We start from the raw sequence: 57,671 nt of genomic DNA on the forward strand, positions 1-57,671 counted from the left end.
TTTAGCGCGGTATCAATTTCTTCTAGCTCACTGTTGATGTAAATACGAAACGCTTGGAATGCGCGAGTCGCAGGATGCTTTTTCTCTTTAAAACTCTTTGGCGCAGCGTCAGAGATCAATTTCGCTAATTGACCTGTACGCGTGAGCGGCTCATTTTCTTCGTTTTCACGGTACGCCACGATCGCTTTAGCAATACGTCGAGCATGCTTGTCTTCACCAAACTCACGGATCACCCAAGTGATATCATCCAGATCCGCTTCCATCAGCCACTGTGAAACCGGAATCCCCGACGTCGGGTCCATTCGCATATCAAGCGGGCCATCCTTCATAAAGCTAAAGCCGCGCTCTGCATCATCAAGCTGAGGGGACGAGACACCGAGATCAAGTAATACACCATCAACTTTACCCACCAGTCCGTACTCAGCGGCATACTCTGCCATTCCAGAAAATGGACCATGAATGATAGTAAAACGAGGATCATCAATTTTTGCTGCTTCAGCGATGGCTTGAGGATCTCTATCGATACTGTAGAGGCGGCCATTGTCACCCAGTTGAGACAGAATTGTACGGCTGTGACCACCGCGACCGAATGTACCATCAATGTAAATACCGTCTGGTTTAATCGCTAAACCATCGATGGATTCATGGAGGAGTACAGATATGTGTTTAAATGCTTCGGTCATAGTTATCTCATGTGGCTGACGCATTGACGAATTCGGACTTTCCAGTGTACTGATTTAATGGCGTATCGCCACCACTAGCAAGCGAGAACACGTGATTTTGCGCTAAGTTTAATGGTTCGAAAATAAAATCGGTCAATTAAAAGCAAAAAACCCATCATAACAACAAAGTTACGATGGGTCTCGAATAGATGGAGCCGACACATAAGCCGGGTTCTGTATCCGCTTGCGCGGCGGTAGCCATTCGTCTAGGCCAGCAATCACTCACTGGCTCGAGCAACCTACCCGCCTCCTTACGCGAGCAACGCAATGTGGAGGCCTATTTGGTCTTGCTTCAGGTGGAGTTTACCCTGCTACGAACTATTACTAGTCGTCCGGTGCGCTCTTACCGCACCCTTTCACCCTTACCTGTGCACCGCTATTCGAAAATAGGGGCCATCGGCGGTCTTCTCTCTGCTGCACTTGTCGTAGGCTTGCGCCCCCCAGGCGTTACCTGGCACCTTGCTCTATGAAGCCCGGACTTTCCTCCCCCTTGTCAGTCTCCCGAAGGACGTCAACGTCAGTCTCCCAAAGGACCTCAACGTCAGTCTCCCGAAGGACATCAACAAAGCAGCGGCTACCCAGTCAGCTCCGAGGGCGGATTGTATAGAGTTCAGAGTGAAGTGTCTAGCGAGATCACAGATTAGATGAAATCTGAGAGCCAAGTGAACAGAAAACGAGCGCAGTCGTTAAAGAAAAATGAGTCGAGACCTTTGAGCTCGACTCACATTATCTCGCTCAATTAGTCGAGATTCTCTAGGCCCCATTTGTAGAGCGCATTTTTCTTTAGATTGTATATTTCCGCTGCCATTGCAGCCGCTTTCTTAAGTGGGAGCTCTTTCACTAAAATGCCAAGCGCACGGGTCGCTTCTTCCGGTAACGAGTCATCAATCGCCGCACGGTATCCGTGAATCAACAACGCCATTTCTCCACGCTGTTGGTTTTCATCCGCTCTTACCCATTCAACCAACTCAGCCAATGGCATACCTTGAATAGTTTCAAAGGTTTTGGTCAACTCACGCGCCAAAACCACTTCGCGATCGGGTCCAAGAATCTCTAGCATATCATCCAAAGAATCGAGGATTCGATGTGGCGACTCGTAGAAGACACAAGTGCGCTCTGCTTTCGCAATCTCGAGAAACTTATCTTTGCGCCCTTTGCTTTTGGCTGGCAAGAACCCTTCGAAACTAAAGCGGTCAGACGGCAGACCCGATGCACTTAGTGCCGTAATCACCGCACATGCACCAGGTAGAGGAACAACTTTAACGCCCGCTTGACGACACTTTGTCACCAAGTGATACCCTGGGTCACTGATTAATGGTGTACCTGCATCAGAAACCAATGCAATTGAGTGGCCCGCTAAAAGTTTCTCAACCAGTACTTGCGCTTTTTGCTGTTCATTATGATCATGGAGAGCAAAAGTTTTGGTCGAGATTGCAAAATGAGACAACAGCTTGCCAGTATGGCGTGTATCTTCTGCTGCAATCAGGTCCACACTAGATAAAACGTCTATTGCGCGTTGAGTGATATCACCTAGATTGCCTATGGGAGTCGGGACAATATAGAGAGTTGGGACCTCGGTTGGTAAGGTTTTGTTATCTGTCATTTGTTTACCATCACTTCAACGATTAATATAGACACAATTTTATACGGAATTAACTAAGAACTCATGGCCATGAAAAACCATAAGCGACTCAGTGTAACACGCTTACTCACTCCTGTAGCCCTTGCTGTTGCATTAACAGCTTGTAGCTCAGGTCCATCAACGCCTCAATCCGTTGATATCACCTTAGATCCAAATCAACCGCTGCAAACTTACCTAATGCGTGCAGACAGCAGCACTGGCAGTTTACAAAATGATTGGTTAATCATGGCTCTGAAAGCTTCTATTGCGGCAGACGACACCACTCAGTCGGAGTTGCTAATTAAGCGGCTCTCCCGCCAGAACTTGACCAACATGCAACAAGCCGAATGGCAATTGGCGCGTGCTGAGCTGTTGATTAAACAAGGGCAGCATGATGAAGCGCTTGCACTGCTCAACTTCCGTACCAACTGGCAACTGGCAGATGAGCAATGGAAGGAATACCATCAGGTTCGCGCCTCATTGTTTGTGAAACAGGGAGATTACTACGCTGCAGCTCGTGAACTCAGCCTTGAAAGTCGTTACGCAGCCGTTGCAGAACAACAGTTTATTGCTGACAGCATTTGGGCAAATCTCGCGCGTGTTTCAACCACTCCTCAAGTTTCGCTGTCACCACAAAGCAACGATGCTGTATTTTCCGGCTGGTTAGCGTTGGCCAACTACAGCCAAACTCTTTCGGGTTCATTGGCTGAACTTCAATCTTCTATCGAACAATGGCTAGCCGATAACCCTAGCCACCCAGCGGCAACTTACACGCCACAATCGATTAAAGACATTCTCTCTTTAGAGATCACTAAACCCGTTAATACCGCGCTTCTACTGCCTTTAACCGGCAAGTTCGCTACTCAGTCTCAGTTAATCCGTGACGGCTTCATTCTGGAAATGATGAATGATGACGATCGTGATGAAAATGCAACCTTAACCGTCATTGATACCAATGCCGTATCCATCGAAGAGCTTGAAAAGGAACTCATCGAGAAGAACATCGATTTTGTCGTCGGCCCTCTGGTCAAAGACAACATCGAAAAACTGCAGCGTGCAGAGGAAAATTTTGCCAAGCCGATGCCAATGCTGGCGTTAAACATTCCCGAAGAAATTGAAGCGAGTACAAGCACCTGTTATCTCGCGCTTTCTCCCGAACAAGAAGTCGCTCAAGCAGCAAAACATCTTGCGAAACAAGGCTATCAGTTCCCGCTAATTCTTGCTCCTCAAGGTCGATTCGGTGATCGCGTCATCGAAGCATTTGAAGCAGAGTGGAAAAAACACAGTAATAACAAAGTCGCCGTCAATCTATTTGGCGATAAACGCCAACTTCAGCGCAATATTAACCAAGTCTTCGGGTTACAAGATAGTCAGCAACACATTGCACAAATGGATGCGCTATTGAATGTTTCATTAGAAAGCCAACCACGCAGCCGCCGCGATATCGATGCGGTCTACATTGTGGCCAATAGTGCCGAGTTAACGCTGATCAAACCATTTATCGAGGTTGCAATAAACCCAGACACCCTGCCACCGAAACTGTACTCAAACTCTCGCAGCAACAGCGGTCGTCAGCAATATGAAGACCTGACCGGTGTAAGCTATGGTGATATTCCCCTACTTGTGCACCCGAACGCTGAGCTCAAAGCACAAATGGATCAACTTTGGCCTCGCAATTCAAACGCCAAGAAACGCCTACAAGCGCTTGGTATGGACGCGTATCGCCTAATGGAACAATTACCTCAGATGAAAGTTGTTCCTGGCTATGCCATTGACGGTAACACAGGCATACTCACCATCGATGAAAACTGTGTAGTCCAACGTGAAATTAGCTGGGCTGAGCACGGTGCTGCTAAGTAAGCGTAGTAAAGGGCAACACTACGAAGCCGTTGCTGAAAAGCATCTAATCAGTTGCGGCTTCTCATTAATTGAGAGAAACTTTCACGCTAAGGGCGGAGAGCTCGACCTTATTATGCGCGATGGCAACACCATCGTGTTTGTCGAAGTTCGCTATCGAGCCCAGCAAACTTTTGGCCACGCAGCTGAGACCGTCACACGAAGTAAAATACAAAAAATTTTGAAAGCGGCTAACGTGTGGTTGATGAAAAATGGCCTGTCCGCCTATTCAACTGACTTTCGCTTTGATCTCGTTGCTATCCATCAGCATGGAAAACAGGTCGAGTGGATTAAAAACGCAATTACTCAAGGATAATCAATGCTAGATAGCATTAAAGACAGCTTTACAGAGAGCATTCAAATTCAAATCGCAGCGGCTGAAGCACTGCCTGATGCCATTACTCATGCCGCGCAAGCCATGGTTGCAAGCTTACTGAACGGAAACAAGATCCTATGCTGCGGAAATGGCGGCTCTTCGTCAAATGCCCAGCAGTTTGTCTCTTGCCTACTCAATCGCTTCGAGACAGAACGCCCTAGTTTACCAGCCATGGCATTAACTGCGGATATCACAACACTTACAGCCGTCGCCAACGATTATCACTATGAGGAGATTTTCTCCAAGCAAGTTCGTGCATTCGGTCAAGCTGGCGATATCCTGCTAGCGATTTCCACTAGCGGTAACAGCAAAAACATCATTAAAGCTATGGAAGCTGCAGTGACACGCGACATGACCATTATCGCGTTTACAGGTAAAGACGGTGGCGAAATGGCTGGCTTACTCGGCGAAAATGACGTCGAAATTCGTATTCCTTCTCACAGAACGGCGAGAATTCACGAAGTGCATATGGTGACACTGCATTGCTTATGCGATCTTATCGACCAAGTATTGTTTCCAGCTCACGAAGAGTAAATTTATGAAGCTATTAAAAGGTTTATTAGTGGCTGTACTCGCACTCAATATCACAGGGTGTGCAGGTCTACTTGTAGCAGGCGCGGCGACAACAGCCAGTATCGTTATTGACCCACGTACTACTCAAGAAATTTGGAACGACAATAACATCGAGTTCGAAATCACCGGATTAGGCAATAAAGCGCCATTTCGTGGTAACGCTCGTGTCACAGCAAGTTCGTACAACGGGACGGTTATATTACTTGGTCAAGCCAATACTCCTCAACTAAGCGAGCAATTTGAGCAACAAGCTCGTAAAGTGAAAGGAGTCAAAACCATTCACAATCAACTCAAAATCAAAGAACCATTGTCTATCAGTGAAATTAGTAACGACAGCTGGATTACCACTAAGGTGAAGTCTGCACTTTTAGCCAATGCTGAGCTAAACGGCGTAAAGATAAAAGTCATTACAGAAGACAAAGAGGTGTATCTTTTGGGTTATGTGTCAGAGCAGCACGCGAATATCGCCACAGACATTGCGCGTAATACCTCTGGCGTGAAGCAAGTAATAAAAGCCTTTCAAGTAGGCAATGAATAACAGGCACAAAAAAAGCAGCGAAAACTCGCTGCTTTTTAATATTCTTACGCTTATTTTACAACGCGTAAACTCGGACGGCCTTTAGGTCGAGGTGGTTCCTCTTCGCCAGTGTCGTTATCTTCCGATTCAGACGCGACAGATAATGGAGAAAGGTCTTCTTCCACAATCATCTCGTCGTCTTCTTCAAACTCGCCAATGTAAGCGTCTTCAGGTTCAAACATCGTTCCGGCACCATTTTCACGTGCATAGATCGCTTGAACAGCATACAACGGAACAATAACTGAATGTGGTCGCCCACCAAAACGCGCATTAAACGTAATCGCTTCATTGCCGAGCTCAAGATTGCCCACCGCGCGAGGAGCGATGTTCAAAATGATTTGACCATCTTGAACAAACTCATCAGGGACACGAACACCCGGTAATGTCGCCGCTACAACCAAATGCGGCGTTAAATCATTATCCACGAGCCAATCGTAAAATGCGCGAAGCATGTACGGTCGACGTGGAGTCATGTTTGAAATATCCATCAGTAACTGATTAGCGAGCTAGACGCATTTCACGCTCAGCTTCAGTAAGAGAAGCTAGGAATGAATCACGTTCAAACACTCGGTTCATGTACACTTTTAGCTCTTTTGAACCAGGACCTGTCAACTCAATACCAAGTTGAGGAAGACGCCACAATAATGGTGCTAGGTAACAATCGATAAGGCTGAACTCTTCGCTCATGAAGTACTCGTACTCAGCGAATACTGGAGCAAGCGTCAGTAGATCATTACGTAACTTGTTACGTGCAGCTTCCGCTTCTTCAGCAGAACCTTTCACTACTTTTTCAGCCAATGTGTACCAGTTTCTCTCAATACGGTAAATCATCAGACGGCTGTTACCACGAGCAACTGGGTATACAGGCATCAACGGAGGATGAGGAAAACGCTCATCTAGGTATTCCATGATGATCTTTGAGTCGTAAAGCGCTAGCTCACGATCAACTAGAGTTGGTACTGTTTTATATGGGTTAAGTTCGATAAGCTCGGCAGGTAGATTTGTCTCATCAACAAGCTCTACTTCAACACTTACACCTTTCTCAGCCAGAACAATACGTACCTGATGGCTATACATATCAGATGCACTTGAAAATAGAGTCATCACAGAACGTTTATTGGCAGCTACAGCCATGGAGCCCTCCAGCACACTTACAACGATAAAAACAATGGAGGCTAAGCCTCCATTGTAAAGATTAAAAATTGGGAATTAGCACGATATCGTAGCACAATTAGTGCACATCACGCCAATACTCTTTCTTAAGTAGAACCACAACGATGGTGAAGATGACCAAGAAGCCCATGACCCACCAGCCTAAAGCGTGACGCTCTAGTTTCACAGGGTCACCAGAATACTCAAGGAAGTTAACGAGGTCGCGAACCGCATTGTCGTATTCTTCATCGTTTAGTTCACCTGTGCCATCGCTTTCGATGCCAACAACTTTTGTCACTTCTTCGCCATCAACCACGTGTGTTTCATACACTGGTGTCGGAATACCTTGTAGCTCTTCCAATACATGTGGCATACCAACGCTAGGGAAAACAACGTTGTTCACACCAAACGGACGGCTTGGGTCCGCGTAAAATGAACGAAGGTACGTGTATAGCCAGTCAGTACCACGAACACGGGCTACTAGTGTCAGGTCTGGTGGTGGAGCACCAAACCATTTCGCCGCTGAATCCTGTGGAATTGAGTTAACCATCAAATCACCCACTTTCGCTTCAGGATCGAAGATCAGGTTATCTTTTAGAAGCTCAACAGGGATACCGATATCACGAGCCACACGCTCATAGCGCTGATACTGGGCAGAGTGACAACCAAAACAGTAGTTCATAAACAGTTTGGCACCGTTTTGAAGCGAAGCTTGGTCACTCAAGTCATTGTTTGCTTTGTCGAGTGGTACGTTCGCACCCGCTGCCATCGCCAGAGACGGCAGCATAGCAAATAAAATTACAATCCATTTTTTCATTTGAATGTCACCCTTTCTGGTAGAGGCTTAGTCGCTTCGTTCTTACTGTAGAAGAACAGCAATACGAAGAACATGAAGTAAGCTAAGCTGAAGATCTGAGCTAATAGCGTGTATGTTGGTGTTGCTGGAAGCGCACCAAGAATACCCAACGCGATAAAGCTGATCGTGAACTGGATGATATTGAATAAATGGAACTTACTGCGGTAGCGGTAAGAACGAACGCGACAGCGATCTAACCAAGGCAGAACAAACAGAACCGCAATCGACGCACCCATAGCGATAACACCGAGTAGTTTATCTGGAACGGCACGCAGAATCGCGTAGAACGGTGTGAAGTACCATACTGGAGCAATGTGCTCTGGTGTTTTCAGTGGGTTTGCTGCTTCAAAGTTAGGTGGCTCAAGGAAGTATCCACCCATTTCAGGGTTGAAGAACAGCACGTAACAGAACAAGAACAAGAAACCAGCCACACCAATCAGGTCTTTCACCGTACCGTAAGGATGGAAAGGCACTGAATCAATGATGTCATACTTCTTAGAGTAGTAATCGTGGAACTTGAACTGCGTCTTGTAGTCGTCACCCATCGTGCCTTTTGGCAATTTGGTTTCAATACCGTCTGGGTTGTTTGAACCCACTTCGTGTAGTGCTAGTACGTGTAGAACGATAAGCAGCAGAAGTACGATTGGTAGCGCGATAACATGTAGAGCGAAGAAACGGTTAAGTGTCGCTCCAGAGATTACGTAGTCACCACGAATCCATAGTGTTAGATCATCACCAATAACAGGAATTGCACCGAATAGTGAAATGATTACCTGAGCACCCCAGTAAGACATCTGTCCCCAAGGTAGTAGGTAGCCCATGAATGCTTCTGCCATCAGCACTAGGAAGATGAGCATACCGAAGATCCAAAGCAGCTCGCGCGGCTTCTGGTATGAACCATAGATAAGCCCGCGGAACATATGAAGGTATACAACAACAAAGAAGGCAGACGCGCCTGTTGAGTGCATGTAACGCAGTAGCCAACCATACTCAACATCACGCATTATGTATTCAATTGACGCAAAAGCGCCATCACCAGATGGTACGTAGTTCATGGTTAGCCAAATACCCGTTAGGATTTGGTTAACCAAAACAAGCATCGCCAGTGAGCCGAATAAATACCAAAAGTTGAAGTTCTTTGGCATTGGGTACTCAGAAAGGTGCTTTTTGTACGCATTCATTGCGGGTATGCGTTTTTCTACCCAATCAAGTAGAGCTTGCATTATGCCTCCCCTCCTTCGTCAACACCAATTAGAATCTTGGTATCGCTCAGGTACATGTGTTTAGGTACAACTAGGTTCAACGGCGCAGGAACGCCTTGGAATACACGACCAGCCATATCAAACTTAGAGCCATGACATGGACAGAAGAAACCTGATTTCACACCCTGAACTTGTTCGCTAAAACTGTCAGGTAAATAAGTCGGTGAACAACCAAGGTGTGTACAGATACCAACAGCAACGAAATACTCAGGCTTAATTGAGCGGTAAGCGTTTTGAGCATAAGTCGGTTGTTGTTCTTCACCAGATGAAGGGTCACGGAGTTGACCATCCAGTTCTTTAAGCGTGTCTACGACAGATTGTGCACGACGTACAACCCAAACAGGTTTACCACGCCATTCAACACGTACCATCTGCCCTTCCTCGAGTTTACCAATATCAACTTCGACAGGGGCACCCGCAGCTTTTGCTTTTTCACTTGGGTTCCAAGATTTAATAAAAGGAACGGCGACAGCAGCGGCTCCTAAACCACCAACAACAGCTGTTGTAGCAGTTAGAAAACGTCTGCGACCGTTATTTAAAGGCGCATTGCTCATCCAAACATTCTCCCATTTGCTCCTTGTGGACTATTGTTATTCCGCTTAAAGAGCATGGCTAACAAAATACGAATTTAGTTGTATTTATTTGATGGCAAATGATAAATAAAACCCTACTTTTTGACAAGATAAAGCTACCTTTTTGTAACATTTGTGAGGCGAATCGCCAGTGAGGTCACAAAAGGGACATAACTAAAACAAAACTTAGGAAAAGCGAGAGGTTAGAAGGGATTTTTTTTGCGTAGAAAAACAAAAAGCTCGGCATAGAGCCGAGCTTTGAACCACAATTCCAGTAATAAAACTGGAGCGGTAAATTTCCTGTAAAGAGGAAATTAACGCTTAGAGAACTGTGGACGACGACGTGCTTTACGTAGACCAACTTTCTTACGTTCAACGCAACGAGCGTCACGAGTAACGTAACCAGCTGCACGTAGAGTAGGACGTAGAGACTCATCGTATTCCATTAGAGCGCGAGTGATACCGTGACGGATAGCACCTGCTTGACCTGAAATACCGCCACCTTTAACAGTAACGTATAGGTCTAGTTTCTCAGTTAGTTCAACTAGCTCTAGAGGTTGTTTAACAACCATGCGAGAAGTTGGACGACCGAAGTACTCATCAAGGCTACGCTTGTTGATTACGATGTTGCCGCTGCCTGGTTTAATGAAAACACGTGCAGCTGAGCTTTTGCGACGGCCAGTGCCGTAGTATTGATTCTCTGCCATTTTCGAAATCCCCGATTAGATGTCTAGTACTTGTGGTTGTTGAGCAACATGGTTGTGCTCAGCGCCAGCGTAAACTTTCAGCTTACGGTACATAGCACGGCCTAGAGGACCACGTGGTAGCATACCTTTAACTGCTAGCTCAAGAGCCATCTCAGGCTTACGATCAATTAGCTTCTCGAAGCTGATTGACTTAAGACCACCTGGGAATTCAGAGTGACGGTAGTAAATCTTACCTTTAGCTTTGTTACCAGTTACAGTAACTTTCTCCGCGTTAACAACGATGATGTAATCACCAGTGTCACAGTGTGGAGTGTATTCAGCTTTGTGTTTGCCACGTAGGCGAGATGCAATTTCACTTGCTAGACGGCCAAGAGTTTTACCTTCAGCGTCTACAACGTACCAGTCGCGTTTTACAGTTTCTGGTTTAGCAACGAAAGTTTTCATGCTAATAATAACCCGTTAATTATTTAAATTTACACTTAAAGGAGCCAAAAGCTCCCACTGACTAAGAGTCCAGTCAACACCCCTTCGAGTGGTTGGCACTCTCGACCCGTTATGTCGAAATACCTTCGATAATCAAGGTCTGCAGTAACGGTGGGTCGCAGGATTATAGAGAAGTCAGTAGAAAAAATCACCTTTTTTTGAGGAAAAAATCGATTTTTTTTCAAACCGCTACTATTTCATCAAAGCGTTATGCTAAATGCTCTCTCGCCAAGTAGTCATGGCTCTGCATTTCGATCAAACGAGACTGGCAGCGCTTGAATTCAAACTCGAGTTGTCCACTGGTATATAGCTCCTCTAAAGCAACCTCCGCGGAGATAATCAGCTTTACGTTACGCTCGTAAAACTCATCGACCAAGGCAATAAAGCGGCGAGCTGCATCGTCAATGGTTCTGTCCATCTGTTTTACATCCGCTAGCAGCACAGTGTGATAGAGCCGAGAGAGTTCAATATAGTCATTTTGGCTACGCGCTGTCTGACATAGTTGCGCAAACGTTGCATGTAATACGCCCTCAGAAGTCTCAACCACATCAATCTGGCGATGATTAATGTCAATCACTCGCTCTCCTTTTCGAGCTTCACCGACAAGCTGCTCAAAATAGTGGTGTAGATTTTTGTTCGCTTGTTCATCCAACGGATAATGGTAGATTTCCGCTTGCTCTAGCGTACGTAATCGATAGTCAATACCACTATCGACATTAAGCACAATGCAATTTTCTTCTATTAGTTTTATTGCGGGGAGGAATCGAGCCCTTTGCAACCCATTGCGGTACAAGTCATGCGGCGGAATGTTCGATGTCGCCACCAATACGACTCCGCGAGCAAACAAAGCTTGAAATAAAGTGCCCAAGATCATCGCATCGGTTATATCAGAAACAAAGAACTCGTCGAAACAGATAATTTCCGCTTCGGCTTTAAACGTATCCGCCACTAACTCGAGAGGATCGTTGACATCGCCCAACGCATTGAGCTCATCATGAACCCGATACATAAAGCGATGAAAGTGCACTCGCATTTTTTTCTCTGATGGCAAAGCATCGAAGAAGGTATCCATTAAGTAGGTTTTCCCGCGACCAACGCCACCCCAAAAATAGAGACCTTTTGGCGCGGTCGGTGGCTCAGGTTTCTTTGCAAACCAGCTTTTCCACCCAGTCGCCTTCTCAACAGGCGTATTCACATATTGAACGAATTGATGGTAAAGCGTATCTAAGGCGGTTACGGCTTGCAGCTGAGCGTCATCTTGCTGAAAACCATGCTCTTTTATGTCTTTTTTATAGCTATCTAAAGGCGTCATGACTTCAAGGACCTACAGAAGAAGAGTGGAAACTGCTATGTAGAGCACATGCATTTTTCTTTATTGGCTGAAGTTCTCATAGTACCATGTCGACTGAACATGTGTAACTAAGTAGTAATAAACATGTTAAATAACAACAATAAGGAGCTAATATGCCTTGGATTTACGCCCTAGTTGGTTTGCTTGTTGGAACTCTGTTAGGTGTCATCGTTTCTCGTCTAACGACACCAGGATACAAGAAACAAAAAAGCACCCAAAAAGAATTAGAAACCGCAAAGTTTGAGTTAGAACAACAAAAGCAAGATTTGGCTGACCACTTTGCACAAACAGCCGATATGTTGGACTCACTGGGTAAAGAGTACACAAAACTCTACCAACACATGACGAAGACTTCATCTGAGCTACTTCCTAATATTCCAGTTCAAGACAACCCGTTTAATAAAAAGGTTGCCGAACAATCTAAGCCTGAGTTAGTCGTCAACGAAGAGACTGACGAAAGCCCGAATGAAGCCCCGAAAGATTACGCCTCAGGTGCGACAGGTCTATTGAAAGAAGAGAAGAAAGAAATTCTCGACTCTGAACAAGTCGTGACAGCTAAAGCGTCTTAAGGCAGAAAATTTGCTGAACTTTGCATAGGTTTTTGAGTCATAACTCTCACAAGCGCCACTTGATCTTATATTTTTCAATCAAATATAAGAGTTAAGGCCTTAACTAAATAGGAGTTATCAGATGAAAAAACCTTTGCTTGCATTAACCGTCCTATCATTAAGCTTAAGTTCAATCATCACCCCAATGCCCGCAACGGCGGCATTGCCTCTATCTGTTAACGGTGAGCAGCTCCCTAGTCTGGCTCCCATGCTCGAAAAAGTGACCCCTGCCGTCGTTAGTATTTCTGTCGAAGGCACACAAGTATCAAGACAACATATCCCTGAGCAATTCCGCTTCTTCTTCGGTCCTGACTTTCCAACCGAACAATTGCAAGAGCGCCCATTCCGCGGTTTAGGTTCCGGCGTCATAATCAATGCAGACAAAGGTTACATTGTGACCAACTACCACGTCATTAATGGCGCCGAAAAAATCCGCGTCAAACTGCATGATGGCCGAGAGTACGATGCCGAGCTTGTTGGCGGCGACCAAATGTCTGACGTTGCACTACTCAAGTTAGAGAAAGCGAAGAATTTAACGGAAGTTAAGATTGCAGATTCAGACAAGTTACGAGTGGGCGATTTTACTGTTGCGATTGGTAACCCGTTTGGCTTAGGTCAAACCGTCACTTCAGGGATTGTTTCTGCGTTGGGACGCAGTGGCCTCAATCTTGAAAACTTCGAGAACTTCATTCAAACCGATGCCGCGATCAACAGCGGCAACTCGGGTGGCGCACTGGTTAACTTAAACGGTGAATTGATTGGTATTAATACCGCTATCTTGGGGCCCAATGGCGGGAATGTCGGAATCGGCTTTGCCATCCCATCCAATATGATGACCAATTTGACAGACCAAATCCTCGAGTTTGGGGAAGTCAAACGCGGCATGCTAGGAGTGCAAGGTGGAGAAATCACCTCTGAACTCGCAGAAGCGCTTGGGTATGAGTCAAGTAAGGGCGCGTTTGTCAGCCAAGTGGTTGCGGATAGCGCCGCTGACAAAGCAGGCCTTGAAGCAGGTGATGTTATCGTCTCCATTAATGGTAAATCCATTACTTCGTTCAGTGAACTGCGCGCGAAGGTAGCGACGTTGGGTGCGGGCAAAACCATCGAACTTGGTGTCATTCGCGACGGCAAAGAGAAGACGTTTGAAGTGACCCTTGGTGAAATGCAAAACGCAAAAGCGCCAGCTGAGAAACTTCATGAAGGCTTATCGGGCGCCCAACTGTCCAACACCAATGCAAGTGATGCGGTGCAAGGGGTAAAAGTGACTGCGGTCGAGAAAGGCTCAAGCGCAGACGCATACAAACTCGAAGAAGGTGACATCATCATCGGCGTTAACCGTAAGCGTGTGAAAAACTTAGCTCAGTTCCGTAAAATCGTAGAGAAGCAACCTGGCGTACTAGCGCTTAACATTCAGCGTGGCGACCGTACGCTCTACTTGGTCATTCGATAGCGCCACTTTACTGATGATAAGTTCATCATAAAAACGCGAACTCAGCCTGAAAGGACAGTGGGAAATTCCGCTGTCCTTTTATTATTGACTCATCTAGTGCTATTCTTCAGCAACTTATCTCTACCAAACGCTAGACGAGGACAGTATGCTGCAATTTATATTGCGTTCCGTAGGCTTAGGGCTTGCCACTGCAGCGCTATTGCTGCTCGCGTTGCCTTCACTACGAAGCAATATCCTTCCACATACTCCATTAGATCAGGAAAAAGATAGCGGCCAGCTACAAATCTCGTTCAACCAAGCGGTCCGTAACGCAGCACCCGCCGTGGTCAACATCTATAGCCGTAAATACACCGAGGCTGACCGTTCAAAGCTACTCACACAAGGTCTTGGTTCTGGAGTGATTGTCAGCGAAAAAGGCTACATCATCACCAACTACCACGTCGTAGCCCAAGCTGATCAAATCATTGTTGCCTTACAAGACGGTCGAGTCGCCGCTGCACAGCTAGTGGGTAAAGATCGCCGTACCGATATCGCAATACTTCGTGTAGAAGGCTCCAATCTTCCGGTGATTCCATTAAACCCAAACTACACACCTAAAGTGGGCGATGTTGTCTTAGCGATCGGTAACCCATATAACCTTGGTCAAACAACGACGTTCGGTATTATTTCCGCAACGGGGCGATCGTCAATCAGTGCTGACGGGCGACAAGCGTTTATTCAAACCGACGCCGCCATCAACGAAGGCAACTCAGGCGGTGCTCTTGTTAACACCCGCGGAGAACTCGTTGGAATCAACACCGCTTCGTTCCAACAAGCGACAGAGCTAGAGACCTATGGTATTTCATTCGCAATCCCATTTACCCTTGCCGACAAAATCATGCAGAAGATCATCGCAGATGGACGGGTCATTCGTGGCTACATTGGTATTGATGGTCAAGACATCAATTCCGTCACATCAAGGTTGCTCGGCAATGAGCATCTAGGCGGTATTGTTGTCTTAGGGGTTGATCCGAATGGCCCTGGGGCAGCAGCAGGGTTTGAAGCACAAGACATTATTTTGAAGATCGACGACAAGAAAATTAATGGCCGTCAAAGCGTGCTTGATATCGTGACCGAGCTAAGACCCGGCACTGTGGTTGATGTGCTTATTCTCAGAAAAGGCGAAGAGAAAACGCTTCAAGTTACCATAGCAGAAGACACTCGCTAATTATCTCTGCACTGAAATAAAAAATCCCATGCCTTGGCATGGGTTTTTTTGTTATTCAGCGTTCTCATCAACCGAGGCTGAGCCAGACTCAATCTCGATTCGAGTGACACGTTGCAAACCACGCGGCAGTAAACTACCTCGTCGCCCACGCTCACCGCGGAAATTATCTAGATCACTCGGCTTCAAGCCTAACTTGCGTTTACCCGCATAAAGCGTCAATGTTGCGCCTTTAGGCACCGCAATTAAGTGAGAAAGGATCTCTTCACGCTCTTTGGCTTTTGCTGCAGGAATATTAATTATCTTGTTGCCCTTGCCTTTTGCAAGCTGAGGCAGATCTTTAATCGGGAACAGCAACATTCGGCCTTGGTTCGTGATCGCAACAATCTCATCAGAATCGAGATCCGCTATCGCATCAGGAGTCATCACTTCCGAGTTCACTGGCAACGTCACCAATGCTTTACCACTTTTGTTCTTAGAAAGCAGATCGCTGCCTTTACAAACAAAGCCGTAGCCAGCATCAGAGCCCACTAACCATAATTGCTCTTCTTCACCCATAATCACTTGGCGAATCGCACTGCCCGCTGTGATGTTCAAGCGTCCAGTAATCGGCTCGCCTTGACTCCTTGCAGATGGCAGCGAGTGAGACTCGAGTGAATAACTGCGACCATCGCTACCAAGGAAGACTGCCTGTTGATTACTCTTCCCTCGAGCATGAGCGAGATACTTATCACCAGACTTGTAGTTTAGCCCCTCAGCATCGACATCATGACCTTTAGCGTGACGAATCCAACCTTTCTCAGACAGAACAACGGTAATCGGCTCACTTGGTACTAAGTCACGTTCAGTCAGTGCTTTCGCTTCTGCACGCTCCACCAGCGGTGAACGGCGATCATCACCGTATTTATCGGCGTCCGCTTGGATCTCTTTCTTAAGCAAGGTATTCATACGACGCTCAGAACCTAGCAGCAACTCTAACTTCTCGCGCTCTTTCTCTAGCTCATCTTGCTCACCGCGGATCTTCATCTCTTCTAGCTTGGCTAGGTGACGAAGTTTGGTATCTAGAATCGCATCCGCTTGGATGTCTGTAATACCAAAGCGCGCCATCAATACCGCTTTGGGATCGTCTTCGGTACGGATGATTTCAATGACTTCATCAAGGTTTAAGTAGGCAACCAACAAACCTTCAAGGATGTGCAAACGAGCCATCACTTTATCAAGACGGTGCTGTAGGCGACGACGAACCGTGGTGCGGCGGAATTCGATCCATTCAGACAGAATTTGAACTAAACCTTTAACCTGCGGGCGATTGTCTAGACCAATCATATTGAGGTTAACGCGGAAGTTCTTTTCTAGATCGGTTGAAGCAAACAGATGATTCATCAACTGGTCGCAATCAACGCGATTTGAACGCGGAACAACGACGATTCGCGTAGGGTTCTCGTGATCGGATTCATCGCGTAGGTCGTCAACCATAGGCAGCTTTTTCGCACGCATTTGGTTAGCAATTTGCTCTAGCAATTTCGCGCCAGACACTTGGTGTGGCAACGCCGTAATCACGATATCAGAGCCTTCTTTGTGCCAAACCGCGCGCATCTTAATGCTGCCGCGACCAGTGCGATAGATCTTCTCAAGATCCGCTTTTGGCGAAATGATTTCTGCTTCGGTCGGGTAATCAGGGCCTTGAACAAAGTTCATCACATCCGGCAGTTCTGCTTTAGGATGATCGATCAAGTGAATCGCTGCATTTGCCACTTCACGCACGTTGTGAGGCGGAATATCCGTTGCCATACCCACCGCGATACCAGTAACGCCATTCAATAGAATATGTGGCAGGCGCGCTGGCAGCATTTGCGGCTCTTTCATTGTGCCGTCAAAGTTCGGCTGCCATTCGACCGTGCCTTGACCAAGCTCACCTAACAGGACTTCCGCAAACTTAGACAGCTTCGCTTCGGTATAACGCATTGCAGCGAACGATTTAGGGTCATCTGGCGCCCCCCAGTTACCTTGACCGTCCACCAATGGGTAACGGTAAGAGAATGGCTGTGCCATAAGCACCATCGCTTCATAACACGCCGAGTCGCCGTGTGGATGGTATTTACCTAACACGTCACCAACGGTGCGTGCTGATTTTTTATATTTTGCTGCCGCCGAGAGACCAAGCTCCGACATTGCGTAAATAATACGTCGTTGAACCGGCTTTAAACCATCGCCAATGTATGGCAATGCGCGGTCCATAATTACGTACATTGAGTAATTGAGATAAGCGTCTTCAGTGAACTTGCGCATCGGCAACTGTTCAACGCCATCGTATGTAATCTCACTAGACATTCATTAAACCTCTGCCATATCACCGTTGGTTTGTAGCCAACTACGGCGGTCATCCGCACGTTTCTTACCTAGCAACATATCCATCATTTCCATGGTCTGCTCATTGTCATCGATGGTTAACTGAACCAAGCGACGGGTATTCGGATCCATGGTTGTTTCGCGAAGTTGGAGTGGGTTCATCTCACCCAGACCTTTGAATCGCTGTACGTTGATTTTGGCTTTTTTCTTCGATAGACGCTCTAATACGCCCTCTTTCTCATCATCATCAAGGGCATAGAACACTTCTTTACCGCAGTCGATTCGATAGAGAGGAGGCATCGCGACATAGATATGGCCGGCTTCAACTAGAGCACGGAAGTGACGAGTGAACAGAGCACACAGTAGCGTCGCGATGTGCAGACCATCCGAGTCCGCATCGGCAAGGATACAGATTTTGCCGTAACGTAGGCCATCGAGGTTGTCGTTGTCAGGGTCGATACCCAGCGCAACAGAGATATCGTGCACTTCTTGAGAGGCAAGGACTTGGTCAGCAGAGACTTCCCACGTGTTCAAGATCTTACCACGCAGTGGCATCACCGCTTGGAACTCACGATCGCGGGCTTGTTTCGCCGAGCCGCCTGCCGAGTCACCCTCGACAAAGAAGATTTCAGTACGATTTAAATCTTGTACAGAACAGTCGGTTAACTTACCCGGTAGTGCCGGACCTGACGCCACCTTCTTACGTACAACTTTCTTACTAGCGCGCATACGGCGGTGCGCATTGGCAATACACACTTCTGCCAGCTGTTCTGCTAGTTGAGGTTTCTCGTTTAACCACAAGCTGAAGGCATCTTTTACTACGCCAGAAACAAACGCTGCTGTTTGACGAGATGAAAGACGCTCTTTAGTTTGACCGGCAAACTGAGGGTCTTGCATCTTGACCGACAACACGTAAGAACAGCGATCGAAGATGTCGTCACCTGTTAACTTAACCCCACGAGGAAGTAAGTTACGGAACTCACAGAACTCGCGCATCGCATCAAGTAGACCTTGGCGAAGACCGTTAACGTGCGTACCACCTTGCTTAGTTGGAACTAAGTTAACGTAGCTTTCGGTGATCATCTCGCCGCCTTCAGGCTGCCAGATCACCGCCCACGTTGCCATTTCCGTTTCTGCAGTGAACTCTCCGATGTAAGGCTCGGCTGGCAGTACTTCATAGCCTTTCACGCCCTCAGCAAGATAGTCTTTTAAGCCATCTTCGTAGTACCACTTGTGCTCTTCATCGTTAACTTTATCGCTAAACGTGATTTCTAACCCTGGGCAGAGCACGGCTTTGGCACGCAGGTTGTTCACCAAACGTAGTGCTGAGAATTTGTAGCTGTCGAAGTATTTAGCATCTGGCCAGAAGTGGACTGATGTTCCGGTGTTGCGGTGACCACAAGTTCCGGTCACGGTAAGTTCTGTCACGGCGTTACCGTGTTCAAAAGCGATTTCATGCACTTGACCTTGGCGTTTTACGGTGACTTCCACACGTTTGGATAACGCGTTAACCACCGAAATACCAACCCCGTGCAAACCACCAGAGAACTTGTAGTTGTCATTGGAGAACTTACCGCCAGCGTGCAGCTTGGTCATGATAAGTTCAACACCCGAAATGCCTTTCTCCGGGTGAATATCAACGGGCATACCACGACCATCATCGATTACTTCGAGCGATTGGTCTGCATGAAGAATGACTTTGATTTTTTTCGCATGACCCGCAAGCGCTTCATCCACCGAGTTGTCGATAACTTCTTGGGCGAGATGGTTTGGTCGCTCCGTTTCGGTATACATACCAGGACGGTGTCGTACTGGGTCGAGACCTTCAAGAACCGAAAGGTCTTTCGCATTATATTGTTCAGTCATAATACGGAATATCTATATAAAGAATAAAAGGGTAGCCAAGCAGGCGGGACATTAAGCTCTAGCAATTGATTGAGAATCGAAAAAGCGAGCAAACTCTAATCGCTTTGCATCCTGCCAAGCATAAGTGAAACATAGTCTGGAAGAGACGTATTGATGTCAAGCGAGATAAGTAAGTAACAGGTAAATTTATGACTCTTCCCTCATCAACCTAACAAATTGTGTTCAAGATGATAAGGAGCTGAGCAACAAGGTTTTAGAGTTGTAAGAATTTGATGATTTTTTCTGGATAGCGTTCGAAGTCGACAAAACTATGATCACCACCTGATTCTACGGTCTGTTTTGCTCCAACAAACTTGCTCACCGCTTGCCGGTAATCGAGTACTTCATCTTCTTCTTGCTGAAGTAACCAAAAATCAGACGGGTAACGAATCGTCGGCGTATCAAGAGCGATCAGTTCATCGATATGCTGCTCTTCAAGCATATACGTTTCATTGGTGTAAGGGTTAACTTGTTCACCCAAGTAATCAGCCAACAACTCATAAGGTTTCACCGCAGGGTTGACCACCACGGCTCGAAAGCCAAACTGGTTGTTCAGCCACATAGACATGTACCCACCTAGCGAGCTGCCGACCAAACCAATACGGTAATCCTCTTTATGCTGTTCAACAATGTCGAGCAACAAATTCGCAGCAAGCTCTGGAAAACAAGGCAATTGAGGAACCAACACTTTAATATCAGGCCGATACTGCTCACAATACGCTTTCATCACATTCGCTTTGTGTGAAAGTGGTGAGCTGTTAAAACCATGAACATATAGAAGTAGTGATGGCTTCATGCGATCCTCTTAATATCCGGCAGAGCTGAAATCAGGTTGGAAACATCCTGCAGGAAGACGCTTTACGTAAGTCTCTAATTGTCCATCGGCTTTAAGCACAAGCTCTCGCCAACCTGGTGAGGTCGTGTCCAACGCAAAATCATCCGAGTTAGGTTTAAACTGAACGCAAGTCGATGGCGTTGCCATGACGCGAACACCGTGATGCATCACATTCATATCTTGATGTACATGACCACATAACACAGCACTGACGTTATTGTGCTTTTGCACGACTTGCCAAAAATCATCCGCGTCTTTAAGTGTGTGCTGATCTAGCCAAGCACTACCCACCAAAATTGGGTGATGGTGAAGCAAAACGAGAGTGTGACGATCGGCATACTGCGCGAGTTTTTCATCCAGTAAAGCCAACTGCTGATCGCTCAAGCGACCATGCGGCACACCAACAACTTGAGAATCTAGCAGGATCATCTGCCAGTGTTCGCCCAGCAAAACATGGTCGACCTGCTGGATTTGTGGCGATGGGATCACCGACGTCATGTTCGGTTTATAGTCATGATTGCCAGGCAACCAAAAACAGGGTTTCAGCAATGGCTCAATGCCACGCTCAAAGCATTGATAAGACGCTTCACTATGATCCTGAGAGATATCGCCCGTCGCTAAAAGAGCATCAAAACGACATTCTTGCTCGACAATTGCATTGACGACGGCTTTAAAACTCTCACCAGTGTTGACACTTAATAAGCTGCCATCTGTTGCTTCGAACAGATGGGTGTCTGTAATTTGGAGCAGCTTAATGCTGCTATCTGATGAGTTTGACGTAACTTTCAAAATTTCAAACCTAAATATTGATCGGTGTCCGGCTGATACCATGCCGCAGACAAAATGTTAACCAATCGCCTAAAAAACGGTTCAATTGTGCTTTTTCATCTTGTTGAACCATCTTGTCATTTGGGTATTCGTAACGTGCATTGACACGTCGTAAGTGCTCACATTCCGAGACTTCTGCTACGCGAGCATCGTGGTAGAGCCTGACAGACATTCTCGGCAATGGAAATACTGGAACGTCATCGCTTTGACAAATATCGACCAAAGTTGTGTACTTTGTGACTTCGCCCACTTGAATTTGATACGTCATATTAGCAGCTTGATAACAGCGAACGTCGCCAACACTCGCGTTACTCGGAATGAGTGCGTTGAGTTTGGCATAATTGGTTTCATAGGTGCGCATCAGCTCTGATAAATCAACATGATACGGCTTTTTTACTGCTACTTGTGCCATTCGCTTCTTAAACGTTGGTGGTTCAGTTGTAACCATTGCAGCGCAATGATCGAAGCACCATTTTCAAACTTACCATTTGTTACCCACTCATAAGCCTCTTCACGGCTAATGACATGGACGCGTATATCTTCACCCTCATAGTCTAAACCATGAACGCCATGTGCGGTTGTTGCGTCAACCTTTCCGACGTAAACATCGAGCATTTCAGAGCAACCACCTGAAGATGGGTAGTAAGACGTCACTTTCTCTAACAAGGTGACGTCAATCCCCGCCTCTTCAACCGCCTCTCGACGAACGACATCTTCCGCCGTTTCTCCATGGTCAATGATCCCTGCGACTATCTCCATCTGCCATGGTGATGGATGCTCTAATGCTCCAACGCGGATTTGCTCAATGATAACGACCTGGTCTGTAATCGGGTCGTAAGGGAGCATGGCCGCTGCATGGCCGCGCTCAAACATCTCGCGCTCAAGTGGCTGACTCCAACCCCCTTCGAACAGCTTATGTCGAAAGCGGTATTTGACCATGCTAAAGAAACCCTTGAACAGTGTCTCTTTTGAGATTATTTCCACATCTTGGGGTGTAAACTCCCCGTGTCGCTTTTCAGATGGTTGCATTTGGCACCTCGCTGAGTGAATCTTATAGTTTACTCAGACAAAAGCTTAACTTCCAAGGACATGGCTCAACTTTTTATATAATTTTTATATTCTGAGTTAAATTGAATAATAAAATATATTGCACAAGTGGATAGTTAAGTGTAAAAATTTGCAAAGTTTTGCATGAATTAACATCAGTATGGGTTAAACTCTTGACGAGTAACCCTTTTCATCTTTTGGCAGGAATAGGACCTATGAAGAAACTGCTTCCACTATTTATCAGTGCAGCTCTAGGAAGTATGAGCACCAGTGCTTTTGCTGATACGCTCGCTGAAATCTACAACCAAGCGAAAGAAAACGATCCAACACTCCTCAGTGCGGCTGCTCAACGCGATGCAGCTTTCGAAGCAGTAACTTCTAGTCGCTCGACGCTACTCCCTCAAATTTCATTAAAAGCGAGCTACGACATTAATCGTGGTGAACAAGACTTGAATTCGGGCGGTAAGGTAGACACCGATAACAATCAATTCGGCGCGTCTATTGGCTTTAGTCAAGAGCTTTACAAGCGTTCAAGCTGGGTAACACTCGACATCGCAGAGAAAACAGCACGCCAAGCGGATGCCTCTTATGCTGCAGTTCAACAAGCATTAATTCTTCGTGTCGCACAAGCCTATTTTGACGTTTTACGTGCACAAGACAATCTAGAGTTTGTTCAAGCAGAAAAAGCAGCCGTAGGTCGCCAGCTTGAACAGACCAAACAGCGTTTTGAAGTTGGCCTTTCTGCAATTACCGACGTACATGATGCGCAAGCTCAGTACGATGCAGTACTTGCTGATGAAGTACTGGCAGAAAACAGCTTGATTAATAGCTATGAAGGGCTACGAGAAATTACAGGTCAAGAACACGCGCAACTCGACGTGTTGGACACGAAGCGTTTTTCTGCAAGCCGCAATTCAACGCCAATTACTCAGTTGATTGAAGAAGCACAAGAGAAGAACCTAAGCTTGCTATCTTCTCGTATCGCCCAAGATGTTGCAAAAGACAAGATTTCTCTTGCTAGCTCAGGCCACCTGCCATCTCTGACGCTTGATGGTGGCTATTCACTATCCGATGTGTCAAATAGCAGTAACGATTACGACGCCGACAACTTCAACGTAGGCATCAACCTAGAAGTCCCGCTCTACACGGGTGGTAATATTAGCTCTCAAACTAAGCAAGCTGAGTACAGCTATGTTGCGGCGAGCCAAGATCTAGAAGCGCAATACCGCAGCGTCGTCAAAGATGTTCGCGCGTTTAACAATAACATCAGTGCGTCAATCGGTGCTCTGCGTGCATACGAGCAAACTGTTGTATCAGCAGAATCGGCGCTTGAAGCAACTGAAGCCGGTTTCGATGTAGGCACACGTACTATCGTAGACGTATTAGATTCAACTCGTCGCTTGTATGATGCCAATAAAAACCTGTCGAACGCTCGCTACGATTACATCCTCAGCGAGTTGCAGCTTCGCCAAGCGATTGGCACACTCAGCGAACAAGACATTATGGATATCAACGCAGGTCTACGTACCGCGAAGAAATAATCTCAAACCATAGTAAAAGAGCAGGCACCTGATGTGCCTGCTCTTTTTTGTTTGAACGAAGCCTACTGCTTCTAGTAAACGGTATCAATCACTACGCCCGTTTCTACAAGCCACTCTGTTTTATCATCAACACGAACTTGCAGCGCAACATCAACCGGTTTCTCAGCGTCTAGCTCAAACTGCCATACAAACGCCAACTCCCATTGATTCTGGTTGTGAGTACGTAAATCCAGTAAGTCGCCATCAATTTGCCAACTTTCATCACCCTGTTTGATTGATAGTGATTCCACCACCAGCTGGGCAGGCAGCACTTTATCTGACTCTAAATAGAGCGCACCATGCAGTGTACTGTCTTGAACCGAACCTATCGTCGGCATTTTGTTTACCCAAAGATTACTTTTAAGCGCGATGTTCGTTTGAGCCACTTCGATCGTGTTCGTTTGTTCCCAAACAACAGGTTCATTTGCACATCCTGCCAATAGCGCTGCACTTAGCGACAGCAAAGCGAATTTTTTCATCTTATTTTCCTTGTTGCTGAGTTTGATTACCTAACCACTCTTTGAGTACCTCTATGTCGCTGAGGTATTCATTTTTCATCTCTTCAACCCAATCGTCGATGTTTTCCCACCAAGCAGGTAAATCGGGCGATTGCGCTTTTTGCGCGATTTGCTGGATATGCTTCAAGCCTATTGAACCCGCTGCACCTTTTATTTTGTGCGCTTCAGAGACAATCCCCTCTTGGTGTTTCGCCGTCATATTGGAGTCCAACAGTTCCAAGTAACCTGGCATCATCTCTTCAAACATGGCAATGCTATCTAGCACCGGCGCGGCTCCAACAATGCCAACATAAGACTCCAACATATCGAGATCCAGCAGGCGAGAGTAAATTTCACTGGTTTCTGAAGACTCTTCCTCTACGCTCTTAGAGGTGGCTTCGACGACTTGCTCTGGCTGTTGGGTAAATTTGGCGATCACATTGTGCACGTCAGTCACCGACAATGGTTTGCTGATCGCATCATCCATACCTTTTTCGAGATATTCCGTTTTATTCTTCAACACGTTTGCCGTCAGAGCCACGAGAGGTGGAAGGTCTTTGTATGTTTTGCGGAAGAAATCGGCAACATCGAACCCTGTCATATCAGGCAGTTGAATATCTAAAAACGCAAGGTCGTAGATCTCCGGATCGAACATTTCAATTGCATCTTGACCTGTCATGGCGACCGACACTTCATGTCCCATACTCTCCAGTAAGGAGCGAGCAACCGTGATGTTAAGCTCGATGTCTTCAACCATGAAAATATTCAGCTCAGGTTGCGTTGCAGGCGCTTCAAGAACTGACTCTTGCTCTACCGCCAATGGGACACGAATCGTTACCGTGAAAGTACTGCCAAATCCTTCTTCACTGGTGACGGTAATATCGCCGTCCATCATATTAATGAGCTGCTTCGACACCGCGAGACCAATCCCCGTCCCCACAGCATGAAGGTTATCTTTACCCGATTTAACCTGATAATACATGGCAAAGATTTTTTCGAGCTCTGCTTCTGGAATACCGATACCACTATCTTCCACTTCCATGGTTATGGTGGCAAACGCGTCCTCCATCTCAGCGCTTACCGTCATCACAACCCCACCCTCTTTGGTAAATTTCATGGCGTTGCTAATCAGATTCCAAAGCACTTGGCGTAAGCGAGTTGCATCGACTTCAATCTCAGAGGGCAAACTGCTCAATCGCTCGAGATCGAAACGCAGCCCTTTTTGCGTTGCCATCAGTGCAGAAATACTTTCGATTTCAGCGACGAAGTTTTCAAAATTCAATGCGGATGGGTATAGCTCAAGTTTGCGTCTGTCAAACTTGTCCATGTCAATGATGTCATTAAAGATATTGCCGAGCGTAATCGCACTCACATTAATGGTTTGCATGTGATGGCGCTGCTCTTCGGTTAATTGGGTATCAAGCAGCATACGACTCAAGCCGACAATGCCGTTGAGCGGCGTTCGTAATTCATGGCTGATGGTTGAGATGAAGGTCGTTTTATCTCGACTGGCTTTTTCGAGAGATTCTTCGTGACGTTTGCGCTCGGTGATGTCTCGTCCAAACCCAACAAGACCAAGGTGGCGCCCATCTTTACTGTAGAAAGGCACTTTACGCAGCTCAAAGTAGTTTTTGTGACCATCGGGATATTCAAGCCACTGCTCATAGGTCAACGCCTGATTATCAGAAAAGACTTTTTGGTCTGTATCCACAATTTGCTGAGCGACTTCTTTGCTGTACACATCCCAAGGTGTCAATCCAACAAGTTGGCTCTCTTTTTTGCCTGTCAGCTCTTCCATTGCACGGTTACATCCAGAGAACACCCCGTCTGCATTTCGGTAGTAAATTAAGTCCGGCGACGCATCGATAAACGAGCGCAACAATGCCGTGCGTTCTGCCAGTTCAAGCTGAGTGCGTTCACGCTGATACACCTCATTCTCAAGGTCTTTCATTGCCTCTTCACGCGCTTCTTCCGCTTTAATCCGTTCCTCGATCTCTTGATTCAACTTAGCAATGTTTTGCTGCAATTTGATGTTGAGCTCTTGGTCTCGTGAGCGCATGTCTTTGAGCTTCGAGACAAGTTTGGACAACCGTTGACGTGACTCTTCTAGCTGATCAACCACCACAGAAAGAAAGTAAACCGCCCATGGGGTAATCAGCAGACCAAAAAATACCGAGCGAACGATATCGATATCATCAACATGGCCGCTCAACACGAGCGTAATACCCACTTGAACAACGACCGCTAAAGCCACTAAAGCTAAAGCGAGTAGAATGGAGAAACGAAGGATGCCCAGCTTTACAAGTAGATCAACGTAATACTGGGCGAGGTTTTTTATCGGCTTCATCAAACGCTCCGAACGGACACAAGGCAAACTATAATCTAATCAATAGATTGAATAGATGAACAATAATAGTACCCGTTTTCCTAGCGTTCCGCGAAAAGATTCCAAAACGGATCGTGGTTAATTATTGGATGTGTGATGCACACAAGTTTGATTGCGGCCATTTGCTTTCGCTTGATACAACGCACTGTCTGCCAAGGCGACAATGGTGTCACTGCGATCATGGGGTTGAGGGACAATGGAAACCAAACCAATGCTCGCGGTAACAACCGAAGAGACTTGCGAGGCCTTGTGCTCAATGGCTAACTCAATGACGCCTTGGTGGATACGTTCTGCCACTTTAATGGCTCCTTCCACCGTCGTATTAGGAAGAATAAATCCAAACTCTTCACCACCATATCTTGCAACACAATCACTCGAACGAGGTAAGGCTCGCTCAAAGACCTCCGCAACCTTGATCAACACTTCATCACCACGTAGGTGGCCATAATAGTCGTTAAACCCTTTGAAGTAGTCGATATCACACAGCATGACAGTCAAAGGCTGCTTTTCGCGGATATGAATACTCCACAACGTTTTTAACTGTTCATCAAAGCGGCGACGGTTGGATATTTGTGTTAAGCCATCAATAAAGCTCAAACGCTCAAGTTCTAGGTTCGCCTCTTCCAACCTCTGCTCAGCAAGGTAACGTTCTGAGACATCACGCGCCATGATCAAAACGCCGTTGGTTCCAGAAGCTGGATCTCTAAACGGCGACTTCACTACGTCGTACCACGTACATTCACCATTACTGCTCACAACGCGGTCGATATAGCGCAGCGATTTGCCTTCATAGAGAACTTTATTGTCAGTCTCAGACAAGCGGCTGTAACTTTCATCGGGAATCACATCTTGCAGACGCTTACCGAGCAAGTCGTCAACGTCCGAAATTCCCAACGCTTTCACAAATGGTTTGTTGCACGCCTGATAAACCATGTTCTCGTTAAATATGCCGATAGAGTCTGGGGAAGATTCAAGGATATTTTGTAAAATGGTGTCTCTTTGGGCCAAGGCAATTTCCGTATCTTTACGCTTTTCCATTTCATCACGTAGATTACGCTGCATATTGTGCCAGTCAGTAACATCATGGCTGATGCCCAACGACCCAACTTTATCGCCTTCAGGCGAGAGCAACACCGTTTGGTTCGTCTCTAACAAACAACTACGACCATCTGGTGTAGTGGTCCATCTTCGTTTGCTCGCACGCCCTTCAATAATACCGTGGATATCCGCCGCTCCTTCTTCGACTCGGCCTTGCCAAAATCGCTCGAACGCTCGGTTAGCTGCCACTAACTCTCCGTCTATATTCTTGATAAAAACCAATTCAGATAAGTGATCAAAAGCGCTTTTGTACATGCGAAGAGACTGCAGTTCTTCTAATTTTTCATGAGATGTCGACTGGTGGGTAATTAAGCTGACAAACCAAACCGAGCGACCTCGGAAAGTGGTTTGTTTTCCGCAGACATCCAGTTTAACTTTCGTGTGTTGTGAGATGCTCCACTCGATCATATACGCTTGGTTGTTACTGCCGCTGCCAAGCCCATCAATTAACGATCGTAGTTCCTGCTGGGTTTCATTCTGTGGGAGAAAGTAAGACTTGCCGATTTTGCGAATCCCAAGCAGTTGCTTGGCTAGCGAGTTGGCCATGACAAGTTGCGCGTTTTCTGCGTCAATCAAAATCGCAGCGGTGGGCGTTTGCAAAATCAATTGTTCAAGCTGACGCTGAAAACGAGTGTAAACGGACCAAAGAATAGAGATCGAGACGATAATAACTATGAAATCAACGCCATGACCTTGAGAGGTTTCCCACAACCATACCAACAACTGATCCATCTGATCTCTCATTTCCATTTAACACTTGTTATATAAGGATACTAAGATATCAGCTTCGTGGCAGTTAATCTGCCTTTAATAATGGTTTTGTATATATAAATGGTTGATTTAATAATGAACCTTGCGCACCTTCACGATTCAATTGACGACCAATTTCCGTCATAGCTAACCATCGATTCTCACACCACAAAGGAGCGAGCAATGTTGGTCGTCGTGCCGCAGAGGATACGCGATGGTAAATCACGTTTGGAGGGGTTAAGCGAATCATTTCACTCGCAATGGCTACATACTCATCCAATTCTGGCGCTTGCAAACGGCCCGCTTTCCATGCCTTGGCCATGGTGCTTCCTTCAACAATATGCAATCCGTGGAGCTTAATCCCATCGGTGCCGACCTGAAGCACCTTATCTAAGGTGCTGATATTATCCTCGCGCGATTCCTTAGGTAGACCAACAATCAAGTGAGTACATACCTTAATGCCAAGCGCTCGAGCTCGCTGAGTGATCTCGGCGTAACACTCGAAATCATGGCCTCGGTTGATTCGCTTTAACGTGTCGTTGTTTGCTGTCTGTAGTCCAAGTTCCAACCAAATCTCATACCCCTGCTGAACATAATCTGATAGCAGTTCCAATACTGCTTCGGGTACGCAATCTGGACGAGTGCCGACACACAAACCGACGATATCGGCGGCTTTAAGGGCTTCCTCATACATGTTCTTAAGAACTTGCACTTCTGCATAAGTGCTTGTGTACGCCTGAAAGTACGCCAGATACTTCTTGGCGCGGCTGATTTCTCCAGCGCGATCGGTTAACTGCTCATGGATACTTTTTATTTGAGCGTCTTCGTCTGCAAACGACGCAACATTACAGAAGGTACAGCCTCCTCGACCAATCGTACCATCGCGATTGGGGCAGCTAAATCCACCATGCAGAGTCAGCTTATGGACCTTTTCTCCGTACCGACGTTGGAGATCCTGACCAATGGTATTAACTAACTCATGTAACTGCATGTTTGCCCCTGAAACTAATGATAATAAATATCATTGCGATTTAATGTAATTAAATTACAGTTTTGAAAATATTGAAGTGTGAAATGTATCGCTTTCAAACAGGCTGCAAGTTAAGCAAAGTCAATAAACATGCACAAAACACGTGCCTCAAGCCGAATGTTACGTAAAAGTTAAACATATTATTCATTTAAACTACGAAAAAATTGAGCAACAAAGACGATTTTTGATTGCATTTCGAGCTGACAAAATTGTAGGATACTTTCAGATTTTAGTTTTTTTTGTGTATTTAATTACACAATTAATTACTAAAACGTCGGTATTTCCCCACTCCCACCTATATAAATCACTAAATAGTGATACAAAAAACAGGGAAATCACCAAGGATTGTTTTTCTCGCAATATTTTTCCTGCGAGATACGGAATGGAATCAAAGTCACCAACCTAAGTTGACTTCGAATCATAAAAATAAAGGACAGGACGTAGAACTAGTTTCGACTAGCCAAATTGCGCCTATTTGAACTGGAAGGATGTATCCATGGTAGATAGAGAGCAAAGATCACAAGGTCTTTATACTCCAGAGCTGGAGCATGACGCTTGTGGTATCGGTTTTGTTGCTCACCTAAAAAACCGCAAATCACACGCAGTAGTTACTCAAGCACTTGATATGCTTGCACGAATGGAACACCGTGGCGGCCAAGGTTGTGACCCATGCTCGGGTGACGGTGCTGGTATTTTGCTACAAAAACCTCACGAATTTCTCTTAGAAGAAGCGGTCAAGCTTGGTATTAAGCTGCCTTCTTTTGAGAAGTACGGTGTTGGTGTTGTACTTTTCCCTAAAGATGAACACAAGCGTGCACAGTGTCGCGATATTTTAGAACGCAATGCCCAGCGTCTTGAACTAGACGTTATTGGCTACCGTGTTCTACCAACCGACAACTCAATGATTGGTGCCGATCCACTGAGCACTGAGCCTCAGTTTGAGCACGTGTTTGTTTCTGGTGGTCCTGGTATTACACCGGAAGAATTAGAGCGTAAACTGTATGTTTTACGTAACTACACCGTTCGCGTATGTCTAGAAAGCGTCTCTAACATTGGCGATGACTTCTACATCAACTCAATGTCTTACAAGACTGTGGTGTACAAAGGTCAGCTAACAACAGAGCAAGTACCTCAATACTTCTTAGATCTACAAAATCCAACGATGGTGAGTGCGCTAGCGCTGGTTCACTCTCGTTTCTCTACCAATACATTCCCACGCTGGCGTCTAGCTCAGCCTTTCCGTTACATTGCACACAACGGTGAAATCAACACAGTTCGCGGTAACCTGAACTGGATGAAAGCCCGTGAAGCAATCATCGAATCTGACTTGTTTACGCAGGCAGAAATCGACATGCTACTGCCTATCTGTCAAGAAGGCGCATCTGATTCATCTAACTTCGACATGGCGTTAGAGCTCCTAGTTCTATCTGGTCGTAGCCTGCCACATGCGTTGATGATGATGATCCCTGAAGCATGGCAAGAAAACAAAAACATGGACCCAACTCGTCGCGCGTTCTACCAATACCACGCGAACGTAATGGAACCATGGGATGGTCCTGCTTCTGTATGTTTCACTGACGGTGTTCAAGTAGGTGCCACTCTCGACCGTAACGGTCTGCGCCCTTCTCGCTACACTGTGACCAAAGATGACTTCCTAGTCATGGCTTCAGAGTCTGGTGTTGTTGAGATTGAACCTGAGAATGTTGAGTTCCGTGGTCGCCTGCAACCAGGTCGTATCTTCGTTGCTGACCTAGAGCAAGGCCGCATCATTTCTGATGAAGAAGTAAAAGATGGCATTGCATCAGCGCAGCCTTACGAGAAGTGGGTTGAAGAAAACCTACTAAGCCTGAATAAACTGCCAGATGCGAGTAACGAATTCAGCCAGCCTTCACCAGAGAAACTACTGCACAAGCAGCAGGCATTTGGTGTCAGCTCTGAAGAAGTGAACGAAATCATTGTACCTATGGCGAAAGATGGTAAAGAGCCGCTTTCTGCAATGGGTGCCGACTGGCCGCTAGCGATTCTTTCGCACCAGTCACAACATCTATCAAACTACTTTAAGCAGCTGTTTGCTCAGGTAACCAACCCGCCAATCGACCCGATTCGTGAGCGTATGGTTATGTCGCTGAACACTTACCTAGGTAAGGATCAGAACCTTCTTGCTGAGTCTCCAGAACACTGTCAAAAAGTAGAGCTTGAGTCGCCAGTTCTTTCTAACTCTGAGCTTGAGAAACTGCGTGCTATCGATAACGAGCACCTTCAAGCGAAGACGCTAGACATCGTATTCCAAGCAAGCGAAGACGAAGGCAAACTAGAGCGTGCACTTAAGCGTATCTGCCAGTATGCAGAAGACGCAGTGATCGATGGTTACTCAATCATCCTTCTAACTGACCGTGCTGTTAACTCTAACCACGCCGCTATCCCAGCAATGTTAGCGGTTGGCGCAGTTCACCACCACCTAATCCGTAAAGGTTTACGCGCGAAGTGTGACATCGTGGTAGAGACCGGTGATGCTCGTGAGACACACCATTTCGCAACCCTGATTGGTTACGGTGCAAACGCAGTCAACCCATACCTAGTTATTGAAACTATGGTTGAACTGCAGCGCACTAAGAAGCTTGATCCTGAAACCAATATTCGTGACCTGTTCGAGAATTACCGCAAGGCTATCAATGGCGGTCTTCTGAAGATCTTCTCGAAGATGGGGATTTCAACCCTACAGTCTTACCACGGTGCACAGATCTTTGAAGCGCTAGGTATCAGCAAGTCTGTAGTCGACAAATACTTCACGGGTACCGTTTCACGTATCCAAGGTCTAACCATTGATGACATCGCGAAGGAAGTTCTCGTACGTCACCGCATTGGTTTCCCAACTCGTGAAATTCCAGTTCAAGTACTGGATGTGGGTGGTGTTTACCAGTGGAAACAGCGTGGTGAAAAACACCTGTTTAACCCTGAAACTATCTCACTACTACAACAGTCGACGCGCAACAAAGACTATGCTCAGTTCAAACAGTACGCGAAAGCGGTTGATGACCAAGGTGATAACGCAGCAACGCTACGTAGCCAGCTAGACTTTGTTAAGAACCCAGCAGGTTCCATCCCGCTAGAAGAAGTAGAACCAATCGAAAACATCCTTAAGCGTTTCGCAACAGGTGCAATGTCATTCGGTTCTATCTCTTACGAAGCGCACTCAACACTAGCCGTTGCGATGAACCGCATTGGCGCGAAATCGAACTCTGGTGAGGGTGGTGAAGACCCAACGCGTTTCGAGCGTAAAGAAAACGGTGATTGGGAACGCTCTGCGATCAAACAGGTTGCTTCAGGCCGCTTTGGTGTGACGTCTTACTACCTAACTAACGCAGACGAGCTACAAATCAAGATGGCTCAAGGTGCGAAACCAGGTGAAGGTGGTCAGCTACCAGGTGATAAGGTTGATGACTGGATCGGTGCAACGCGTCACTCGACTCCGGGTGTAGGTCTAATCTCGCCACCGCCTCACCACGATATCTACTCGATCGAAGATTTGGCTCAGTTAATTTACGACTTGAAGAACGCTAACCGCGCTGGTCGTGTCAACGTCAAGCTCGTATCGGAAGCAGGTGTTGGTACGATTGCCTCTGGTGTAGCGAAAGCAAAAGCGGACGTTGTGCTAATCGCTGGTTTCGACGGTGGTACAGGCGCATCACCGATGTCGTCTATCCGTCACACAGGTCTTCCATGGGAACTTGGTCTAGCAGAAACGCACCAAACGCTTCTTAAGAATGGTCTACGTAACCGTATCGTCGTTCAGTCTGATGGTCAGATGAAAACACCGCGCGACCTAGCAGTCGCAACACTACTGGGTGCAGAGGAATGGGGTGTCGCGACAGCCGCGCTAGTTGTTGAAGGCTGTATCATGATGCGTAAGTGTCATAAGAACACCTGTCCAGTTGGTATCGCAACGCAGAACAAGACGCTACGTGAACGCTTCGATGGCCGCGTAGAAGACGTTGTGACTTTCTTCCAGTACATGGCTGAAGGTCTACGTGAAGTGATGGCTGAGCTAGGCTACCGCACTATCGATGAGATGGTAGGTCAGTCTCACAAACTGAAAGTTCGTGAAGACATCAAACACTGGAAATATAAGAACCTCGATCTGTCTCCTGTCCTTCATATTGAACAGGCGCGTGAAGACGATGGCGTTTACAACCAGACAGAGCAAAACCATAACCTAGAAGACGTTCTCGACCGTAAGTTGATTCAAGCGGCTATCCCAGCACTTGAGAAAGGTGAAGCAGTCAACGCTGAGTTCCCGATCATCAACACCGACCGCTCTGCGGGTACCATGCTATCGAACGAAATTTCTAAGGTTTACAAAGACCAAGGTCTGCCTCAGCCAATGAACGTCAAGTTCACAGGTTCTGCTGGCCAATCATTCGGTGCTTTCCTTGCTAAGGGCGTGAAGTTCGAAGTCGAAGGTGACGCTAACGACTACTGGGGTAAAGGTCTGTCTGGCGGTACGCTAGTGCTTTACCCAGATGCGAAATCAACCATTGTTGCTGAAGATAACATCGTCGTTGGTAACGTGTGTTTCTACGGTGCAACGTCAGGTGAATCTTACATTCGTGGTATGGCGGGTGAACGTTTCTGTGTACGGAACTCGGGTGCGAAAGTCGTTGTAGAGGGTGTGGGTGACCACGGTTGTGAATACATGACAGGTGGTGTTGCCGTAATCCTTGGCTCAACAGGTCGTAACTTTGCGGCAGGTATGAGTGGCGGTGTGGCGTATGTTTGGGACAAGTCTGGTGACTTTGAAACCAAGCTCAACCCTGAACTGGTCGACCTCGATCCAATCGAAGCAGAAGATCGTGAACTACTGAAAGAGATGCTAACCAAGCAAGTTGAATTCACAGGAAGTGAAGTCGCTAAGTCTTTCCTAGACAACTTTGAAGCAAGCTTAGCCTCTATGGTTAAGGTTATGCCGCGTGACTACAAAGCGGTACTTCAAAAGCGTAAGGCAGAAGCAGAGCAAGCACAAACGGAACAAGCGGAGGCAGTATAATGGGTAAGCCTACTGGATTTTTAGAACATGGTCGCGAGCTTCCTCAGAAGATCGATCCATCCGTTCGTATTGAAAACAACAAAGAATTCGTTCTGAACGAAGAGTTTGGTGACAAGATCAATACTCAGGCTTCTCGTTGTATGGACTGTGGTGTACCTTTCTGTCACAACGGTTGTCCGATTGGTAACATCATTCCTGAGTTCAACGACGCGGTTTACCGCGACAGTTGGGAAGAAGCGTGGAACATCTTAAGTTCAACCAACAACTTCCCAGAGTTCACAGGTCGCGTTTGTCCTGCTCCATGTGAAAGTGCGTGTGTGCTAGGTATCAACCAAGATCCAATCACTATCTGTAACATCGAGAAAACGATTGTCGAAACTGCGTACCGTGAAGGGTACGCAAAACCGAAAACACCTCGCTCTCGCACAGGTAAAACGGTTGCAATCATCGGCAGCGGCCCGGCAGGTCTGGCAGCTGCTGAGCAGCTAAACAGCGCTGGTCACTCTGTGACTGTGTTTGAACGTGATGAAAAAGTCGGTGGCCTACTGCGTTTCGGTATCCCAGACTTCAAACTGGGTATGGACGTAATTGATCGTAAGATCAACCTAATGGCTGAAGCGGGTGTTGAGTTCAAAGTGAATCAACACATCGGTGTGGATGTAAATGCTCAGCAACTACGTCAAGAGTTTGATGTGGTACTTCTGACTGGCGGCTCAACGGTTCCACGCGACCTACCCGTTCCAGGACGTGAGCTAAAAGGTGTTCACTTCGCAATGGAATTCCTAGGTCAAAACAACCGCCGCGCAAACAACATGGACCTTAAAACTGAAGAGATTCACGCTAAAGGTAAACATGTTGTGGTTATCGGTGGTGGTGATACGGGTTCTGACTGTGTGGGTACATCAAACCGCCACAAGGCAGCAAGCGTAACTCAAGTAGAAATCATGCCGATTCCACCAGAGAAGCGCCCTGCAAATATGCCTTGGCCTCAATACCCAATGATTCTGCGCACATCAACTTCGCACGAAGAAGGTGTCGATCGTCATTGGAACATTCTGACCAAAGAGTTCATCGGTAACGACAAAGGTGAAGTGACAGGTCTGCGTCTTGCTGACATCGTATGGGAAGATGCAAAACCAGGTGAGCGCCCGAGCTTCAAAGAAGTTGAAGGCAGCGAACGTGTCATTCCTTGTGATATGGCATTTCTAGCAATGGGCTTCCTGCACCCTGAGCCAACCGGTGTCCTTGCTCAGCTAGATATCAAACTTGATGAGCGTGGTAACGTGGCGACTGATGGTTTCGCAACTAACCAAAAAGGTGTCTTTGCAGCAGGTGATATGCGGACGGGTCAATCCTTGGTCGTACGCTGTATCAACGAAGGCCGTGAGTGTGCTATTGCGATCGACAACTACCTCATGGGCAACTCTAATTTAGAGGCAAAAGCCAACTCGCTGATGCTATCAGCATAAGTAAAACCACCTAGTGACGCGTTTTAGTAGATGCTAGGTGGTCTTAATTAAACAATCATTCCTTCCAAACTTTATGATTTGACCAGTACATTGTGCTGGTCTTTTTTATTTTCCCCAAACAGATCTTGTTGCAAAATTGTAACAATAAAAACCTTAACCTCCTGAATTATATAGATAATCACAGCGTATTACGTGGTAAATCGCACATTGGCATGATTTTCCACCAGGAACTTGACCTTTTTCATAATAACCTATACGTTGTGAAGTCGATGAAAATGAATTCCTCAACTTTTGTTAAATACTCTATAGGCATTTAACGCATATCTATTCGATATATAACAATTAGAACGCATAGTTAGTCATATATACCAACCCTTTAAATGTTGGTAGTTCTGTCGGGAAGACAGGTGAAGCAAAGGGAGAATTGCAATGGCTCTATATGATCCAAGTCTTGAGAAAGACAACTGCGGATTTGGCTTGATTGCACATATGGAAGGTGAACCAAGCCATAAATTGGTGCGTACCGCGATTTCAGCACTAGACCGAATGACTCACCGCGGCGGTATTGCCGCAGATGGTAAAACTGGTGATGGCTGTGGCCTATTGCTACAAAAGCCGGACTCTTACCTACGTTTAATCGCGAAAGAAAGTGACTTTAACCTTGGCAAACAATATGCCGTAGGTATGATTTTCTTCAACCAAGATCCGGCTAAAGCTCAATTAGCCAAAGATGTTATAAACCAAGAACTTGCCCGTGAAACCCTTACAGTTGCAGGTTGGCGTGAAGTCCCAACCAACTCAGCAGTATTAGGCCCAATTGCCGCAGATTCACTGCCAAACATTCAGCAAGTCTTTATCTCAGCTCCAGCGGGCTGGCGCGAGCGAGATATCGAGCGCCGCCTCTATATTGCCCGTCGACGAATTGAAAAACAGATTACTGACGACAGTGACTTCTATATCTGTAGCTTGTCGACCCAAGTTATGGTTTACAAAGGCTTATGTATGCCGGCCGACCTTCCTCGCTTCTACTTAGATCTTGCTGATCTTCGTATGGAGTCAGCGATCTGTTTGTTCCACCAGCGTTTTTCAACAAATACTCAGCCACGTTGGCCTCTCGCTCAGCCATTCCGTTATCTGGCTCACAACGGAGAGATCAACACCATCGAGGGCAACCGCCAATGGGCCCGTGCGCGCGCATACAAGTTTTCTTCACCGCTATTACCAGACTTACAGACAGCTGCGCCATTCGTGAATGAAACAGGTTCGGACTCTTCCAGCTTAGATAATATGTTGGATCTGTTCTTGGCTGGCGGCATGGATATCTTCCGCGCAATGCGTATGTTGGTTCCGCCAGCATGGCAGAATCACCCAGATATGGACCCAGATCTCCGTGCCTTCTACGACTTTAACTCCAAACATATGGAACCGTGGGACGGCCCTGCTGGGATTGTTCTATCTGATGGTCGCTATGCAGCGTGTAACCTAGACCGAAACGGTTTACGCCCGGCTCGATACGTGATTACTAAAGATAAGCTAATTACGCTTGCCTCTGAAGTGGGCATTTGGGATTACGCGCCAGATGAAGTTGCCGAAAAAGGCCGCGTAGGTCCTGGGGAACTACTCGTTGTCGATACTCGCCGCGGTAAACTGTGGCAATCGAGCGAAATTGATAACGATCTAAAAGGTCGCCACCCATATCGAGAATGGATGGAAAACAATGTCCATAAACTCACCCCATTTTCCGATTTGCCGGATGATCAAGTTGGCGAGCGTAGCTTCGATGACGACCAACTGAAAACGTATCAAAAACAGTTTGCAATGAGCAATGAAGAAGTTGATCAAGTGCTACGTGTTCTAGGTGATATGGGCCAAGAAGCGGTAGGTTCAATGGGGGATGATACGCCAATGGCCGTACTCTCTTCAAAAGAGCGTTTGATCACTGATTATTTCCGCCAAAAGTTTGCTCAGGTCACTAACCCGCCAATCGACCCACTGCGTGAGAAGCATGTAATGTCGCTTGCAACCAGCATCGGCCAAGAGATGAATGTCTTCTGTGAGACCGATGGTCACGCCCACCGAGTTACCTTTGGGTCACCCGTTCTACTCTACTCTGATATGCAGCAACTGCTTGAGCTCAATGACGAGTACTACCGCAGTACCACAATTGATATCAATTACGATCCGGAAGAAAAAGGGTTAGAAAAAGCGATCCAAGATCTGTGTGAGCAAGCCGTTGACGCCGTCAAAGATGGAACCGTACTGGTCATACTTTCGGACAGAAACTTGACCAAAGGCTTGCTCCCCATTCCGGCAGCGATGGCAGTGGGTGCGGTACAAAGTCGCCTAATTGATGCGAACTTACGCTGTGATGCAAACATCATCGCCGAAACAGGCACTGTCCGAGATCCTCACCAATTTGCGGTTCTGCTTGGGTTTGGTGCTACGGCAGTCTACCCATATCTCGCTTATGAAGCACTTGGCAAAGTAATCGACGATGGCGCAATTGATAAAAGCTACCGTGAGGTAATGCAGAACTACCAATACGGTATCAATAAAGGCCTGTTCAAAATCATGTCGAAAATGGGAATTTCGACGGTGGCCTCTTACCGATGCTCGCAACTATTCGAAGCGGTCGGCCTAAGCCAAGACGTTGTTGACCTCTGCTTCAAAGGTGTCACAACACGCATTCAAGGCGCCAACTTCGAAGACTTTGAGCAAGACATCTATAACCTGTCACGCAAAGCATGGGCAAAACGCAAGCCTATAGAGCATGGCGGTTTACTTAAGTATGTGCACGGTGGCGAGTACCATGCCTACAACCCAGACGTCGTCGGTACACTGCAACAAGCAGTCAAGTCGGGCGAGTCATCAGACTATAAGAGCTTTGCTAAGCAGGTCAACGAGCGCCCTACCGCAATGCTGCGTGACTTAATGCAACTGAAAAAGGCTGACACTCCTCTTCCTCTTGAGAAGATTGAGCCGAGCACAGAATTGTTTAAACGTTTCGACTCGGCGGCCATGTCTATTGGTGCGCTTAGCCCAGAGGCACACGAAGCACTAGCCACTGCAATGAACCGCTTAGGTGGGTACTCAAACTCTGGTGAAGGTGGCGAAGACCCTCGTCGCTTTGGCACTGAACGTAACTCGCGCATTAAGCAGATTGCTTCGGGTCGCTTTGGCGTTACACCGCACTACCTAACCAACGCTGACGTGCTGCAAATTAAAGTGGCGCAAGGTGCAAAACCTGGTGAAGGTGGTCAGCTACCGGGGCATAAAGTGACTGCTGAGATTGCTAAGCTGCGTTATTCGGTGCAAGGAGTAACACTAATCTCCCCTCCTCCTCACCATGATATCTATTCGATTGAGGATTTGGCCCAGCTAATCTTCGATCTTAAACAAGTCAATCCAAAAGCACTCGTCTCAGTAAAGCTAGTCTCTGAGCCGGGCGTTGGCACCATAGCCACTGGTGTTGCGAAAGCTTATGCCGACCTTATCACCATTTCTGGCTACGACGGAGGTACTGCGGCAAGCCCGCTCACTTCAGTCAAGTATGCCGGTAGTCCTTGGGAGCTCGGCCTAGCGGAAACTCAACAAGCACTAGTCGCGAATGGGCTTCGTCATAAGATTCGTTTGCAAGTCGATGGCGGCTTAAAGACCGGTCTAGATGTGGTGAAAGCCGCTATTTTAGGAGCGGAAAGCTTTGGCTTTGGTACGGCACCGATGGTGGCAATGGGCTGTAAGTTCTTACGTATCTGTCACCTAAATAACTGTGCGACCGGTGTTGCAACCCAAGATGACACTCTACGTAGAGAATACTTCAAAGGCCTACCTGAAATGGTGATGAACTACTTTATCGGCCTTGCTGATGAAGTGCGTGAACTCCTTGCTGAACTGGGCGTAGAAAAGCTCACTGATCTGATTGGCCGTACCGATCTACTAGAAGCGGTAGAAGGGATGACTGCCAAACAGAGTAAACTGGACCTTTCAAATATCTTGGAAGCACCAGTGTCTCCGCAAGGACACCCCGTTTACTGGACAGAGCCGAATGCACCGTTTGATAAAGCAGAGCTCAACCAACAGATTATTGAAGACGCGCTAGCCGCTGTAGAAGCGAAGCAATCCGCAGACTTCTTCTATAACGTCATCAATACCGACCGTTCAATTGGCGCTCGCCTATCCGGTGAAATTGCCAAGCGTTATGGCAACCAAGGCATGGCTGCCAAACCAATTAAGCTCCACCTTGATGGCACCGCAGGCCAATCTTTCGGTGTATGGAATGCCGGAGGCGTTGAGCTCTACTTGACTGGTGATGCTAATGACTACGTCGGTAAAGGTATGGCTGGTGGCAAGATCGTCATCAAGCCACACCAAGGCACGGCGTTTAAGTGTAATGAAGCGACTATCATTGGTAACACCTGTCTATACGGTGCAACCGGAGGTAAGTTATTTGCCGCAGGTACCGCTGGTGAGCGTTTCGGTGTGCGCAACTCAGGCACGATTGCCGTAATTGAAGGTGCAGGCGATAACGCATGTGAGTACATGACAGGTGGCATTGTTGCAATACTAGGAGCTACAGGGGTTAACTTCGGCGCTGGTATGACTGGTGGTTTCGCCTATGTCCTCGATAAGAATGATGACTTCCAAGGCCGTGTCAACGAAGAGTCTGTCGAAGCAGTCGCATTGTCAGATCTCAATATTCACCAAGAGCATCTACGTGGTCTAATTGCCGAACACCTAGAAGAAACTGGCTCAGCGCATGCTGAAGACATTCTGGCGAACTTTGATGAATGGATTCCAAAGTTCTACTTGGTGAAACCAAAGTCAGCGGATTTAAACACGCTACTTGGCCACCAAAGTCGCAGCGCTGCAGAATTGCGCGTTCAAGCCCAATAATCATGGAGGATGTATAGATCATGAGCCAGAACGTATACCAATTTATTGATGTTCAACGCGTCGACCCTGCGAAAAAGCCAATTAAGATTCGTAAAATAGAGTTTGTTGAAATCTACGAACCTTTTACCAAACAACAAGCAACGGCCCAAGCGGATCGCTGTCTAGATTGTGGTAACCCTTACTGTGAATGGAAGTGCCCAGTTCACAACTATATCCCTCAGTGGTTAAAGCTAGCCAATGAAGGTCGAATCATCGAAGCGGCAGAGCTTTCTCACCAAACCAACAGCCTACCTGAAGTCTGCGGACGAGTATGTCCACAAGACCGACTGTGTGAGGGCTCTTGTACGCTTAACGACGACTTTGGCGCTGTCACGATTGGGAATATTGAAAAATACATCACCGACAAAGCATTCGAGATGGGCTGGAAACCAGACATGTCGAAGGTTGAATGGACGGATAAAAAGGTCGCGATCATTGGTGCGGGTCCTGCTGGGTTAGCGGCTGCTGATATCCTTGTCCGCAATGGCGTTAAGCCCGTGGTGTTTGATCGCTATCCAGAGATCGGTGGCCTACTCACGTTTGGTATTCCATCATTCAAGCTCGAAAAAGGGGTGATGGAAAACCGCCGTAAAGTCTTTTCCGAAATGGGTGTCGAGTTCCGCCTTAATACTGAAGTCGGTCAAGATATCCAAATGCAGCAACTCATCGATGACTACGATGCGGTCTTCCTTGGCGTGGGAACCTATAAGAATATGCGCGCCGGCCTCGAAAACGAAGATGCACCGGGTGTCTACGACGCGCTTCCTTTCCTCATTTCCAATACCTATAAAGTGATGAATTTAGAGGACGACAAGCCATTCATTGATATGAAAGGTAAGAAAGTCGTAGTGCTTGGTGGTGGTGATACCGCTATGGACTGTGTTCGCACTTCTATTCGTCAAAATGCTGACCATGTCATCTGTGCTTATCGCCGTGACGAAGCCAATATGCCGGGCTCACGCCGTGAAGTAAAAAATGCCAAAGAGGAAGGGGTTAACTTCATGTTCAACCTTCAGCCTCTTGGTCTTGAACTGGATAGTTCAGGTAAGGTGTCAGGCGTGAAAGTGGTGAAAACGGCATTAGGTGAGCCTGATGAAGCGGGACGTCGTCGTCCGCAGCCAGTAGAAGGGAGCGAACACGTTCTTGAAGCAGATGCTGTCATCATGGCATTTGGCTTCCAACCTCATCAAATGAGTTGGTTAGAACCCTACGGCGTAGATCTTGATCAATGGGGGCGCATCAAAGCACCATCCGATCAAGAGTTTATGTTCCAAACGAGCAACAAAAAGATCTTTGCCGGTGGCGATGCCGTTCGCGGCTCTGATCTCGTCGTGACAGCTATCGATGAAGGCCGTAAAGCGGCAGAGGGAATCTTGGACTTCTTAGAGGTTTAAGAAACTCACAAAGCTCTATCAATATCACAAAAGGGTCCAATTGCTGGATCCTTTTTTCTTTCTCTACATATAATTAGCTCAAAATAAAAAAGTAGGAATTCAACATGAAGAAAGCCGCTCTCCTTTCCATTGCTATGTTGGGTTTAACCGCCTGTAGCCAAGGAGTTCAAACTATGACGGATCGCACTGCCTCACCTTGTGGTGATAAACCTAACTGCGTGTCAACGCAAGACAATCGCGAAAAGTATCAGCTGTCGCCATTTGTTATTACAAGCAACACTAGCATAGACTCAATTGAAGCTGCTGCACTACGACTCTCGGGCGCAAAAACTGCCGTCAAGGAAGATAACTATCTACGAATCGAATGCACTTCTAAGATCATGCGCTTTGTCGATGATTTAGAGTTAAGAATCGAAGACGATAGACTGCTCGTTCGATCTGAATCTCGCGTTGGATATTCAGACTTTGGCGTCAACCGTAAACGTGCTGAGCAGCTAAGAGAACTCCTAAAAGCGGAAAAACTGATCCAATAATCATAGGATTCAAAAAACAAAAAACCGAAGCACTGGGCTTCGGTTTTTCTTAGTTGGAAAGCAGATTACTGCTCAGCTTCTTCGCGAAAAACAACAAGACGCTTAGGAGCCACCTTGCCATCGTCATTCACTTCAGCAACGCCAATGAACAGTTTCTCTTCACCGGAAGTCATACGCAGGGGTGTCCCTTCTGGTGCACCAAACACTTGCACCGGCATACCATGCTGAACAAGGTTGGTTAGCTCAGCGTTTAGGTTTACCTCAGGTAAATCTTCAACCGCAGTATCCATTGGTAATAGCAGCGGATCTAGTAGCTCTTTCGGTGCCACTTCATCACGGTGTGCTTGCTCAAGTAATTCATTAAGTTGCTCAAGCGTCACCATTTTCTCGTAAGGGTATTTTGCAACTCCAGTACGACGAAGCATTGTCACGTGAGCACCACAGCCAAGCATCTCGCCAAGGTCATCAACGATAGTACGGATGTAAGTGCCTTTTGAACAGTGCACCTCCATCTCGACTTCATCGCCTTCAAAGCGATGCAGTACGATTTCGTACACCGTGATTTTGCGTGATTCACGCGGTACTTCGATGCCTTTTCGCGCATACTCATACAGCGGCTTACCCTGATACTTCAACGCTGAAAACATTGAAGGTACTTGATCAGACTCACCTCGGAACTTATCAATACATGCTTCCAGCTTTTCAAGGTTCACATCCACCGGGCGCGTTTCAACCACTTCACCATCAGAATCAGAGGTGTCGGTCCGCTCACCCAGCTTAGCGATCACTCGGTAACGCTTATCAGAGTCCAATAGGAACTGAGAGAACTTGGTTGCTTCACCAAGACAGATTGGCAGCATACCCGTCGCTAGGGGATCCAGAGCACCGGTATGACCTGCTTTCTCTGCAAAGTAAATGCGTTTTACTTTTTGCAGCGCATCATTAGATGAAATGCCTGTTGGCTTGTCCAAAAGAACAACGCCATTAATTGGACGACCTTTACGACGACGAGCCATTACTCTTCCCCTGCTTGATCGTCTTCGCGACCAGATTCTTGCTGCTTACGCTTATCTTCGCTCACGACTTCTGAAACTAGGTTCGACATACGCATACCTTCAACCAAGGTGTTGTCGTAGTGGAAACGAACTTCTGGTGTTAGGCGTAGACGAATGCGTTTGCCAAGCATCATGCGGATGTGAGCTTCATGCTCGCGAAGCGCTTCAAGGCAAGACTCAGGCGTTTGCTCACCCACACATAGGAAAGTAACAAACACTTTTGCATATGCAAGGTCACGTGACACTTCTACATCAGAAATTGTCACCATGCCTAGGCGAGAATCACGAACTTCACGCTGTAGGATCATCGCGAGTTCTTTTTGCAGCTGCTGAGAAACGCGCTGCGTACGGCTAAATTCTTTTGACATATCTTTTCTCTTATTAGAAAGAATGGGGGGATGGATTAATTCCAGCCCCCCATGGCGTATTCAACAACCAATTACTACTTATTCATCAAGGAGTAAGCCAGTAATGTTAGTCAATTAATCAAGAGTACGTTTAACTTCTACGATTTCGAATACTTCGATTTGGTCACCAACGCGAACATCATTGTAGTTCTTAACGCCGATACCACATTCGTAGCCGTTCTTAACTTCTTGAACATCATCTTTAAAGCGACGAAGTGACTCTAGTTCACCTTCATAGATAACAACGTTATCGCGTAGTACGCGGATTGGGTTGCTACGCTTGATGGTGCCTTCAGTAACCATACAACCTGCGATTGCGCCCAGCTTAGGTGACTTAAATACGTCACGAACTTCAGCAAGACCAATGATCTCTTGCTTGAATTCTGGAGCTAGCATACCGCCCATTGCTTGTTTAACTTCATCAATCAATTGGTAAATGATTGAGTAGTAACGTAGGTCTAGGTTTTCGTTCTCAACTGTACGACGTGCAGTTGCATCAGCACGAACGTTAAAGCCAAGGATGATAGCGTTAGACGCTGCTGCAAGTACTGCATCAGTTTCTGTAATACCACCAACACCAGAACCTACGATGTTCACTTTCACTTCATCAGTTGAAAGCTTAACTAGTGAGTCAGAGATCGCTTCGACAGAACCCTGTACGTCAGCTTTAAGAACCACGTTAAGCTCTGCAACTTCACCCGCAGCCATGTTAGAGAACATGTTTTCAAGTTTCGCTTTCTGCTGACGAGCCAGTTTCACTTCACGGAATTTACCTTGACGGTAGTTCGCTACTTCACGTGCTTTACGCTCATCACGTACCACTGTCGCTTCATCACCAGATGCTGGTACACCAGAAAGACCTAGGATCTCTACAGGAATTGATGGGCCAGCAGATGTCACTTCTTGACCGTTCTCATCGCGCATCGCACGAACACGGCCGTACTCTTGACCACAAAGAACGATGTCGCCTTTGTTTAGAGTACCTGACTGAACAAGTACTGTTGCAACTGGACCACGACCTTTGTCTAGACGAGATTCAACAACAACACCAGACGCCATGCCTTCTTCAACTGCAGTCAGTTCTAGAACTTCAGATTGTAGAAGGATAGTCTCTAGAAGACCGTCGATGTTTGTACCCTGTTTCGCAGAGATGTGAACGAACATGTTCTCACCGCCCCACTCCTCAGGAATAACGTCGTACTGAGCTAGCTCGTTCTTAACGTTATCTGGGTTCGCGTCTTCTTTATCGATCTTGTTGACAGCAACAATCAGAGGAACGCCTGCCGCTTTCGCGTGCTGGATCGCTTCGATTGTTTGTGGCATTACGCCATCGTCTGCTGCTACTACTAGAACAACGATATCTGTCGCTTGAGCACCACGTGCACGCATTGCTGTAAACGCAGCGTGTCCAGGAGTATCAAGGAAGGTAATCATGCCGTTGTCTGTTTCAACGTGGTATGCACCGATATGCTGCGTGATACCGCCCGCTTCACCTGAAGCAACGTGTGCTTTACGGATGTAGTCAAGGGTAGACGTTTTACCATGGTCAACGTGACCCATGATAGTTACAACAGGAGCACGAGGAACTGCTTCAGCGTTGTTGTCACGATCTGACAGTACCGCTTCTTCTAGTTCGTTCTCTTTACGAATGATAACCTTGTGACCCATTTCTTCAGCCACTAGCTGTGCTGTTTCTTGGTCAATCACTTGGTTGATAGTCGCCATTGCGCCCATCTTCATCATCACTTTGATAACTTCTGTAGCTTTAACAGACATTTTGCTCGCAAGCTCAGAAACAACAATGGTTTCACCGATAACAACATCCGCTTTCGCTACTGTCGCTGTCTTATCGAAACCTTGCTGCATTGAAGCAGGCTTAGCCAGTTTGCCTTTATTGCGGCCTTTGCCACCGCGCTGGTTACGACCACCGCGAGCTTGTTCGTCGTTGTTAGAAGCTTTTTTCTTCTTCTTACGACGGCCACCTTCTTCACGGCGGTCAGCCGCGTCTTCAGCTTCACGAGCGTAAGAAGAAGTTGTTACATGGTAGTCAGAGTTTTCCAACTCTTTCTTCTTCTTCTCTTCTTCAGTCCAGCGAGCTTCGTTCTCTTCAGCTAGTTTACGAGCTTCTTCAACAAGCTTCGCAGCTTCTTGTTCAGCTTTACGCTTCGCTTCTTCTTCCTGACGACGTTTTAGTTCATCAGCTTCTTGCTTCGCTTGCGTGTTCGCTTCCGCGTTCTTTGCATTCATGTCTTTCTTAGCCTTATCAGCTTGTGCGCGTTTGGCCTTCTCTTCAGCTTCACGTTTTGCGTCCGCTTCTCGCTTCGCTTTCTCTTCGGCCTCGCGTTGTGCTTTCTCTGCAGCTTCACGTTTCGCTTGCTCTTCAGCTTCACGTTTCGCAAGCTCTTCGGCTTCACGTTTGGCTGCTTCCTCAGCCTCACGTTTTGCTTCGTCTTCGATAGTGCTGCGCTTCACGTAAGTGCGCTTTTTACGCACTTCTACTTGAACATCCTTACTCTTACCGCCACCGGCATTAACGCTCAATGTGCTGCGAGTCTTACGCTGTAGTGTTAAGCGAGTAGGCTCAGTTTCACCAGAGGTGTCACCGTGCTCTTTCTTAAGGTGAGTCAAAAGTTTCTGCTTTTCTTCGTCAGAAACTTGATCACTACTCGCTTTCTTCATACCAGCGTCAGCAAGTTGTTCAATTAAGCGGTCCACTGGAGTTCCAATTTCTTCACTCAGTGCCTTAACAGTAATTTGTGTCATGCCGCTTCCTCCTTGCTGAATATTATGCGTCTTCGCCGAACCAACAGATGTTACGAGCAGCCATGATTAGCTCACCCGCACGTTCTTCAGTTAGGCCTTCGATACCTTCTAGGTCATCGATACCTTGGTCTGCTAGATCTTCTAGTGTTGCAACACCTTTAGCAGCCAGTTTAAATGCCATTTCACGCTCTAGGCCTTCTAGACCAAGTAGATCTTCTGCAGGCTCAACACCTTCGAAAGATTCTTCTTGAGCAAGAGCTAGAGTCGTTAGAGCATTCTTCGCACGATTACGTAGTTCTTCGACTAGGTCTTCATCAAGACCGTCAACTTCTAGTAGCTCATTTACAGGAACGTAAGCTACTTCTTCTAGAGTAGAGAAACCTTCTTCAACAAGCAGTTGAGCAAAGTCTTCTTCGATGTCTAGGTGCTTCATGAAAGCATCAATTGCAGCTTGAGATTCTTCAGCGTGTTTCTTCTGAAGATCCGCAACTGTCATTACGTTTAGTTCCCAACCAGTTAGTTGAGAGGCCAAACGTACGTTTTGGCCGTTACGACCGATAGCTTGCGCTAGGTTGTCCGCTTCAACTGCGATATCCATTGAATGCGCGTCTTCATCAACGATGATAGAAGCCACATCCGCAGGCGCCATTGCATTGATAACAAATTGCGCTGGGTTATCATCCCAAAGCACGATATCAATACGCTCACCGCCGAGTTCGCCAGAAACCGCTTGTACACGTGCACCACGCATACCAACACACGCACCAACAGGGTCGATACGCTTGTCATTCGTTTTAACTGCGATTTTCGCACGAGAACCAGGATCACGTGCCGCGCCCTTAAGTTCGATGATTTCTTCAGCAATTTCTGGAACTTCAACACGGAATAGTTCTGCAAGCATCTCTGGCTTAGAGCGAGTGATGAACAGCTGGAAACCACGTGCTTCTGGCGCTACTTTGTAAAGAAGACCGCGAACACGGTCGCCTGGACGGAAGTTTTCGCGAGGAAGTTGGTCGTCACGTAGGATAACCGCTTCAGCGTTGTTGCCTAGGTCAAGAACAACCGTCTCACGGTTTACTTTCTTAACCACGCCTGTCACTAGCTCACCTTCATTGTCGATGAACTGCTCTACGATTTGTGCGCGCTCTGCTTCACGTACTTTTTGTACGATGACTTGCTTAGCCGTTTGAGTTGTGATGCGGTCAAATGTCACTGACTCGATATCATCTTCAACAAAGTCACCCAATTGGATTTCTGCATCTTCGTATTGAGCAGCTTCCAGTGAGATTTCCTTTGTTGGGTTCTCAACTTCTTCTACTACCAACCAACGGCGGAACGTTTCGAACTCACCCGTTTTACGGTCGATTTCAACACGTACATCGATCTCGATTTCGTGCTTCTTTTTTGTAGATGTCGCAAGAGCAATTTCTAGGGCTTCAAAGATACGTTCACGAGGTACGGCTTTTTCGTTCGATACCGCTTCTACTACCGCTAAAATTTCTTTACTCATTTTAAATAGCCTCTAAGACTTTAATTAAAATTTAGGGATGAGGTTAGCTTTTGAGATGTTGCTAAGCGCAAACTCTTCTTCGTTACCATCAACAGTAACGGAGATTGTCTCACCATCGACAGAATGGATTACACCCTTCCACTTACGACGGTTGCCAACAGCCATTTTCAAAACGATGCTGACCTCGTGACCAATAAATTGTTCATAGTGAGCTGCTTTGAAAAGTGGTCTTTCTAAACCGGGAGAAGACACTTCAAGGTTGTAAGCCACCGTGATTGGATCTTCAACGTCCATAACTGCACTAACTTGACGACTCACTTCAGCACAATCTTCGACGTTAATGCCGTTCTCGTGATCGATGAAGATTCGCAACGTTGAATGCTCGCCTGCGCGAATAAATTCTAATCCAACTAACTCATAACCTGATGCCGCTACTGGAGCTTCAAGCATTTCAGTAAGTTGTCTTTCTAAACCAGTCATTTAAACCACTCCAGAAACAAAAAAAGGGCTCAGAGCCCAATTTAAATTCCAAGCAAAACACCAAATTTTCCCAATGGGAAAATTTAGATAACAAAAAACCCCGAAAAGTCGGGGTTTTTTGTTGCTGGACCCTGATAGTTAAACGATATCTATGCCGTCTAACTCGCAGTAATGATACTGCGCAAACTTGCCTAAATTCCACTTAAGAATTTGGTTGCGGGGGCCGGATTTGAACCGACGACCTTCGGGTTATGAGCCCGACGAGCTACCAAGCTGCTCCACCCCGCGTCCGACTTGTCGAGCATTATACGCTCTCCAAGGTGTTTTACAAGTTTGTAAATCAATGGTGCCGAGAGAGGGACTCGAACCCTCACACCTAAGGCACTAGCACCTCATGCTAGCGTGTCTACCAATTTCACCATCTCGGCAGCTAAATCTATCTAAAAGCTAGAAAGTAGCTTATTGAGGAATTTCATCGCCCTGTGGAGCGGGAATTTCACTCGCATCGTCAGCTTGTTGAATGATTTGACCTTGTGTCGGGTCAACCCATTGTGACTCAGTCTTATGTGTAGACATATTACCAAGCACCAAGCTAAGGATGAAAAATACTGTTGCAAAAATTGCAGTCATTCGGGTTAGGAAATTACCTGAGCCGCTTGCGCCAAACACTGTGTTTGATGCGCCTGCACCGAATGAGGCTCCCATATCTGCGCCTTTACCTTGTTGAATCAACACTAGGCCGATTACACCAACCGCTGCCAACAGGTAAATCACAAGTAGAACTGTAAACATTATTTCCACCTATGTTCCAAATTGTTGAGCCAGCGCCGCTCGAAAACTTTACTTTACAATACGGTTTTAGAACAAGGCTAGCGACCTCCTTTCCGAAGGCCGAGCAATACTAGCGAAACGCTATGGCGCTGACAAGAGATAATTTACAAAAAAACACACTAGACGCTTCAAGCGGTCAAAAAAAGGGCAAACTGCGACTTTTTTGTCAATCTAGGCGGTACTTTAGCCTCTCTATTACTTGGGTAACACACTCTTAATTTACAGAGGCTTGCTAGAAAACTAGAGAGTATCGAACTCTGAGCTGTACTCAACTAGACCGCTTCGTCCAGAAAACTCATCCTCGGCAAGCGTTTTTACCTGAAATGCACCAGCAGGCACTTCCCACTTACAATGCATATTATGCTGCTCTGCCGAGACAAAGCCAAAACGGGAGTAATAAGCTGGATCACCAAGTACGACACAAGCAGGGTAGCCGAGTTCAAATAGAGAGGCGAAACCTTCTTCAATAAGCTGTGCCGCAATGCCTTGGCCTCGGAACTCTTCTTTTACCGCTAAAGGTGCCAAACCTTGCCAGTTAAAATCCTCACCATTTAAAGTGACAGGGCTAAACAATAGGTAACCGACCACTTCCCCTTCATCTGTTGACGCTACAAGAGATAACGAACGGCGACCGTTCTCACGGAGCTTCATCACTAGGTTTGCTTCTGCTTCGGTATCGAATGCAGATTTTAATAATCGGTCTACGGCTAAGATGTCAGCCGGTGCTTCAGTTCGAATAAGCATTTACTACCTCACTTTGTGTCGACGGCGATTGTAAGCCTTTCTGCACAAAGTCGGCTAGTTGATTTAGTAAACTTTGTAACGGTTTTGGTAAAGATTGTAAATCGACACTGTCCATCAGGTTCTTTACTTCTAAACCCAACTCAGTATCGCCTTCAATTGACAAACGACGCTGGAAAAACAGAGTATCAGGATCTTCTTTGCGACCGGCAATTAACACCAAGTCGTTCAGATTACCGCAAAACGCAACGTCCTCTTGGACTGGCTTATCAGCCACAACAAGGCGTTCACCCTCATAGCTGATATACCAACTTAACTGCATATCCTTCACTTCGACTTTCAACCACTTATCTTCTAGAAACTCGAAGTCGCCATCTTCCAATGCTTCTTTGAAAACAGTTTTAAGCCCTTCTAATAAGGCTTTTTTTTGTACAGATTGCGGCAATAAGTGGACTGGAGATCGCAAAATTGATGCGGCGTTTTGAACTAGTTGGGTGCGAATCTTGTTAATCACGCGAGTTATCCGTTAACTTGTTTACTTGAATAGCCCATCATAGTGGATGTGCAAATCTAGATTCCTGTTATTTGTCAAAGAATCAGCGTTAACAGCTAACTCTTTAATATCACTTCAATGCCAGTTATATTAATAGAGTCGACCCATCCACTAACCTAATGGATCCACCGCTCTTAGGGAATATCGGTAACAGCTTGATGCTATCGCAACAACTTCAGCATTGGTTCACGAAAATTACGGATAACAGTCCGTTTTTTTTCGCCATTCTAGATAACCAGCATAACTATGCATTGGTTAACGGACGCTATTGTGATATCGCAGGCCTCAGCCCTCAAGAACTGGTAGGAATGAACGACTCGCAAATCTTAGGCGAGCAATTTTACGAACTCCTCAAACCGTACTACGAAAGAACATTCAGTGGCGAAGCGCTAGAAGCTGAAATTACCCTCGGCGGAAATGATTTAGAAACCAGCCTGCATTTTAGTCTCTCCCCAATTAAAGCTGAAAACGGTGTTGAACATGTTATTTTTCACGCCATCGATACATCAGAAAAACACATTCTGATTCGTTCACTTGAAGAGTCTGAAGGCAAGTTTTCAACGCTGACTTCCCTACTTCCTGATGGTTTGTTGCTTGTTGAAGACGACTGCATTATTTCCGCTAACCCAGCAGCCATTCGCCTGTTAGGCTTTGAATCTACAAGTAATTTGCTTGGAGAAACGTTTTCAAGGCTATTTGTTGACGAAAAAACCAAAACCGTTTTTTCTGACAACCTTAGTTCGACTCTGGGTGAAGCTCCATTAATGTGCTTGACGGGGCCACGATGTGGTTTCGAGCGTCGAGTCCAACTCAATGCAGACTCCACCACACTTCTAGGTAGCAATTCGCAACTGGTATTAATTCAAGATGCCGAGGCCGCGCCCAAGCTGTTATCAAACGCGGGGCAAGAAGATGCACACATTGACTCTTTAACAGGGCTATATAACCGTTTTGGCTTTACCAAGCGACTGGAGCAATTGATTCAAAACGATACCCCGTTAATCATGCTCTACTTGGACATTGATAACTTTAAGAATATTAACGACTCTTTGGGTCATCATATTGGCGACAAAGTGATCAAAGAAGTCTCTTCTCGTCTTAAGCGCCTTTTACCCCAGCAAGCGGTTTTAGGGCATTTAGGAGGCGACGAGTTTGGCTTGATTCTTCCTGAGCCAGAAAACAATCGTATGGCAGAAATGCTGTCAGAGCGTATCATTTCATTGATAAATCAACCGTTTGATCTCCACCACTTTAGTAAACGCCTCGCTTGCTCTATCGGTAGTGTGGCGTACCCTGGCGATGGCAACGACGCTCGAATTCTGTTGCAAAATGCAGATACGGCGATGTACGAAGCCAAAGATCGTGGTCGTAACCGATTGATCAAATTCAATGATCAAATGAACAAAGAAGCACGCATGCGCCTTTGGCTGGAAATAGAGCTACAAAAAGCGTTGCAGCAGAACGGTTTGGAAGTTTGGTATCAACCTAAAGTCAATGCACGGGACTTCAGCATTAACGGCGCAGAAGCTCTGATTCGCTGGAAGCATCCAGTGGAAGGCTACATTAGCCCAGCCGCGTTTATTCCTGTGGCAGAGCGCGCGGGCCTGATCGAGCACTTAGGACGCGTTGTCATGCGTGATGTGTTCAGTACCGTGAAACGTTGGAAACTCCAAGGTATTCTGCCAGGGCGTGTGGCAATTAACCTTTCTCCGGAGCAATTTGGTAACCCGAAATTGATCGACTACATGGAAAAGCTGCTGCGAACGACAGAGCTAGATCCAAGTTGCATTACCTTTGAGCTCACCGAAAGTGCCGTGATGAGTGACAGTGACCATACACTACAAATGCTCAATGCCATCAAAAAACTCGGTTTTTCTCTGTCGATTGATGACTTTGGAACGGGTTACTCGTCTCTCTCTTATTTGGCACGTTTCCCACTTGATGAGCTCAAAATAGACCGCGCCTTTATCACCGATATTGATACCTTACCGAAGCAAGTCACCGTTATCGAAAACATCATTAACCTCGGTAAGTCACTCAATTTAACCGTGGTTGCTGAAGGTGTAGAGACTCAACAGCAAGCGACGTTGTTATCCAATTTGAACTGTAACTCAATTCAAGGCTTCCATTTCCATCGACCGCAACCGAAACAAGAAGTAGAAGAGCTATTTGCTCAAAATCGCCGCCACAAAAACTAACTCCAAGTGAGTAATTGGGTGAGAAACTCACTCAAACCTGCCTTACATCAAATTTGCTATTCATAATTCTTCATAAAATGCTCACCAAATTTCGAACAATCAGTCTTGGTAAGAGCAATGGAACTCCTATGCCCAGCAGGTAATCTTCCTGCACTAAAAACGGCCATTGATTGTGGCGCTGACGCGGTGTACATCGGCTTTAAAGATGATACCAACGCCCGCCACTTTGCAGGGTTGAACTTCACCGGAAAGAAACTGGAAAAAGCCGTTCAGTACGTTCACGACCACAACAAGAAGATCCATGTTGCTCTCAACACGTTTGCGCATCCAGATGGCTTTGAGCGTTGGACTGATGCGGTCGACCGCGCCGCCGACAACGGAGTAGATGCGCTTATCGTGGCAGACATTGCGGTACTGGATTACGCAGCTCGCAAGCACCCTGATTTAGAACTGCACCTATCCGTTCAAGCATCAGCAACCAATATCGCCGCTATCGACTTCTACAAGAGCAACTTCAATGTTAAGCGCGTCGTCTTGCCACGCGTTCTTTCTATCCATCAGGTAAAACAGCTATCACGCAATATTACGAGTGATGTCGAGTTAGAAGTTTTCGCTTTTGGTAGTTTGTGCATTATGTCTGAGGGGCGCTGTTACCTCTCTTCTTACATGACAGGCGAATCACCAAACACGGTAGGCGCGTGTTCTCCGGCTAAATATGTTCGCTGGCAAGAAACCGAGCAAGGCCTAGAGTCGCGCCTAAACGACATTCTTATCGACCGCTACAGCGAAGGTGAAAATGCAGGGTATCCCACATTGTGTAAAGGGCGATTCACAGCCGACCTAGAAGAGCAGACAAAGGCTTACCATGCGTTGGAAGAGCCTACCAGCTTAAATACTTTGTCAATGCTGCCTGATTTGTTTGCTGCCAACGTCGCCTCAGTCAAAATTGAAGGTCGTCAGCGAAGCCCTGCCTATGTCGAACAGGTGACTCGCACATGGCGTGCTGCCATTGATCGCTATCTAGCCAACCCGGAAAGCTATCAAGTTGAAGCCGCTTGGAATGCGACATTAGCAAACGTATCCGAAGGTACCCAAACCACCTTGGGTGCGTATCATCGTAAATGGCAATAGAGGGAAGCATGGAAAACAATATGAAGTATGCACTAGGCCCATTGCTGTATTTCTGGCCTAAACAAGATGTAGAAGATTTTTATCAACAAGCAACGTCAAGCTCGGCTGATATTATCTATCTAGGCGAAAGCGTCTGCTCGAAACGCAGAGAAATGAAACCTGCGCATTGGTTTGATATCGCTAAAGAGCTAAGTTCCGCGGGTAAACAAGTGGTTCTCTCCACCATGGCATTGCTTGAAGCCCCTAGCGAAGTCAACATCATGAAAAAGTACATCGACAATGGTGATTTTGCTATCGAAGCTAACGATGTCTCGGCGATTCAACTCGCCTCACAGAGCAAAGTCCCTTTTGTGGTTGGCCCTGCTGTGAATACTTACAACGCACACACTCTCAATCTATTTCTCAAACAAGGAATGATGCGTTGGTGTATGCCCGTTGAGTTATCACGTGAATGGTTAAACAATGTGTTGATTCAATGTGATGAGCTTGGTATTCGTGATCAATTTGAAGTGGAAGTCTTTAGTCATGGCTACTTACCACTCGCTTATTCCGCCCGCTGTTTCACTGCTCGAGCAGAAAATAAAGCTAAAGATGATTGCGAGACGTGCTGCATCAAATATCCAACGGGTATTCAGGTCAGTAGCCAAGAAGGCCAAGAGGTGTTTAATCTCAATGGCATCCAAACTCAATCAGGCTATTGCTACAACTTGATCAACGACCTGCCGAATATGAAAGGTTTGGTTGATGTGGTTCGCTTAAGCCCACTCGGGCTGAGTACTTTCTCGGATCTGGATAATTTCCGAGCCAATGAAACTGGACAAAACCCAATGCCGATTCAAAGCAGACAATGCAATGGCTATTGGCACCAACTTGCAGGATTAGAGGTCAAAATACTTTAAGACGTTTCTCCTAAAGGCATGATATGAAAAAGGGCTCAATGAGCCCTTTTTTACGCATGTGCAATCTGAGAGTGTTGGTTTTGATAACGGCGCACATCTTTGACCAACAACAAGATAACCACCGCACTCAGAGCAATGTTGGAGAGCGGGTACGCAATCCAAATCCCTGGAACACCGAACAATTTCGGCATGAGGTAAAGAAAAGGAAGCTGAATCAGCATATTGCCCACCATCACAAACATCGCTTTGCTTCCCTTATTGATGGCTTGATAGTAAGCCCCTGCCACTACCAAGAAACCATCCAATGCCAAGGCAAACATATGTAGACGAATCCCCAGCACCGTGTGCTCGACCAGTTGAGTGCTCTCTTCGTTGAACACAGAAACGAACTGAGTTGGAAACACATTAAGCAGAATAACAAAAGCCAATCCAATCAATACCGCACTCGACATCGCCACTTTGAGTAGCTTGCGAATGTTCTCCTGATTGCGTGCCCCGTGATTATAACTGACAAGCGGTTGCATACCATTCGCGATCCCTTCTGCGGTCAAATAGTACACTGTGACGATGTAGCCTAAGATAGCATAAGCACCGATCATTAATTGATCGCCGTATTGAGCAAACAACGCGTTATGTAACGCCACCATCATTGACCCATAGGCGTACATAAAGAAACTGGACGTTCCAATTGCAAAAATTTTAGGAACAACGTCAAGCTTGAGCCTCAATTGACTCCAGCGCAAACGCAGATTGGCTTTCGAAGAGAAGAAATACGCTAAGCCAAGTCCGGTCACAGCCAACTGTGCCACTGCGGTTGCTATCGCAGCTCCCGTTAACTCCCAATCAAGCCAAGCAATAAACAAATAATCGAGCGCAATATTGATAACGGCTCCTACCACCATCAGTATCGTCGCAAGATTAGGGCTATCGTCATTGCGCAACAAAAATGGCATAGCAATCGAGCCTAGGGTAAACGCGCAGGCACCAATCAATATATGCAGATACTGGAGACCCAGCTCAAACACACGCCCTTCTGCCCCTTGCCAAAGGAGAAAGTCTTCAGCAAAGAAAAACAGCACCCCAGACACAAGCGGTACAAGCGCAAACAACAAGGTAATCCCCGTCGCTAAGATCTGTTTCGCCCCTAGCGTATCTTGCTCTCCTTGACGAATCGAGACCAGCGCACCTGTACCGACGCCAATAAGCATACCAATACCAAGAATGGAACCGATGACAGGCCAAGCAACGTTGATTCCCGCTAATCCATCAGCCCCAACATAGCGACCAATAAAAATACCATCGACCACTTGATAGAGACCGTTGACCAACATAGCCGCTACGGTTGGAATCGTATAGCGCCAAAACTGTTTATAGATGGATGTTTGCATATTTTCACCACAAGTTAGCTAGGCTAACTAAATAGATAAATTTTTAACTCAATGATTTCTCTAGCAAGCTGATCAGCGTATTCACTTCATCAGCACTTAGTTTGCGTCCCATTTGCTCAGCAATGCATTGGTAGACCACTTGCTCATAGGACAAATCCTCGAGCACTTGTTCTGTCAACACGACTCGCTTTGCTCGGCCATCCTCAGCACAAGAAATACGCTTAACCAATCCTTTTCTTTCTAACCTTGCGACCATATTGGAGGCTGAAGGTTTAGTCACTTTCATCTCTTCCGCAAGATCAGTGATACGAATACCTTGTTGATGTTCTTCTATGGATCTTAAATAGTCGTATTCATTGAAGCTCAACCCATAGAGTAGATCCTCTTTGGCATGAACTCGCCACGCTTTGGAGCAGTATCGCTCCAATTCCATTAAATTCTTTTCTAAGCTCATAGTTATTGCACTTAGTTAGCAAGGCTAACTATTTTAGCCAATTACTTGGCCGTTGCAAACTCATTTACTCGCAACAAAAAAGCCACTGTTCAACAGTGGCTTTTGGGTTGTAATTGGTTTAATTAGAGGCTTGCTGTTCCAGTTTGGCTTTGGCCAACTGTTGTTCTTTTACCT

The 57,671-nt window shown here is 46.5% G+C and carries 47 protein-coding genes, 2 tRNA genes and 1 other RNA gene (2 of these 50 only partly in view); 16 read left to right on the forward strand and 34 right to left on the reverse strand.

Translation table 11 applies throughout. The features are described from left to right. The 3 genes from rsmH to rsmI form a co-directional block, all read right to left on the reverse strand. Positions 1-683, reverse strand: the 5' portion of a protein-coding gene (rsmH, locus tag RJ47_RS09820) for a 16S rRNA (cytosine(1402)-N(4))-methyltransferase RsmH (RefSeq protein WP_038139688.1). 268 nt of this gene lie to the left of the window's left edge; the window shows 683 of its 951 coding nt (coding positions 1-683); it begins with the start codon at positions 681-683; its stop codon lies beyond the left edge, outside the window. 186 nt (positions 684-869) lie between these two features. After that, an RNA gene (gene rnpB, locus RJ47_RS20690) (RNase P RNA component class A) lies at positions 870-1,312 on the reverse strand. A gap of 149 nt (positions 1,313-1,461) precedes the next feature. Further along, entirely contained in the window at positions 1,462-2,325 is an 864-nt protein-coding gene (gene rsmI / locus RJ47_RS09825) for a 16S rRNA (cytidine(1402)-2'-O)-methyltransferase (protein ID WP_038139690.1), read from the reverse strand. A 63-nt stretch (positions 2,326-2,388) separates the two neighbouring features. Here rsmI and RJ47_RS09830 point away from each other — a divergent pair, with 63 nt between their 5' ends. From RJ47_RS09830 to RJ47_RS09845, 4 genes are read left to right on the forward strand one after another with little or no spacing between them, the layout of a single operon-like run. After that, positions 2,389-4,203, forward strand: coding sequence for a penicillin-binding protein activator (locus RJ47_RS09830; RefSeq protein ID WP_039483535.1), 1,815 nt, complete (start codon positions 2,389-2,391; stop codon positions 4,201-4,203). Beyond that, positions 4,190-4,555 carry a YraN family protein gene (locus tag RJ47_RS09835; protein WP_082016333.1) on the forward strand — a complete coding sequence of 122 codons (366 nt, stop codon included), beginning with the start codon at positions 4,190-4,192 and terminating at the stop codon, positions 4,553-4,555. Before RJ47_RS09830 ends, RJ47_RS09835 begins: the two co-directional genes overlap by 14 nt. A 3-nt stretch (positions 4,556-4,558) precedes the next feature. Continuing rightward, complete coding sequence (locus RJ47_RS09840; RefSeq protein WP_005476318.1) at positions 4,559-5,149, forward strand: phosphoheptose isomerase; 591 nt, start codon at positions 4,559-4,561, stop codon at positions 5,147-5,149. Positions 5,150-5,153: 4 nt separating this feature from the next. After that, positions 5,154-5,726, forward strand: coding sequence for a BON domain-containing protein (locus tag RJ47_RS09845; protein WP_005476329.1), 573 nt, complete (start codon positions 5,154-5,156; stop codon positions 5,724-5,726). 50 nt (positions 5,727-5,776) lie between these two features. On the opposite strand, the gene sspB is transcribed toward RJ47_RS09845, so the two are convergent. From sspB to zapE, 8 genes are all read right to left on the reverse strand, one after another. Further along, positions 5,777-6,253 carry a ClpXP protease specificity-enhancing factor gene (sspB, locus tag RJ47_RS09850; protein WP_038190848.1) on the reverse strand — a complete coding sequence of 159 codons (477 nt, stop codon included), beginning with the start codon at positions 6,251-6,253 and terminating at the stop codon, positions 5,777-5,779. Between the two features lie 10 nt (positions 6,254-6,263). Continuing rightward, positions 6,264-6,899, reverse strand: a complete 636-nt coding sequence (gene sspA, locus RJ47_RS09855; protein WP_038139696.1) for a stringent starvation protein SspA — start codon at positions 6,897-6,899, stop codon at positions 6,264-6,266. Between the two features lie 97 nt (positions 6,900-6,996). Next, positions 6,997-7,734: a cytochrome c1 gene (locus RJ47_RS09860; protein WP_038190850.1), complete on the reverse strand. Its 738-nt coding sequence runs from the start codon at positions 7,732-7,734 to the stop codon at positions 6,997-6,999. Next, positions 7,731-8,996 carry a cytochrome b gene (locus RJ47_RS09865; RefSeq protein WP_005476328.1) on the reverse strand — a complete coding sequence of 422 codons (1,266 nt, stop codon included), beginning with the start codon at positions 8,994-8,996 and terminating at the stop codon, positions 7,731-7,733. Before RJ47_RS09865 ends, RJ47_RS09860 begins: the two co-directional genes overlap by 4 nt. Then, entirely contained in the window at positions 8,996-9,589 is a 594-nt protein-coding gene (gene petA, locus RJ47_RS09870) for a ubiquinol-cytochrome c reductase iron-sulfur subunit (RefSeq protein WP_038139701.1), read from the reverse strand. Before petA ends, RJ47_RS09865 begins: the two co-directional genes overlap by 1 nt. Positions 9,590-9,921: 332 nt before the next feature. Beyond that, positions 9,922-10,314 (reverse strand): 30S ribosomal protein S9, encoded by a 393-nt coding sequence (rpsI, locus tag RJ47_RS09875; protein ID WP_005436094.1) that lies wholly within the window; start codon positions 10,312-10,314, stop codon positions 9,922-9,924. Between the two features lie 15 nt (positions 10,315-10,329). Continuing rightward, positions 10,330-10,758 carry a 50S ribosomal protein L13 gene (gene rplM / locus RJ47_RS09880; protein ID WP_038139704.1) on the reverse strand — a complete coding sequence of 143 codons (429 nt, stop codon included), beginning with the start codon at positions 10,756-10,758 and terminating at the stop codon, positions 10,330-10,332. Between the two features lie 247 nt (positions 10,759-11,005). Continuing rightward, complete coding sequence (gene zapE, locus RJ47_RS09885; protein WP_039483537.1) at positions 11,006-12,109, reverse strand: cell division protein ZapE; 1,104 nt, start codon at positions 12,107-12,109, stop codon at positions 11,006-11,008. Between the two features lie 152 nt (positions 12,110-12,261). On the opposite strand from zapE, the gene zapG reads away from it, so the two are divergent. The 3 genes from zapG to degS all read left to right on the forward strand — a co-directional run bounded on the left by zapG (position 12,262) and on the right by degS (position 15,413). Next, positions 12,262-12,717 (forward strand): Z-ring associated protein ZapG, encoded by a 456-nt coding sequence (zapG, locus tag RJ47_RS09890; RefSeq protein ID WP_038215686.1) that lies wholly within the window; start codon positions 12,262-12,264, stop codon positions 12,715-12,717. 121 nt (positions 12,718-12,838) lie between these two features. Continuing rightward, entirely contained in the window at positions 12,839-14,206 is a 1,368-nt protein-coding gene (locus RJ47_RS09895) for a DegQ family serine endoprotease (RefSeq protein WP_038139711.1), read from the forward strand. A 145-nt stretch (positions 14,207-14,351) separates the two neighbouring features. Next, positions 14,352-15,413 carry an outer membrane-stress sensor serine endopeptidase DegS gene (gene degS / locus RJ47_RS09900; RefSeq protein WP_005472798.1) on the forward strand — a complete coding sequence of 354 codons (1,062 nt, stop codon included), beginning with the start codon at positions 14,352-14,354 and terminating at the stop codon, positions 15,411-15,413. 51 nt (positions 15,414-15,464) lie between these two features. Here the strand turns inward: degS and parC are convergent, their stop codons facing one another. From parC to nudF, 6 genes are all read right to left on the reverse strand, one after another. Then, a complete protein-coding gene (gene parC / locus RJ47_RS09905) occupies positions 15,465-17,741 on the reverse strand; it encodes a DNA topoisomerase IV subunit A (protein WP_039483539.1) in 2,277 nt (758 codons plus the stop codon). 3 nt (positions 17,742-17,744) lie between these two features. Then, entirely contained in the window at positions 17,745-19,625 is a 1,881-nt protein-coding gene (parE, locus tag RJ47_RS09910; protein WP_038139715.1) for a DNA topoisomerase IV subunit B, read from the reverse strand. 253 nt (positions 19,626-19,878) lie between these two features. Beyond that, the gene (yqiA, locus tag RJ47_RS09915; RefSeq protein WP_039483542.1) at positions 19,879-20,460 is read right to left on the reverse strand and encodes an esterase YqiA; all 582 of its coding nucleotides are present in this window, start codon (positions 20,458-20,460) and stop codon (positions 19,879-19,881) included. 9 nt (positions 20,461-20,469) lie between these two features. Further along, positions 20,470-21,288: a 3',5'-cyclic-AMP phosphodiesterase gene (gene cpdA, locus RJ47_RS09920; protein WP_039483544.1), complete on the reverse strand. Its 819-nt coding sequence runs from the start codon at positions 21,286-21,288 to the stop codon at positions 20,470-20,472. A gap of 10 nt (positions 21,289-21,298) precedes the next feature. Further along, positions 21,299-21,739, reverse strand: a complete 441-nt coding sequence (locus RJ47_RS09925; RefSeq protein WP_038139721.1) for a DUF1249 family protein — start codon at positions 21,737-21,739, stop codon at positions 21,299-21,301. Continuing rightward, a complete protein-coding gene (gene nudF / locus RJ47_RS09930) occupies positions 21,727-22,356 on the reverse strand; it encodes an ADP-ribose diphosphatase (protein WP_038139724.1) in 630 nt (209 codons plus the stop codon). Before nudF ends, RJ47_RS09925 begins: the two co-directional genes overlap by 13 nt. A gap of 233 nt (positions 22,357-22,589) precedes the next feature. Between nudF and tolC the strand changes: the two genes are divergently transcribed. Next, positions 22,590-23,915, forward strand: coding sequence for an outer membrane channel protein TolC (tolC, locus tag RJ47_RS09935; protein WP_038139726.1), 1,326 nt, complete (start codon positions 22,590-22,592; stop codon positions 23,913-23,915). Positions 23,916-23,986: 71 nt separating this feature from the next. On the opposite strand, the gene RJ47_RS09940 is transcribed toward tolC, so the two are convergent. From RJ47_RS09940 to RJ47_RS09955, 4 genes are all read right to left on the reverse strand, one after another. Next, the gene (locus RJ47_RS09940; RefSeq protein WP_039483547.1) at positions 23,987-24,433 is read right to left on the reverse strand and encodes a hypothetical protein; all 447 of its coding nucleotides are present in this window, start codon (positions 24,431-24,433) and stop codon (positions 23,987-23,989) included. A gap of 1 nt (position 24,434) precedes the next feature. Beyond that, complete coding sequence (gene arcB / locus RJ47_RS09945) at positions 24,435-26,798, reverse strand: aerobic respiration two-component sensor histidine kinase ArcB (RefSeq protein WP_039483550.1); 2,364 nt, start codon at positions 26,796-26,798, stop codon at positions 24,435-24,437. 117 nt (positions 26,799-26,915) lie between these two features. Then, on the reverse strand, positions 26,916-28,667 hold the full coding sequence (locus RJ47_RS09950; RefSeq protein ID WP_039483553.1) for a diguanylate cyclase: 1,752 nt from the start codon (positions 28,665-28,667) through the stop codon (positions 26,916-26,918). Between the two features lie 64 nt (positions 28,668-28,731). Next, complete coding sequence (locus RJ47_RS09955) at positions 28,732-29,676, reverse strand: TIGR01212 family radical SAM protein (RefSeq protein ID WP_005472804.1); 945 nt, start codon at positions 29,674-29,676, stop codon at positions 28,732-28,734. Positions 29,677-30,211: 535 nt separating this feature from the next. Here RJ47_RS09955 and gltB (RJ47_RS09960) point away from each other — a divergent pair. The 5 genes from gltB (RJ47_RS09960) to RJ47_RS09980 all read left to right on the forward strand — a co-directional run bounded on the left by gltB (RJ47_RS09960) (position 30,212) and on the right by RJ47_RS09980 (position 43,087). Beyond that, positions 30,212-34,759, forward strand: a complete 4,548-nt coding sequence (gene gltB, locus RJ47_RS09960) for a glutamate synthase large subunit (protein ID WP_039483556.1) — start codon at positions 30,212-30,214, stop codon at positions 34,757-34,759. Beyond that, positions 34,759-36,228: a glutamate synthase subunit beta gene (locus tag RJ47_RS09965; protein WP_005472921.1), complete on the forward strand. Its 1,470-nt coding sequence runs from the start codon at positions 34,759-34,761 to the stop codon at positions 36,226-36,228. The genes gltB (RJ47_RS09960) and RJ47_RS09965 overlap by 1 nt, the downstream gene beginning before the upstream one ends. A gap of 429 nt (positions 36,229-36,657) precedes the next feature. After that, positions 36,658-41,121 carry a glutamate synthase large subunit gene (gltB, locus tag RJ47_RS09970; RefSeq protein ID WP_039483558.1) on the forward strand — a complete coding sequence of 1,488 codons (4,464 nt, stop codon included), beginning with the start codon at positions 36,658-36,660 and terminating at the stop codon, positions 41,119-41,121. A gap of 20 nt (positions 41,122-41,141) precedes the next feature. After that, positions 41,142-42,554: an FAD-dependent oxidoreductase gene (locus tag RJ47_RS09975; protein WP_039483560.1), complete on the forward strand. Its 1,413-nt coding sequence runs from the start codon at positions 41,142-41,144 to the stop codon at positions 42,552-42,554. A 104-nt stretch (positions 42,555-42,658) separates the two neighbouring features. After that, positions 42,659-43,087, forward strand: coding sequence for a DUF1499 domain-containing protein (locus tag RJ47_RS09980; RefSeq protein WP_039483564.1), 429 nt, complete (start codon positions 42,659-42,661; stop codon positions 43,085-43,087). Between the two features lie 65 nt (positions 43,088-43,152). Here RJ47_RS09980 and truB read toward each other — a convergent pair whose 3' ends face one another. The 10 genes from truB to ubiT form a co-directional block, all read right to left on the reverse strand. Then, positions 43,153-44,103, reverse strand: a complete 951-nt coding sequence (gene truB, locus RJ47_RS09985; protein WP_005472787.1) for a tRNA pseudouridine(55) synthase TruB — start codon at positions 44,101-44,103, stop codon at positions 43,153-43,155. Then, positions 44,103-44,510 (reverse strand): 30S ribosome-binding factor RbfA, encoded by a 408-nt coding sequence (rbfA, locus tag RJ47_RS09990; protein ID WP_038139735.1) that lies wholly within the window; start codon positions 44,508-44,510, stop codon positions 44,103-44,105. The genes truB and rbfA overlap by 1 nt, the downstream gene beginning before the upstream one ends. A 114-nt stretch (positions 44,511-44,624) precedes the next feature. Then, the gene (infB, locus tag RJ47_RS09995) at positions 44,625-47,312 is read right to left on the reverse strand and encodes a translation initiation factor IF-2 (protein ID WP_038139736.1); all 2,688 of its coding nucleotides are present in this window, start codon (positions 47,310-47,312) and stop codon (positions 44,625-44,627) included. A 22-nt stretch (positions 47,313-47,334) separates the two neighbouring features. After that, positions 47,335-48,822, reverse strand: coding sequence for a transcription termination factor NusA (gene nusA, locus RJ47_RS10000; protein ID WP_005472880.1), 1,488 nt, complete (start codon positions 48,820-48,822; stop codon positions 47,335-47,337). A 24-nt stretch (positions 48,823-48,846) separates the two neighbouring features. Then, positions 48,847-49,302: a ribosome maturation factor RimP gene (gene rimP, locus RJ47_RS10005; protein ID WP_005472901.1), complete on the reverse strand. Its 456-nt coding sequence runs from the start codon at positions 49,300-49,302 to the stop codon at positions 48,847-48,849. 211 nt (positions 49,303-49,513) lie between these two features. Then, positions 49,514-49,590: transfer RNA gene (locus RJ47_RS10010), tRNA-Met, on the reverse strand. A 56-nt stretch (positions 49,591-49,646) separates the two neighbouring features. Next, positions 49,647-49,730 (reverse strand) — tRNA-Leu (locus RJ47_RS10015). A gap of 31 nt (positions 49,731-49,761) precedes the next feature. Continuing rightward, positions 49,762-50,094, reverse strand: coding sequence for a preprotein translocase subunit SecG (secG, locus tag RJ47_RS10020; RefSeq protein WP_005472784.1), 333 nt, complete (start codon positions 50,092-50,094; stop codon positions 49,762-49,764). 279 nt (positions 50,095-50,373) lie between these two features. After that, complete coding sequence (locus RJ47_RS10025) at positions 50,374-50,877, reverse strand: GNAT family N-acetyltransferase (RefSeq protein ID WP_038139737.1); 504 nt, start codon at positions 50,875-50,877, stop codon at positions 50,374-50,376. Then, a complete protein-coding gene (gene ubiT / locus RJ47_RS10030) occupies positions 50,861-51,388 on the reverse strand; it encodes a ubiquinone anaerobic biosynthesis accessory factor UbiT (protein WP_039483567.1) in 528 nt (175 codons plus the stop codon). The genes RJ47_RS10025 and ubiT overlap by 17 nt, the downstream gene beginning before the upstream one ends. Before the next feature lie 197 nt (positions 51,389-51,585). On the opposite strand from ubiT, the gene RJ47_RS10035 reads away from it, so the two are divergent. From RJ47_RS10035 to RJ47_RS10045, 3 genes are all read left to right on the forward strand, one after another. Beyond that, on the forward strand, positions 51,586-53,625 hold the full coding sequence (locus RJ47_RS10035) for an EAL domain-containing protein (RefSeq protein ID WP_039483618.1): 2,040 nt from the start codon (positions 51,586-51,588) through the stop codon (positions 53,623-53,625). A gap of 117 nt (positions 53,626-53,742) precedes the next feature. Next, positions 53,743-54,756, forward strand: a complete 1,014-nt coding sequence (ubiU, locus tag RJ47_RS10040) for a ubiquinone anaerobic biosynthesis protein UbiU (protein WP_038215714.1) — start codon at positions 53,743-53,745, stop codon at positions 54,754-54,756. A gap of 20 nt (positions 54,757-54,776) precedes the next feature. After that, positions 54,777-55,655: a U32 family peptidase gene (locus RJ47_RS10045; protein ID WP_039483620.1), complete on the forward strand. Its 879-nt coding sequence runs from the start codon at positions 54,777-54,779 to the stop codon at positions 55,653-55,655. Between the two features lie 50 nt (positions 55,656-55,705). On the opposite strand, the gene RJ47_RS10050 is transcribed toward RJ47_RS10045, so the two are convergent. The 3 genes from RJ47_RS10050 to nlpI all read right to left on the reverse strand — a co-directional run. Beyond that, positions 55,706-57,043: an MATE family efflux transporter gene (locus RJ47_RS10050; protein ID WP_039483569.1), complete on the reverse strand. Its 1,338-nt coding sequence runs from the start codon at positions 57,041-57,043 to the stop codon at positions 55,706-55,708. A 43-nt stretch (positions 57,044-57,086) separates the two neighbouring features. Then, on the reverse strand, positions 57,087-57,497 hold the full coding sequence (locus RJ47_RS10055) for a MarR family winged helix-turn-helix transcriptional regulator (protein WP_039483572.1): 411 nt from the start codon (positions 57,495-57,497) through the stop codon (positions 57,087-57,089). Between the two features lie 118 nt (positions 57,498-57,615). Further along, a protein-coding gene (gene nlpI / locus RJ47_RS10060) for a lipoprotein NlpI (RefSeq protein ID WP_039478386.1) crosses the window boundary here: on the reverse strand, positions 57,616-57,671 show its end. The gene runs 859 nt beyond the window's last position; 56 of the gene's 915 nt are visible here — the last part of the coding sequence; the start codon falls outside the window, past its right edge; it ends in the stop codon at positions 57,616-57,618.

Origin of the sequence: Vibrio sinaloensis (genome assembly GCF_000808535.1) — a bacterium.
Lineage (GTDB): Bacteria > Pseudomonadota > Gammaproteobacteria > Enterobacterales > Vibrionaceae > Vibrio > Vibrio sinaloensis_D.

Coding starts and splice junctions, on each gene's coding strand:
- RJ47_RS10025 (WP_038139737.1), bottom strand. CDS start 50,877: ATGCTTATTCGAACTGAAGCACCGGCTGACATCTTAGCCGTAGACCGA.
- arcB (WP_039483550.1), bottom strand. CDS start 26,798: ATGAAGCCGATAAAAAACCTCGCCCAGTATTACGTTGATCTACTTGTA.
- truB (WP_005472787.1), bottom strand. CDS start 44,103: ATGGCTCGTCGTCGTAAAGGTCGTCCAATTAATGGCGTTGTTCTTTTG.
- RJ47_RS09830 (WP_039483535.1), top strand. CDS start 2,389: ATGGCCATGAAAAACCATAAGCGACTCAGTGTAACACGCTTACTCACT.
- RJ47_RS09950 (WP_039483553.1), bottom strand. CDS start 28,667: ATGGATCAGTTGTTGGTATGGTTGTGGGAAACCTCTCAAGGTCATGGC.
- RJ47_RS10055 (WP_039483572.1), bottom strand. CDS start 57,497: ATGAGCTTAGAAAAGAATTTAATGGAATTGGAGCGATACTGCTCCAAA.
- RJ47_RS10050 (WP_039483569.1), bottom strand. CDS start 57,043: ATGCAAACATCCATCTATAAACAGTTTTGGCGCTATACGATTCCAACC.
- sspB (WP_038190848.1), bottom strand. CDS start 6,253: ATGGATATTTCAAACATGACTCCACGTCGACCGTACATGCTTCGCGCA.
- parC (WP_039483539.1), bottom strand. CDS start 17,741: ATGTCTAGTGAGATTACATACGATGGCGTTGAACAGTTGCCGATGCGC.
- sspA (WP_038139696.1), bottom strand. CDS start 6,899: ATGGCTGTAGCTGCCAATAAACGTTCTGTGATGACTCTATTTTCAAGT.
- RJ47_RS10035 (WP_039483618.1), top strand. CDS start 51,586: ATGCTATCGCAACAACTTCAGCATTGGTTCACGAAAATTACGGATAAC.
- yqiA (WP_039483542.1), bottom strand. CDS start 20,460: ATGAAGCCATCACTACTTCTATATGTTCATGGTTTTAACAGCTCACCA.
- RJ47_RS09865 (WP_005476328.1), bottom strand. CDS start 8,996: ATGCAAGCTCTACTTGATTGGGTAGAAAAACGCATACCCGCAATGAAT.
- RJ47_RS10045 (WP_039483620.1), top strand. CDS start 54,777: ATGAAGTATGCACTAGGCCCATTGCTGTATTTCTGGCCTAAACAAGAT.
- nudF (WP_038139724.1), bottom strand. CDS start 22,356: ATGCAACCATCTGAAAAGCGACACGGGGAGTTTACACCCCAAGATGTG.
- zapG (WP_038215686.1), top strand. CDS start 12,262: ATGCCTTGGATTTACGCCCTAGTTGGTTTGCTTGTTGGAACTCTGTTA.
- rimP (WP_005472901.1), bottom strand. CDS start 49,302: ATGACTGGTTTAGAAAGACAACTTACTGAAATGCTTGAAGCTCCAGTA.
- RJ47_RS09955 (WP_005472804.1), bottom strand. CDS start 29,676: ATGCAGTTACATGAGTTAGTTAATACCATTGGTCAGGATCTCCAACGT.
- infB (WP_038139736.1), bottom strand. CDS start 47,312: ATGACACAAATTACTGTTAAGGCACTGAGTGAAGAAATTGGAACTCCA.
- tolC (WP_038139726.1), top strand. CDS start 22,590: ATGAAGAAACTGCTTCCACTATTTATCAGTGCAGCTCTAGGAAGTATG.
- rplM (WP_038139704.1), bottom strand. CDS start 10,758: ATGAAAACTTTCGTTGCTAAACCAGAAACTGTAAAACGCGACTGGTAC.
- RJ47_RS09925 (WP_038139721.1), bottom strand. CDS start 21,739: ATGGCACAAGTAGCAGTAAAAAAGCCGTATCATGTTGATTTATCAGAG.
- RJ47_RS09975 (WP_039483560.1), top strand. CDS start 41,142: ATGAGCCAGAACGTATACCAATTTATTGATGTTCAACGCGTCGACCCT.
- gltB (WP_039483558.1), top strand. CDS start 36,658: ATGGCTCTATATGATCCAAGTCTTGAGAAAGACAACTGCGGATTTGGC.
- RJ47_RS09860 (WP_038190850.1), bottom strand. CDS start 7,734: ATGAAAAAATGGATTGTAATTTTATTTGCTATGCTGCCGTCTCTGGCG.
- gltB (WP_039483556.1), top strand. CDS start 30,212: ATGGTAGATAGAGAGCAAAGATCACAAGGTCTTTATACTCCAGAGCTG.
- RJ47_RS09840 (WP_005476318.1), top strand. CDS start 4,559: ATGCTAGATAGCATTAAAGACAGCTTTACAGAGAGCATTCAAATTCAA.
- rpsI (WP_005436094.1), bottom strand. CDS start 10,314: ATGGCAGAGAATCAATACTACGGCACTGGCCGTCGCAAAAGCTCAGCT.
- nusA (WP_005472880.1), bottom strand. CDS start 48,822: ATGAGTAAAGAAATTTTAGCGGTAGTAGAAGCGGTATCGAACGAAAAA.
- ubiU (WP_038215714.1), top strand. CDS start 53,743: ATGGAACTCCTATGCCCAGCAGGTAATCTTCCTGCACTAAAAACGGCC.
- RJ47_RS09980 (WP_039483564.1), top strand. CDS start 42,659: ATGAAGAAAGCCGCTCTCCTTTCCATTGCTATGTTGGGTTTAACCGCC.
- degS (WP_005472798.1), top strand. CDS start 14,352: ATGCTGCAATTTATATTGCGTTCCGTAGGCTTAGGGCTTGCCACTGCA.
- secG (WP_005472784.1), bottom strand. CDS start 50,094: ATGTTTACAGTTCTACTTGTGATTTACCTGTTGGCAGCGGTTGGTGTA.
- zapE (WP_039483537.1), bottom strand. CDS start 12,109: ATGACGCCTTTAGATAGCTATAAAAAAGACATAAAAGAGCATGGTTTT.
- rsmI (WP_038139690.1), bottom strand. CDS start 2,325: ATGACAGATAACAAAACCTTACCAACCGAGGTCCCAACTCTCTATATT.
- RJ47_RS09965 (WP_005472921.1), top strand. CDS start 34,759: ATGGGTAAGCCTACTGGATTTTTAGAACATGGTCGCGAGCTTCCTCAG.
- rbfA (WP_038139735.1), bottom strand. CDS start 44,510: ATGTCAAAAGAATTTAGCCGTACGCAGCGCGTTTCTCAGCAGCTGCAA.
- RJ47_RS09845 (WP_005476329.1), top strand. CDS start 5,154: ATGAAGCTATTAAAAGGTTTATTAGTGGCTGTACTCGCACTCAATATC.
- RJ47_RS09895 (WP_038139711.1), top strand. CDS start 12,839: ATGAAAAAACCTTTGCTTGCATTAACCGTCCTATCATTAAGCTTAAGT.
- petA (WP_038139701.1), bottom strand. CDS start 9,589: ATGAGCAATGCGCCTTTAAATAACGGTCGCAGACGTTTTCTAACTGCT.
- parE (WP_038139715.1), bottom strand. CDS start 19,625: ATGACTGAACAATATAATGCGAAAGACCTTTCGGTTCTTGAAGGTCTC.
- RJ47_RS09940 (WP_039483547.1), bottom strand. CDS start 24,433: ATGAAAAAATTCGCTTTGCTGTCGCTAAGTGCAGCGCTATTGGCAGGA.